Origin of the sequence: Rhodococcus sp. WS1, assembly GCF_003797745.1 — a bacterium.
Classification (GTDB): domain Bacteria; phylum Actinomycetota; class Actinomycetes; order Mycobacteriales; family Mycobacteriaceae; genus Rhodococcus_F; species Rhodococcus_F erythropolis.
Genome location: NZ_RKLZ01000002.1, coordinates 997,669 through 1,054,488, shown reverse-complemented (window position 1 = coordinate 1,054,488; position 56,820 = coordinate 997,669). Strand labels below are relative to the sequence as shown.

General features: G+C 61.5%; 53 protein-coding genes (1 of these 53 only partly in view). 31 read left to right on the top strand and 22 right to left on the bottom strand.

Annotated features, from left to right (window positions below; translation table 11 throughout):
- Positions 1-298: 298 nt before the first annotated feature.
- The gene (locus EEB12_RS17410; protein WP_141488215.1) at positions 299-1,309 is read left to right on the top strand and encodes a threonine aldolase family protein; all 1,011 of its coding nucleotides are present in this window, start codon (positions 299-301) and stop codon (positions 1,307-1,309) included.
- Between the two features lies 1 nt (position 1,310).
- Here the strand turns inward: EEB12_RS17410 and EEB12_RS17405 are convergent, their stop codons facing one another.
- On the bottom strand, positions 1,311-2,165 hold the full coding sequence (locus EEB12_RS17405; protein WP_141488214.1) for an LLM class flavin-dependent oxidoreductase: 855 nt from the start codon (positions 2,163-2,165) through the stop codon (positions 1,311-1,313).
- Positions 2,162-3,025, bottom strand: coding sequence for a patatin-like phospholipase family protein (locus EEB12_RS17400; protein ID WP_141488213.1), 864 nt, complete (start codon positions 3,023-3,025; stop codon positions 2,162-2,164). The genes EEB12_RS17405 and EEB12_RS17400 overlap by 4 nt, the downstream gene beginning before the upstream one ends.
- Positions 3,026-3,079: 54 nt before the next feature.
- On the opposite strand from EEB12_RS17400, the gene EEB12_RS17395 reads away from it, so the two are divergent.
- On the top strand, positions 3,080-4,765 hold the full coding sequence (locus EEB12_RS17395) for a dihydroxyacetone kinase family protein (protein ID WP_041815377.1): 1,686 nt from the start codon (positions 3,080-3,082) through the stop codon (positions 4,763-4,765).
- 101 nt (positions 4,766-4,866) lie between these two features.
- The gene (locus tag EEB12_RS17390) at positions 4,867-6,489 is read left to right on the top strand and encodes a long-chain fatty acid--CoA ligase (RefSeq protein WP_019745828.1); all 1,623 of its coding nucleotides are present in this window, start codon (positions 4,867-4,869) and stop codon (positions 6,487-6,489) included.
- Positions 6,490-6,576: 87 nt separating this feature from the next.
- On the opposite strand, the gene EEB12_RS17385 is transcribed toward EEB12_RS17390, so the two are convergent.
- The 3 genes from EEB12_RS17385 to EEB12_RS17375 are packed head-to-tail and all read right to left on the bottom strand — an operon-like array spanning position 6,577 to position 9,199.
- Positions 6,577-7,203: a TetR/AcrR family transcriptional regulator gene (locus EEB12_RS17385; RefSeq protein WP_029256551.1), complete on the bottom strand. Its 627-nt coding sequence runs from the start codon at positions 7,201-7,203 to the stop codon at positions 6,577-6,579.
- A 12-nt stretch (positions 7,204-7,215) separates the two neighbouring features.
- Positions 7,216-7,977 (bottom strand): 3-hydroxyacyl-CoA dehydrogenase, encoded by a 762-nt coding sequence (locus tag EEB12_RS17380; RefSeq protein WP_003942978.1) that lies wholly within the window; start codon positions 7,975-7,977, stop codon positions 7,216-7,218.
- A 28-nt stretch (positions 7,978-8,005) separates the two neighbouring features.
- Positions 8,006-9,199, bottom strand: coding sequence for a thiolase family protein (locus EEB12_RS17375; protein WP_141488212.1), 1,194 nt, complete (start codon positions 9,197-9,199; stop codon positions 8,006-8,008).
- 366 nt (positions 9,200-9,565) lie between these two features.
- On the opposite strand from EEB12_RS17375, the gene lanKC reads away from it, so the two are divergent.
- Entirely contained in the window at positions 9,566-12,148 is a 2,583-nt protein-coding gene (gene lanKC / locus EEB12_RS17370) for a class III lanthionine synthetase LanKC (protein ID WP_141488211.1), read from the top strand.
- A 629-nt stretch (positions 12,149-12,777) separates the two neighbouring features.
- Here lanKC and EEB12_RS17365 read toward each other — a convergent pair.
- Complete coding sequence (locus EEB12_RS17365; RefSeq protein WP_080910316.1) at positions 12,778-13,401, bottom strand: hypothetical protein; 624 nt, start codon at positions 13,399-13,401, stop codon at positions 12,778-12,780.
- 1,102 nt (positions 13,402-14,503) lie between these two features.
- Between EEB12_RS17365 and EEB12_RS17360 the strand changes: the two genes are divergently transcribed.
- Entirely contained in the window at positions 14,504-15,742 is a 1,239-nt protein-coding gene (locus EEB12_RS17360; protein ID WP_141488210.1) for an HNH endonuclease signature motif containing protein, read from the top strand.
- Positions 15,743-15,853: 111 nt separating this feature from the next.
- Here EEB12_RS17360 and EEB12_RS17355 read toward each other — a convergent pair whose 3' ends face one another.
- Positions 15,854-16,741 carry an SDR family oxidoreductase gene (locus tag EEB12_RS17355; RefSeq protein ID WP_141488209.1) on the bottom strand — a complete coding sequence of 296 codons (888 nt, stop codon included), beginning with the start codon at positions 16,739-16,741 and terminating at the stop codon, positions 15,854-15,856.
- Between the two features lie 232 nt (positions 16,742-16,973).
- Between EEB12_RS17355 and EEB12_RS17350 the strand changes: the two genes are divergently transcribed.
- The 4 genes from EEB12_RS17350 to EEB12_RS17335 all read left to right on the top strand — a co-directional run bounded on the left by EEB12_RS17350 (position 16,974) and on the right by EEB12_RS17335 (position 21,618).
- Entirely contained in the window at positions 16,974-17,981 is a 1,008-nt protein-coding gene (locus EEB12_RS17350; RefSeq protein WP_003943163.1) for an AurF N-oxygenase family protein, read from the top strand.
- Positions 17,982-18,014: 33 nt separating this feature from the next.
- Positions 18,015-19,742, top strand: a complete 1,728-nt coding sequence (locus tag EEB12_RS17345; protein WP_019745838.1) for an FAD-dependent oxidoreductase — start codon at positions 18,015-18,017, stop codon at positions 19,740-19,742.
- Positions 19,743-19,954: 212 nt separating this feature from the next.
- Complete coding sequence (locus tag EEB12_RS17340; RefSeq protein ID WP_019745839.1) at positions 19,955-20,431, top strand: Zn-ribbon domain-containing OB-fold protein; 477 nt, start codon at positions 19,955-19,957, stop codon at positions 20,429-20,431.
- Positions 20,428-21,618 (top strand): lipid-transfer protein, encoded by a 1,191-nt coding sequence (locus EEB12_RS17335; RefSeq protein ID WP_020909545.1) that lies wholly within the window; start codon positions 20,428-20,430, stop codon positions 21,616-21,618. Before EEB12_RS17340 ends, EEB12_RS17335 begins: the two co-directional genes overlap by 4 nt.
- Before the next feature lie 30 nt (positions 21,619-21,648).
- On the opposite strand, the gene EEB12_RS17330 is transcribed toward EEB12_RS17335, so the two are convergent.
- A complete protein-coding gene (locus EEB12_RS17330) occupies positions 21,649-22,455 on the bottom strand; it encodes an alpha/beta fold hydrolase (RefSeq protein ID WP_046379511.1) in 807 nt (268 codons plus the stop codon).
- A 168-nt stretch (positions 22,456-22,623) separates the two neighbouring features.
- On the opposite strand from EEB12_RS17330, the gene EEB12_RS17325 reads away from it, so the two are divergent.
- Entirely contained in the window at positions 22,624-23,595 is a 972-nt protein-coding gene (locus EEB12_RS17325) for a helix-turn-helix domain-containing protein (RefSeq protein WP_021333374.1), read from the top strand.
- Here the strand turns inward: EEB12_RS17325 and EEB12_RS17320 are convergent.
- Positions 23,556-24,314, bottom strand: coding sequence for an ankyrin repeat domain-containing protein (locus tag EEB12_RS17320; RefSeq protein ID WP_046379513.1), 759 nt, complete (start codon positions 24,312-24,314; stop codon positions 23,556-23,558). The two genes, EEB12_RS17325 and EEB12_RS17320, sit on opposite strands and share 40 nt — an antisense overlap.
- Positions 24,314-25,024, bottom strand: coding sequence for a FadR/GntR family transcriptional regulator (locus tag EEB12_RS17315; RefSeq protein WP_021333372.1), 711 nt, complete (start codon positions 25,022-25,024; stop codon positions 24,314-24,316). The genes EEB12_RS17320 and EEB12_RS17315 overlap by 1 nt, the downstream gene beginning before the upstream one ends.
- A 216-nt stretch (positions 25,025-25,240) precedes the next feature.
- Here EEB12_RS17315 and EEB12_RS17310 point away from each other — a divergent pair, with 216 nt between their 5' ends.
- From EEB12_RS17310 to EEB12_RS17290, 5 genes are all read left to right on the top strand, one after another.
- Complete coding sequence (locus EEB12_RS17310) at positions 25,241-26,680, top strand: aspartate ammonia-lyase (protein WP_133727297.1); 1,440 nt, start codon at positions 25,241-25,243, stop codon at positions 26,678-26,680.
- Complete coding sequence (locus tag EEB12_RS17305) at positions 26,680-28,125, top strand: amino acid permease (RefSeq protein ID WP_141488208.1); 1,446 nt, start codon at positions 26,680-26,682, stop codon at positions 28,123-28,125. Before EEB12_RS17310 ends, EEB12_RS17305 begins: the two co-directional genes overlap by 1 nt.
- Positions 28,126-28,140: 15 nt before the next feature.
- Positions 28,141-29,103: an asparaginase gene (locus EEB12_RS17300; RefSeq protein ID WP_141488207.1), complete on the top strand. Its 963-nt coding sequence runs from the start codon at positions 28,141-28,143 to the stop codon at positions 29,101-29,103.
- 177 nt (positions 29,104-29,280) lie between these two features.
- Positions 29,281-31,995: a LuxR C-terminal-related transcriptional regulator gene (locus EEB12_RS17295; protein ID WP_141488206.1), complete on the top strand. Its 2,715-nt coding sequence runs from the start codon at positions 29,281-29,283 to the stop codon at positions 31,993-31,995.
- 14 nt (positions 31,996-32,009) lie between these two features.
- Positions 32,010-32,831 (top strand): hypothetical protein, encoded by an 822-nt coding sequence (locus tag EEB12_RS17290; RefSeq protein WP_020909552.1) that lies wholly within the window; start codon positions 32,010-32,012, stop codon positions 32,829-32,831.
- On the opposite strand, the gene EEB12_RS17285 is transcribed toward EEB12_RS17290, so the two are convergent.
- Genes EEB12_RS17285 through EEB12_RS17275 form a run of 3 tightly spaced genes read right to left on the bottom strand, consistent with a single transcriptional unit; the run spans position 32,823 to position 35,908 of the window.
- Positions 32,823-34,523 carry a SulP family inorganic anion transporter gene (locus EEB12_RS17285; protein ID WP_141488205.1) on the bottom strand — a complete coding sequence of 567 codons (1,701 nt, stop codon included), beginning with the start codon at positions 34,521-34,523 and terminating at the stop codon, positions 32,823-32,825. The two genes, EEB12_RS17290 and EEB12_RS17285, sit on opposite strands and share 9 nt — an antisense overlap.
- Entirely contained in the window at positions 34,520-35,233 is a 714-nt protein-coding gene (locus tag EEB12_RS17280; protein ID WP_019745851.1) for a GAP family protein, read from the bottom strand. The genes EEB12_RS17285 and EEB12_RS17280 overlap by 4 nt, the downstream gene beginning before the upstream one ends.
- A gap of 15 nt (positions 35,234-35,248) precedes the next feature.
- Complete coding sequence (locus EEB12_RS17275; RefSeq protein WP_020971194.1) at positions 35,249-35,908, bottom strand: GAP family protein; 660 nt, start codon at positions 35,906-35,908, stop codon at positions 35,249-35,251.
- A 257-nt stretch (positions 35,909-36,165) separates the two neighbouring features.
- Here EEB12_RS17275 and EEB12_RS17270 point away from each other — a divergent pair, with 257 nt between their 5' ends.
- Positions 36,166-36,378 (top strand): hypothetical protein, encoded by a 213-nt coding sequence (locus EEB12_RS17270; protein ID WP_078377385.1) that lies wholly within the window; start codon positions 36,166-36,168, stop codon positions 36,376-36,378.
- A 126-nt stretch (positions 36,379-36,504) separates the two neighbouring features.
- On the opposite strand, the gene EEB12_RS17265 is transcribed toward EEB12_RS17270, so the two are convergent.
- Positions 36,505-36,921, bottom strand: a complete 417-nt coding sequence (locus EEB12_RS17265) for a hypothetical protein (protein ID WP_020909554.1) — start codon at positions 36,919-36,921, stop codon at positions 36,505-36,507.
- Positions 36,922-37,066: 145 nt separating this feature from the next.
- Here EEB12_RS17265 and EEB12_RS30870 point away from each other — a divergent pair, with 145 nt between their 5' ends.
- Positions 37,067-37,540 (top strand): SRPBCC family protein, encoded by a 474-nt coding sequence (locus EEB12_RS30870; protein WP_258537276.1) that lies wholly within the window; start codon positions 37,067-37,069, stop codon positions 37,538-37,540.
- Positions 37,541-37,594: 54 nt separating this feature from the next.
- Here EEB12_RS30870 and EEB12_RS17255 read toward each other — a convergent pair whose 3' ends face one another.
- Positions 37,595-38,275: a cation transporter gene (locus tag EEB12_RS17255; protein ID WP_021333365.1), complete on the bottom strand. Its 681-nt coding sequence runs from the start codon at positions 38,273-38,275 to the stop codon at positions 37,595-37,597.
- Positions 38,266-38,610 (bottom strand): ArsR/SmtB family transcription factor, encoded by a 345-nt coding sequence (locus tag EEB12_RS17250; protein WP_020909557.1) that lies wholly within the window; start codon positions 38,608-38,610, stop codon positions 38,266-38,268. The genes EEB12_RS17255 and EEB12_RS17250 overlap by 10 nt, the downstream gene beginning before the upstream one ends.
- A 128-nt stretch (positions 38,611-38,738) precedes the next feature.
- Here EEB12_RS17250 and EEB12_RS17245 point away from each other — a divergent pair, with 128 nt between their 5' ends.
- Positions 38,739-39,503, top strand: a complete 765-nt coding sequence (locus EEB12_RS17245) for an acyl-[acyl-carrier-protein] thioesterase (protein ID WP_141488203.1) — start codon at positions 38,739-38,741, stop codon at positions 39,501-39,503.
- Here EEB12_RS17245 and EEB12_RS17240 read toward each other — a convergent pair.
- Positions 39,494-40,090 (bottom strand): CHAP domain-containing protein, encoded by a 597-nt coding sequence (locus EEB12_RS17240; RefSeq protein WP_021345932.1) that lies wholly within the window; start codon positions 40,088-40,090, stop codon positions 39,494-39,496. The genes EEB12_RS17245 and EEB12_RS17240 overlap by 10 nt on opposite strands.
- Before the next feature lie 131 nt (positions 40,091-40,221).
- Here EEB12_RS17240 and EEB12_RS17235 point away from each other — a divergent pair, with 131 nt between their 5' ends.
- The 4 genes from EEB12_RS17235 to EEB12_RS17220 all read left to right on the top strand — a co-directional run bounded on the left by EEB12_RS17235 (position 40,222) and on the right by EEB12_RS17220 (position 43,422).
- Positions 40,222-40,737: a toxin-antitoxin system HicB family antitoxin gene (locus EEB12_RS17235; protein ID WP_029256566.1), complete on the top strand. Its 516-nt coding sequence runs from the start codon at positions 40,222-40,224 to the stop codon at positions 40,735-40,737.
- 65 nt (positions 40,738-40,802) lie between these two features.
- Entirely contained in the window at positions 40,803-41,678 is an 876-nt protein-coding gene (locus EEB12_RS17230; RefSeq protein WP_020909560.1) for a DUF4097 family beta strand repeat-containing protein, read from the top strand.
- 14 nt (positions 41,679-41,692) lie between these two features.
- Positions 41,693-42,634: an ATP-binding cassette domain-containing protein gene (locus EEB12_RS17225; RefSeq protein ID WP_141488202.1), complete on the top strand. Its 942-nt coding sequence runs from the start codon at positions 41,693-41,695 to the stop codon at positions 42,632-42,634.
- Positions 42,631-43,422, top strand: coding sequence for an ABC transporter permease (locus EEB12_RS17220; protein WP_019745861.1), 792 nt, complete (start codon positions 42,631-42,633; stop codon positions 43,420-43,422). Before EEB12_RS17225 ends, EEB12_RS17220 begins: the two co-directional genes overlap by 4 nt.
- Here the strand turns inward: EEB12_RS17220 and EEB12_RS17215 are convergent.
- Both EEB12_RS17215 and EEB12_RS17210 read right to left on the bottom strand, forming a co-directional pair.
- Complete coding sequence (locus EEB12_RS17215; protein ID WP_141488201.1) at positions 43,377-44,177, bottom strand: 2-phosphosulfolactate phosphatase; 801 nt, start codon at positions 44,175-44,177, stop codon at positions 43,377-43,379. The two genes, EEB12_RS17220 and EEB12_RS17215, sit on opposite strands and share 46 nt — an antisense overlap.
- A gap of 12 nt (positions 44,178-44,189) precedes the next feature.
- Positions 44,190-45,017, bottom strand: a complete 828-nt coding sequence (locus EEB12_RS17210) for a transglutaminase-like domain-containing protein (protein ID WP_141488200.1) — start codon at positions 45,015-45,017, stop codon at positions 44,190-44,192.
- Positions 45,018-45,105: 88 nt separating this feature from the next.
- Here EEB12_RS17210 and EEB12_RS17205 point away from each other — a divergent pair, with 88 nt between their 5' ends.
- Positions 45,106-46,119, top strand: coding sequence for an ABC transporter substrate-binding protein (locus EEB12_RS17205; protein WP_225989364.1), 1,014 nt, complete (start codon positions 45,106-45,108; stop codon positions 46,117-46,119).
- Here the strand turns inward: EEB12_RS17205 and EEB12_RS17200 are convergent.
- Complete coding sequence (locus EEB12_RS17200) at positions 46,094-47,386, bottom strand: MFS transporter (RefSeq protein WP_020971204.1); 1,293 nt, start codon at positions 47,384-47,386, stop codon at positions 46,094-46,096. The genes EEB12_RS17205 and EEB12_RS17200 overlap by 26 nt on opposite strands.
- A 132-nt stretch (positions 47,387-47,518) precedes the next feature.
- On the opposite strand from EEB12_RS17200, the gene EEB12_RS17195 reads away from it, so the two are divergent.
- On the top strand, positions 47,519-48,640 hold the full coding sequence (locus EEB12_RS17195; protein WP_020971205.1) for an endonuclease/exonuclease/phosphatase family protein: 1,122 nt from the start codon (positions 47,519-47,521) through the stop codon (positions 48,638-48,640).
- Here EEB12_RS17195 and EEB12_RS17190 read toward each other — a convergent pair.
- The gene (locus tag EEB12_RS17190; protein WP_020971206.1) at positions 48,611-49,690 is read right to left on the bottom strand and encodes an alpha/beta fold hydrolase; all 1,080 of its coding nucleotides are present in this window, start codon (positions 49,688-49,690) and stop codon (positions 48,611-48,613) included. The two genes, EEB12_RS17195 and EEB12_RS17190, sit on opposite strands and share 30 nt — an antisense overlap.
- A 106-nt stretch (positions 49,691-49,796) precedes the next feature.
- Here EEB12_RS17190 and EEB12_RS17185 point away from each other — a divergent pair, with 106 nt between their 5' ends.
- Positions 49,797-50,399 (top strand): TetR/AcrR family transcriptional regulator, encoded by a 603-nt coding sequence (locus EEB12_RS17185; RefSeq protein WP_020971207.1) that lies wholly within the window; start codon positions 49,797-49,799, stop codon positions 50,397-50,399.
- Here the strand turns inward: EEB12_RS17185 and pip are convergent.
- Positions 50,387-51,346 carry a prolyl aminopeptidase gene (gene pip, locus EEB12_RS17180; protein ID WP_021345940.1) on the bottom strand — a complete coding sequence of 320 codons (960 nt, stop codon included), beginning with the start codon at positions 51,344-51,346 and terminating at the stop codon, positions 50,387-50,389. The genes EEB12_RS17185 and pip overlap by 13 nt on opposite strands.
- Positions 51,347-51,446: 100 nt before the next feature.
- Between pip and EEB12_RS17175 the strand changes: the two genes are divergently transcribed.
- The 6 genes from EEB12_RS17175 to EEB12_RS17150 all read left to right on the top strand — a co-directional run.
- Entirely contained in the window at positions 51,447-51,905 is a 459-nt protein-coding gene (locus EEB12_RS17175; RefSeq protein WP_141488199.1) for a hypothetical protein, read from the top strand.
- A 4-nt stretch (positions 51,906-51,909) separates the two neighbouring features.
- Positions 51,910-52,506: a hypothetical protein gene (locus EEB12_RS17170; protein WP_020909569.1), complete on the top strand. Its 597-nt coding sequence runs from the start codon at positions 51,910-51,912 to the stop codon at positions 52,504-52,506.
- Between the two features lie 84 nt (positions 52,507-52,590).
- Positions 52,591-53,211, top strand: a complete 621-nt coding sequence (locus EEB12_RS17165) for a TetR/AcrR family transcriptional regulator (protein ID WP_020971209.1) — start codon at positions 52,591-52,593, stop codon at positions 53,209-53,211.
- A 9-nt stretch (positions 53,212-53,220) separates the two neighbouring features.
- A complete protein-coding gene (locus EEB12_RS17160) occupies positions 53,221-54,081 on the top strand; it encodes a 3-hydroxyacyl-CoA dehydrogenase (protein ID WP_141488198.1) in 861 nt (286 codons plus the stop codon).
- A 152-nt stretch (positions 54,082-54,233) separates the two neighbouring features.
- Entirely contained in the window at positions 54,234-55,277 is a 1,044-nt protein-coding gene (locus EEB12_RS17155) for a ParB/Srx family N-terminal domain-containing protein (RefSeq protein WP_141488197.1), read from the top strand.
- Positions 55,278-55,459: 182 nt separating this feature from the next.
- Positions 55,460-56,820, top strand: partial view of a glutamate synthase-related protein gene (locus EEB12_RS17150; protein WP_141488196.1) — the 5' end (the start) only. Its footprint extends 4,108 nt past the window's final position; the window shows 1,361 of its 5,469 coding nt (coding positions 1-1,361); it begins with the start codon at positions 55,460-55,462; its stop codon lies off the right edge, out of view.

Sequence of the window (56,820 nt, the reverse complement as noted above, 5' to 3'; positions counted from 1 at the left end):
GACGTGAAGACGGGTCAGGAGCAAATGCAAGAAACAGGGAACGGCATATATCCAGCGCCACTCTGTTCCCCGAATGCAGGAAGGGAAATGCCGCGGGGTGAGTGCCCGCTCAGGTGCAACGCTTGCTTCGAGTCGCGCATGCCTGTCCCCTTCCACTTCGTGTTCTCTTCACCGACGATTGCCGGCGCCCATCATCACACGGAAGGCATCCTCAGCGATATTGATTTATCAGGCCGGAATAGCCGTCCAGCAAAGGCCGCGGTTTGACGCCGGAACACGCGGCTTGATCGAATGAGCCATGACTTCGTCGTACATCGACCTACGCTCGGACACCGTCACCAAGCCTGATGCGGAGATGCGGAAGGCGATGGCTGACGCCGAGGTCGGTGACGACGTCCTCGATCACGACCCGACCATGGCGGCGCTCGAGGAAGAGGTCGCACATACTCTGGGCTTTCCGGCGGCCTTGTGGGTACCGAGCGGATCGATGGGCAACCTGATTGCGCTGATGCTGCACCTTCGCCGCGGCGATCAGTTCCTCGCACCGGAACACTCTCACGTCTTGGGGTCAGAGTTGGGCACCGCTGCTTGGCTCGCACAGGGAATGCCGATGGCGCTGCCGCACGACGGCGGACCCGGACGTCCCAGTCCCGAGACCGTCGTGAAGGCGGCGGGTTCCCCCGGCCCGTACTTCACGTTGAACACCACGCTGCTCTGTCTCGAGAACACCCACAATTTCGCCGGCGGCGCCGTCATGAATCCGGCGGAGTGGACGAAACTGGTCGACGCGGCGAGATCACGCGGCTTGAAGATTCATCTCGACGGCGCCCGCCTCTGGAATGCCGCTGCTGCACTCGATGTTTCGCCCACCGAACTTACTTCCGGCGCCGATACCGTCCAGGTGTGCCTGAGCAAGGGACTCGGTGCGCCGGTCGGCTCGATTCTGGCCGCATCACCTGAATTGATCACCGAAGCCCGAAGGATCCGCAAGATGCTCGGCGGCGGCGTTCGTCAGGGCGGGGTGCTTGCCGCAGCCGGCATCGTCGCGCTTCGCTCACAAGCTCGCCTGTCCGACGATCACGACAATGCGCAACGCCTGGCGTCGGGCCTTCGTGAACGCGGTTGGGCTGTCGACGAACCCGCAACCAACATCGTTCTCGCCGCCACAGCCGATCCGTCGGCCACCGTTGCTCAGCTCGCCGCCGTCGACGTCGGTGCGGTCACCGTCGCCGGGAAGGTTCGGTTCGTGACACATCGAGACGTGAGCACTGCCGACATCGACGAAGTTCTGTCCCGACTAGCCGCCTGAGCTACACCATCAGCGGTTGAACCTCCTGCGCGACAAGGCGAATGAACTCGCGGACGTCCGGCTCGTCAACGGTCGGTTGGAGTACCACGGTGGTTGCACCCGCGTCCACCCATCGCACTGCTGCGGCCGCAACGTCGGCCACGGTCCCCACGGCAATCGCTTCCTCCGGCGACTCGCACCCTGACGCTGCGGCCTCGGCAAGGGCGCGCTCACGACCGCTGGAACCAAATGCACAGATGACGTAAACGACCACCTCGAGATCCTGCGCTCCGATATGAGCGATCGCCCGGCGAACACCTTCCGGGGTCGTCCCACCCGAGAGCACGGTGCCCTGCGCCAACTCACCACTGAGCGCCAAAGTCTTTGGCCCCGTGGCACCGACGAGCAACTGCGGCACCTTCTCGGGCGGCCACGCCAGCTTGACGTCCGTGAGATTCACGTATCGACCGGATACCGTCACCGACTCACCGCGCAGTAATCGCTCGAGTGCTCCGAACTGCTCCCGGAGGAGGGTCAACGGCGATTCGACCTTGGCGCCGATCTGCCGCATCCAACTCTGAACACCGTGGCCGAAGCCAACCCGCAGTCGATCCGGATGAACTCTGGCCAGCGCCGAAATCTCCATCGCCGTGATCGCGGTGTTGCGCATCGGCGTCGGCAGCACACCGATCGCCACTCCCAGGCGCGTGGTTTCGGCCAATACAGTTGCAGCAGTGGCTATTCCTCCACCGAAGAAGCAGTCCTCCCACAGCCAGACCTCATCGATACCGACTTCGTCGGCATACCCCGCATGCCGAACCAGATCTTCCGGGCATTGCTCCGGACGCAGGACCACGGCAATCCGTGCGGCGCTCATGCCGTCACCAGAAACGCAGCGATCTCGTCAGCTGTTCGGCGACCCTGTTCGCGTCCGAGTTCAGCTGCCGGGCGCCTTGTCGCCGGCGAGAGGGAGTTGGTTCCGATCGCTTCCACGACGGCGTCGTCGGCGAAGATCGCCAGTACCCGTGACTGCGTCATCGCGTCGATTTCCTCTCGTAGACTGCCGCCCAGCAGATTCGGGGCGGGATCGGCAGCAGGTGAAAGAACCACGACCACATCGCAGTCGGCAGCCAAATGAACATTCGAGCCACTTGCCATTCCGCCGTCCATGTACCGGTCGCCCTCGATCATGACTACCGGCCACACCCCTGGTACGGCGCAACTTGCTCCGACTGCGTCGATCAGTTCTACGCCGTCAGCACTGCCGAACACCCTCAACTCACCGGTCTGTGCGTTGATCGCCGGGATGCGCAACACCCGCTCGGGCCACAACCGATTGGGCAGCCTTGCCTCGATGACCGCACGACGCACGGCGGGTTCGACGGTGTCGGCGGCCATCGCTGCCTCGCCGAGCGCACGAAGTTGTTCGGACCGATCCGCGGAGCCCGCGATCGCGTCGACGAACATCTGACCGAGGACCTCGACATCTACCTCCGGATCGATCTCACCGGTCGCAGCGGCCGTTTGTGCGTCGAAAAGCTCCTGAAGGGTCGCGCCGCCCGCAATCTGAGCAGTCACGGTGGAACCTGCAGAAGTGCCGATCAATACGTCCGCTGCCAGCAGCGCTGCGGCAGCGTCCGGCGATTTGTCCTGAACGCCCAACAGAAAACCGGTTTCCCAGGCGATTCCCGCAACGCCGCCACCGGCAAGTACCAACCCCAATTTCACGCCGTCCACCTCTCGTCGATCACGATCCGTGCCCGAAGTCGACGTTAGACCTACTCTGAAGTGATGTTCATGCGCAGCGCAAAGACATTTGTTCCCGACGCACTCCGCGGGTTGATCGCATCCACCGACGACATCGCGTGGAACCCCGATCCCGGATACCTCACTCGTGCACAGCCCCTTCCACGCGGGCGAGTCGCGCTCGTCTCCGGCGGCGGCTCGGGTCACGAACCCATGCACGCCGGATTCATCGGCGAAGGAATGCTCACGGCCGTCTGTCCCGGGTTGATCTTCAGCTCACCCAACGCACTGCAGATCCATGAAGGATCCAAAGCTGCCGACGCCGGTGGCGGCGTCCTGCACATCGTGAAGAACTACACCGGCGACGTGATGAATTTCGGTATCGCACGGGAACTACTCCGCGAGGACAAGATCGACACGGACGTCGTCTTGGTCGACGACGACGTCGCGACCGAACGCGCAGACGGTAGCGGCCCAGGGCGACGCGGCACTGCGGCAACGATCGTGGTGGAGAAGGTCTGCGGCGCGTCCGCCGCCCGCGGTGACGACCTGGCCGAGGTGACCCGGATCGGACAACACGTCGCACACTCGGCTCGCAGCATGGCCGTCGCTCTTCGCCCATGCACCTTGCCGGGGTCTGACGAGCCGTCGTTCGACCTGCCGGAGGGGCAGATGGAACTCGGTATCGGAATCCACGGCGAACGCGGCACAGAACGCGTGGACGCCCTGCCCGCACCGGAATTGGTGCGACGGCTGACGGATCCGATCATCGAGTCCCTGAGTCTCGCCGAAGGTGATCACGTCATTGCGGTCGTCAACGGGCTGGGAGCCACCCACCCAATGGAGCTGCAACTGCTGTTCGCCGAACTCGGAGACTATCTGGCCGACCAGGGAATTCACATCGAGCGGACGCTGATCGGAACGTTCGTCACTGCATTGAACATGGCCGGAGCATCCATCACCCTTGTTCGCACAAACAAAGAAATCCTCGAATTATGGGACGCGCCAACAAAAGCGCCCGCCTGGCCGAATGCTATGGCACGTGAGTACAGCGGCATGGGCAAGCGTGAATCATTCGGTCCCACATTCACACCCGACACCTCACGCACTGCCGAAAGCAGCTTCGTCGGCGGCTGGATTGCGGACTGGGCCGCGAAGGTACTGGAGCAGGAACCTGCCCTGACCGATCTCGACCGACGAGCAGGAGACGGCGACTTCGGGACCAACATGGTGGCCGCACTGGATCAGCTCGACATCTCGGCGATCCGTGACACCTATTCCACTGCAACGATATTCGATGCAGTCTCCCAGGCGTACCTCGGTCACGCCGGCGGTACGTCCGGCGCGTTGTTCGGCATCTGGTTCCGGCATTTCTTCCGCGTCGCCGCAGAATCAGCGGACTCCGAACTCGACCTCGGTGCGATCGCGACTGCAGCACGGGCGGGGCTCGACAACATCACCTCGCTCGGCGGCGCACGCGTCGGCGACAAGACGATGGTCGACGCGATAGTTCCGGCGGTCGAGTCGTTGGAGCAATCCGTGAACTCGGGAGCCGATCGGGACGCTGCTCTGGCCAGCGCAGCGGCAGCGGCGGCGGCCGGCGCGGAGTCGACCGAAACCATGCTCGCGAACCGCGGACGTGCAAGTTATGTGGGCGAAGCCGCTCGCGGAGTGGTCGATCCGGGAGCGCTACTCATAGCGTGGTTCTTCGCTAGTGCAGTGGGTCACTAGCGAGCACTTCGGAGCTGTGACTAATCTGGCAGCCACAGCACATCGTTTGTGAGGGCCCGTGGGCAAAAGCACCGGTCTCACACACCACACAGGAGCAGCCCATGCTGAGCACCATGCAAGACGCCCCCCTCTCCATTGCTCAACTTCTCCGCCACGGTGCCTCCGTTCACGGCGCTTCCGAGGTTGTCACGTGGACCGAGTCCGGCCCGCGCCGTGTGTCATACGCAGACGTCGGCAAGCGCTGCGCACAGCTTGCGCACGCCCTGCGCGGACTCGGTGTCGAGGGTGACGAGCGAGTCGCCACGTTCATGTGGAACAACTCCGAGCACCTCGAGGCGTACCTGACGATCCCCTCGATGGGTGCTGTGCTCCACACGCTGAACATTCGCCTGTTCCCCGAGCAGTTGATCCACGTCGCCAATCACGCCGAGGACCGCGTGATCATCGTCGATCCGTCCCTGATTCCGCTTCTCTCTCCGCAGCTTCCGTCGCTGACAACCGTCAAGCACATCATCGTCACCGGTTCCTCCACTGCGGGACTCGAAGCTCCCGAGGGCGTGCAGGTTCACACATACGAGGGCTTGATCGCCGATCAGCCAACCGAGTTCGACTGGCCCGAGGTCGACGAACTCAGTGCTGCCGCAATGTGTTACACGTCCGGCACCACGGGCGACCCCAAGGGTGTCGTCTACTCCCACCGTTCGATCTACCTGCACTCCATGCAGGTCTGCATGAGCGACGGCCCCAACCTCGCGCAGGGCGATCGTGCACTCGCCGTAGTGCCTCAGTTCCACGCCATGTCGTGGGGACTTCCCTACGCCGCGTTCATGATCGGTGCCTCGCTGATCATGCCCGATCGCTTCCTCCAGCCTGCTCCGTTGGCTGCGATCATCGCCAGCGAGAAGCCGACGTTCGCCGCGGCCGTACCCACCATCTGGCAGGGCCTGCACCTCTACCTCGAGCAGAACCCACAGGACATCTCCTCGATGCGTGAGGTTCTGATCGGCGGCTCCGCGGTACCGCCTGCCCTCATGCACGCATTCGAAGCCGACCACAACGTCTCCGTCCTGCACGCCTGGGGCATGACCGAAACCTCCCCACTCGGATCCGTTGCCCGCCCGCCGGCCGGTGTCACCGGCGACGCGATGTGGAAGTACCGCTACTCTCAGGGCCGCTTCCCGGCATCCGTCGAGGCACGTCTCATCGACGACGACGGCAAAGTTGTTGCACACGACGGCGTTTCCGTCGGCGAGCTCGAAGTGCGCGGCCCCTGGATCACCGGGTCGTATTACGGCGTCGATGCGGAAGACAAGTTCAACGACGGCTGGCTCAAGACCGGTGACGTCGGATCCATCACGGCCGACGGCTTCCTGAGCCTGTCAGACCGCTCCAAGGACATCATCAAGTCCGGCGGCGAATGGATCTCATCGGTCGACCTCGAGAACGCCGTCATGGGTCACCCTGACGTCACCGAAGCTGCCGTCATCGGCGTGCCGGACGAGAAGTGGGACGAGCGCCCGTTGGTCGCGGTTGTTCTGCGCGCCGGATCCGAGACCACGATGTCCGAACTCCAGCAATATCTTTCGGACAAGGTCGCCAAGTGGCAGCTCCCCGAGAACTGGGCTGTGGTTCAGGAAGTTCCGAAGACGAGCGTCGGCAAGTTCGACAAGAAGCGCCTGAGGGCCGACTACCACGAAGGCGGACTCGAAGTCACTCGCCTCTGACACGGAGTGAATGCTGAAGTATGAATACTGAAGGTGGGCAACAGGTTTTCACTCCGTTGCCCACCTTCGTTTAACGAGCAATGCACTTTACGGACGATAACCGACCGTGTGAAAAGCGATGTCGACGTACTTCTGCGCCAATTGCGTCGGCGACATCGGCCCGCCGGTCTGGAACCAACGCGGCAGTGACTGCGCCATACCGAGTATGGCCCGGACGGTCTCTTCGGTGTCGGTGACCGCGAAATCTCCCGATGCCACACCGTCGTCGACGATCCTGCGCATGAGCAACTCGAGCCGCTTACGACTCGCGGCGTATCGACTTCGGCTTTCCGGTGAGACATGCCGAATCTCGGTGTCCAACGCAGCATGCCGCGACCGGTGGGTCATGTAGAGAACAATCGCCTCCACCACCAAGGCGAAGCGTCGTACCGGATCTTCGCCGGCTTCCACCTCTGCCGCTTCGGTTCTGGTATTCAGCTCACTCATCGAGATCTCGAACAGAGCGACGAGGACTGCCTCTTTGTTCGCGTGGTGATAGTAGAGCGCGGGAACGGTTACCCCGACACGGTTGGCAATCTGCCGCACCGTCGTGCCGTGGTAACCGTTCTCATCGAACAGCTCGAGCGAAGCCATCAGGATGTCGGTCATCACCAGCGGCGGGAAAGTCCTCCAGTCCACTGCCACCGAATTCACGGGCTCCACCTCGCCAGTCATGAATAGCCGAAATTACCGCGGTGCCATACGGATTGCACCGTCGAGGCGGATCGTCTCACCGTTGAGCATAGGGTTGGAGACGATATGCGCAGCAAGCGCGCCGTACTCGCTGGGATCGCCCAGGCGAGAGGGGTGAGGCACCTGCTGACCCAGCGACGCCTGAGCTGCTTCAGGCAGTCCGGCCAGCAACGGGGTCTTGAACAGGCCGGGAGCGATGGTGTTGACGCGGATCAGCAGCGACGCGAGGTCACGGGCGATGGGGAGCGTCATACCGACGACGCCACCCTTCGACGCGGAGTACGCAGCCTGCCCGATCTGACCGTCATAGGCTGCGACGGAGGCGGTGTTGATGATGACGCCGCGTTCACCGTCGATGGGTTCGGTCTTCGAAATACGTTCCGCAGCAAGACGAAGAACGTTGAAGGTGCCGATCAGGTTGACGTCGATGACCTTCTTGAATGCGTCGAGCGGGAAAGCACCCTTCTTGCTGACCGTCTTGACTGCGTTGCCGATTCCGGCGCAGTTGACTGCCACGCGCAGGGGTCCGAGGGACTCGGCCACGTCGAGTGCAGCGGTGACCGCAGCCTCGTCGGTGACGTCTGCAGCCGCGAAGCGGACCCGGTCGCCAAGTTCCTTGGCGATGGCTTCACCGTTGGACGACGGAAGGTCGATGATGACGACGCTGGCACCGTCGGCAAGAAGGGCTTTGGTCGTAGCCAGGCCGAGGCCGGATGCTCCACCGGTGACGACGGCGACGCTGTCGTTGACGATCATGAGAGTTCCTTTCGAAAGGTTATGTGTTTCAGATGCGTTCGATGATGGTGGCGTTGGCCATGCCGGCGCCCTCGCACATGGTCTGCAATCCGTAGCGTCCGCCGGTGGCCTCGAGGTGGTTGACCATCGTGGTCAACAGTCGAGTACCCGAGGACCCCAGGGCATGGCCGAGTGCAATCGCGCCGCCCCACGGGTTGAGCTTTGCCGGATCGGCGCCGAACTCATGAGCCCAGGCGAGTGGAACGGGAGCGAAGGCTTCGTTGACCTCGTAGGTGTCGATGTCGTCGATGCTCAAACCCGCGCGAGCGAGCACCTTGTGGGTGGCTGGGATGGGTGCGGTGAGCATGAAGATCGGGTCGTCGCCCGCAACGGAGAAGGAATGGAAACGAGCTCGCGGGGTCAGCCCCAGCTTCGACGCCATTTCTTCGCTCATGATCAGTGCTGCGGACGCGCCATCGGTGAGCGGCGACGAGTTACCGGGAGTGATCGACCACTGCGCTTCGGGGAAGCGCTGCGCGTACTTCTCCGAGTAGAACGACGGCTTCAAGCCGGCGAGTCCCTCGGCGGTAGTAGACGCGCGAACCGTCTCGTCGACGGTATGCGAGACGATCTCACCGGCGGCGTTGGTCACCGAGATCGGCAGAATCTCCTTGTCGAAGAGCCCCTGCGCCGCTGCCTCTGCTGCCCGCTGGTGGGACTGCGCAGCGAATGCGTCGAGAGCCTCGCGGTCAAGCTTCCACTTCGCGGTGATCAACTCCGCGGAGATGCCCTGATTGACCAGGCCTTCGGGGTAGCGAGCCGCGATGCCCGGACCGGAAGCATCCTTCCCCATCGTCGCGGTACCCATCGGGACACGACTCATGGATTCGACGCCTGCCGCGATAACGATGTCGTAGGCCCCGGCGATCACGCCTTGAGCCGCAAAGTGCGCAGCTTGCTGACTTGATCCGCACTGGCGATCGATCGTGGTGGCGGGTACCGACTCGGGGAACCCTGCCGACAGGACCGCGCTGCGGGTGATGTTGAGCGCCTGCTCACCGGCCTGGCCGACGCAACCGCCGATCACGTCGTCCACCAAGGCGGGGTCGAGGCCGTTTCGATCGACGATGGAACGTAGAACGTGCGCCATCAGTTCGACAGGGTGCGTCCCGGACAGTGCTCCGCCCGGCTTTCCCTTGCCAGACGCGATCCGGACTACATCGACGATCACTGCCTTGGTCATCTTCGTTCCCTTCGAGGACGTGCATTGCTGGGGCGGTCCGGCACCCGAGTTCGTGGCACCGGATGCCGAACCGAGATCGTGAGAGCACCCTGACTTAGCGCTCGCTAAACAATTACCACCGAGTCGGACCGTCCGTCAAGAGAGGGCTACCGAACTCGAAGCCGATGTGGGCAGATGAAAAGTTGGGCGATCAGGAACCCCTGACCCACGCCCTTCATTAGTACTTTCGAATGATAGGTTTTCAATCTTCGCCCGAAATGTCCGGAATCGGATAACCTTCCGCCACAAGCAATCCAAGCCACAGGGGATTCGGGGCGTGGCACCAATCGATGACAAACCGCAGGGGGACTGACCCGGAGGTAGAGCGTGGACCTGCGATACGTTGCATTCACACGTGCCGACTCGCATTTCTACGACCGAATCAGAACGGTCACTCGACCTGACACACTGACTGACCAGCACTTTAAGCCTGCAAAGTCGGTGGGCTGGTCACTCTGGCGGCGCGGTCCCCAAAGCGGACCGTGGAACTACTTCCAACCGCCTGACAGCGTGCTGCCAGAACAGGGATGGAAGATTCACTGCTCCGCTACCCAAGCCAACGCGCAGGAGCTGCTCGATACCGTCTCCGCGTATTGCGGCCACAATCTGGTGCCTTTCAAATTTCTTCGGACGGCAGCAGACCTCATGTTCTCCAACAGCAAGCAGGCCAATCGAACATCCAGCGGAAAATTCATCACGATCTATCCGGCGGATAGCGTTGCCACACAACGTGTCATCACCGAACTGGACGAGCTTGTCAGGGCTGCCGACGGGCCATACATCCTCAGCGATGTGCGATGGAACCGGGGACCACTCTACTTACGGTACGGCGCGTACCTGCCCATGCAGACCAACGATTCATTCGGCGATCGCGTCCCGGCAATACGGCGCCCCGACGGATCGCTCGAACCCGATCTGCGCGGCACTTCCTTCAGAACTCCAGACTGGGTACAAATCCCGGACTTCGTTCGCGCGCAGCAAGACAAGCTGAAATCACGCGACGCCTTCCCCTATTCGATCACTGAAGCCCTGCACTTCAGCAACAGCGGGGGGATCTACTCCGCGCTGGACGACGCCGGCATCAATCTCGTCATCAAAGAGGGTCGGCCCTTCACCGCCCCGGACGCCAACGGCCGGTACGCAATCGACCGCATTTGCAACGAGTACGACACGCTGACTCACCTTGCCGACAACCCGTACTCACCTTCCGCGCTCAACTTGTTCGAGCGCGAAGGACACCACTTTCTTGTCACCGAGCGCGCACCCGGCGCTCCCCTGAATCAGGAGATTGCGCTCCGCTATCCGCTGATACGCGCGGATCAGACACTCAGCTCCCGAACGGAATACAGAACCTGGGCGCTCGGTATTGCACAACAGCTGACTACCGCAGTCGAGAGCTTCCACAACGCCGGAATCGTTCATGCCGATCTTCACCCCGGCAACGTGATGTGCTCACCGTCGGGTATTCGGATCATCGATTTCGAGATGGCCCACAGCATCGACGAGCAACCGCCCCGGTCCACCGGGGCTCCCGGGTACACCGCACCGCAACAGTTGACAGGAATCGAGGCAGATCGATACTCCTTGGGATGCATCGAGCTGGGACTCTTTGTCCCACTTACTACATTGCTCCCCCTCGACCGCAACAAGATTCCCGAACTCATCGGCTACGCGGTGTCTCGATTCGATCTTCCTCGTGCCTTCTGTGCCTCGCTCTATTCGATGCTCGACGCACAGCCGCCGGAACCGGCGGATCACCCGCATCGTTGGGACACGTCGTCGAGGGAAACCTTGCAACGTATGGACGCTCGATTGCGCTGCGGCATCCTCACCACACTTGATCTCTCCCGCGCTGATCGACTCTTTCCCGGTGACATCGCCCAGTTCGAAGTGAACGGTTACGGCATTGCTCACGGCTCGTGCGGAAACCTACTCGCCGATGATCTTCCCACCGACACCTTGGAGACAGTTCTGGAATGGACTGAACATCAAGTTGATTCGGATACGCAACCACGGTTCGGTTTCTTCGACGGGCTCGCAGGTGCGGTGCATACCTTTCGGCAGCTAGGACGACACTCGACTGCCGACAGATGGGTCGAGACTTTGCGTGGAGTCCCACTCGACGATCTCGACTCCAGCCTCTTCGGCGGCCTTTCCGGAATCGGGTGCCTTCTACTCGAGGAATCGGAGTCATGTCCGGCGGCATCGTCAACTCTCGCTCTCGTCACCGAAACTCTGCGGGATCGCCTTCCGGCTGCTCGCGCACACGTCCGCTTCACCGACGGAACATCTTGGGCGACAACGGGTCGCGGAGGCTTGATGAGAGGGCCGAGCGGGCAAGCGCTGTTCTGGACTCGCCACTACGAACGGACCGGTGATCCTCGATCGCTGGAACACGCGCGACAGCTTGTCGACATCGACCTGTCCGTGATGCAGATGTGCCCTGACGGTTCGATGCAGCTGAGAGAGGAGCGCCGGACAATGCCGTACCTCGGATCGGGATCCGTCGGCGTGGGCCTGGTACTTCTTCAACTTGTTCGACATGTCGACGAGCCGCGCTACGCGTCTGCGCTACTTGCCATATCCCGCGCTGCCGCCGTCGAATTCACTGCCCAAGCCGGACTACTAAACGGGCGAGCCGGGCTGATTCTCTTCCTCGGCGAACTCTCCAAGAGTCCATATGCCGGCGCCGATTGTGAGCAGACGCTTGCCCAGCAGTTCCAGCTTCTGGGCTTACACAGCCTCAATCACGCAGGAGGACTGCACTTTCCAGGTGAACAGAACCTGAGACTCTCGACAGACTGGGCAACCGGATCTGCAGGAATACTGGCGTTGCTCCGACATACCGGATCGGCAACTGCCCGACAGTCGTTTCCACTGATGTGCGCGTCGAACTGCCACATCGCCTAATTGTTCGGAAGTTATCACCCACGGCAGATTGGAGCACAGAAGTACCAGGCGAAAACCCTGGAACGAAATCAACACCGTAAGCAAACTCGATCGATCAAATCCATCGGCAAGAACGCCGATCAACAAAGGAAATGACAATGGACGCTATTCTCTCCCTTCAAGATCTGTCAGTCGCCGCCGGCAACGTCGGAGACGCAGGCCAGCTCGAGCAGAACGCGGCAATCAGTTCGCTCAGTTTCTTCTGCCTCTGACCTCAGGCCGATACCTCGGAGAAGGTCCGGGGTATCGGCTTTCGGAATCCGTGCGGATCACCAGACGAACAGTATTGTTTCATCATGAGACGCATCCGCACTTCACCGAGCTGTATTTGCCGATGATGTGCGCGACCTGGCGGCAATGCCGAGGGCAGATCGGGCGGCCAGCGGCGGTGATATTCCTCCTGATCCTGACAGCCGCGTTTTCAGGTTGGTTCGTTCAGCGTTCGGCGAGAGTTGGGACTTCGGGGACATCTGCTCACGCTGGTACGACGGAGGTGGCAGTTGCCGCACCGACACCGCCTTGACCTTCACGACGCTTTTCGTACTCCTACTTCCCTTCGCCTCCGGAATGCTGGTCGGGTGGTTTGAGTTTCAATAGCTGTCAACGACAAGATGAGGGAATCGGTACCATCCGCCCCCGATGTCTTCCAACTGGAGCTGATTGAAGGTCTTGTCCGACACGCCATCGGGTGCGTACACCCAGCCTGGATTGTCCAAGATGTCCAATCCATCTCGTGCGTCATAGAAATAGACGTGGCCTTCACTGCTGACGTTGGCATAGGAGATATCGAATCTGCCGATTCGTAGATCACGATGATACCCATCGGAATAGGGATCGTCAGGTTCTTGAAGTAGTTGCTGTGCAACGGTTTCGAAGTCTGCCCGATACTGATCGAAATGTGGCTGCCCCGCGGCCGCGATCCCGAGCGCGATCACCACGAGAACCGGAACAGCGACAACGGACCACAACCATCGGCGTCGCTGCCACCAGCACACTCCGAGCAGCACGATTGCAACAGTCGCGGTGAGGACCCAGAGAACGATCGCACCGGCGATCGAGAGTGCACTATCCCCAGGTTCGGGCCAGGTGAGATGGCATTTCGCTGCGACATACATCGCCGACGCCGACGCTGCGATAAGTGCGTTTACCAAACCAACCCAACGAAGAGCACCGGACCTTCTCGTTGCCTGCGAGTTCGACACTGCCTGATCCATTCGATGAGAATAGCGAGCTGTTTGTCGCGGACTAGCAGTAACCACTTCCCCGATCTCACGATCGATTGTTTCTCGGCACGGAGAAAGTGTCCACGGTGCTATCTTTGCTGCCTATGGGAGGCAGGGCTGCGAGGATGGTCGATTGAACTACCGATGTCAGGAGAGTTCGGCGACTCCCAAAGTCGACAGGTCAATTTTGAGCACGGCTGGATTCGGTGGATCGCAGCAACCAATACCATCGTCGCCTCATGATGACGTGACTGTTGCGGGCGAGTCGTGAAGATTCGATTATTACGAGCACGCCAAGCGTCTTTAGCAATATCGCTGATCGCACTAACCTTGGTCTATTTGTTGGACGCATTTTCTTTGCGCCTCCAACATCAGCCCAGCTGGTGCATTGATCACTATGGAATCCCATCACGATTCAATTATCTCCTTCCCGACCGGGCGGAGAGGGTAGCGGCAGGAATTACAGACTTCTGGGGATGGTTCCCTCCAGGCATAAGCTGTACATTCACTGATGCAGTGACCAAAGAAAGCGAAACCGTGGCACCGGCCGCGGACAGGTCGTACATCGTCGTCGTTCTTGTGGCGCTGATCATGATCTCGGCTGTCGGCGTATTGTTCGGCCGCCGGAAGCGCTGAAGATTGGTTCTGACTCGGGACTGCAGATGCGCACTCGACACCAGACCGATGAGTAAAAAATCGGTGTCCGTCGTGTCCGGCGCTTCCACTACTCGTCGATCTTCGCGAATCCACCGGCCGTGTTCGAGGGTATTTCTTGCGGGTCCTGGTGGTCTTCGTTCCCATCACGCTGGCGATGACACTCCTGGGCCTGGTGCTCGACTGGACCCATACGCTTGCCGGGGACAGGCGGCAACATGATCGACGCCGATTACACAATGTGCTGGGGCTCAGACAATTCCGACGTGATGCTGTTGCGCTCCGGGTTGATGGTGGCGCTCGCACTCGTCGGCGCACGTGGACAACGTCGGTGACCCGCCTAGGCCGAATGTCCGAATTGTCGAAATCGATTTGATAGCAGCAATTTTCGATCCAACATTCTCTTGTATTCGAAACTTTGTTCGAATATGATTGCTTCATGGACAGTCGGGAAGCGTGGCAGCTGGATGGTGAGGGCCTCAAGGGTGAGGTTCTGGATCTGGTGCGCGCCCGGCACGAGTTGCAGTCTCGGTTGGTGTTGCTGATCGTGGAGATGTTTTCCCGGGAGGTTCTCGGCGGGAAGGGTTTTCGGGCGATCGCGCAGTGGTTGCATGGTTCGACGAATTTGGAGATCGGTGAGTGCAGTCTGCTGGTCGGGTTGGCGCGGTTGTTGATGCTCGAACCTGTTGTGGCGGATGCGTTTCATCGGGGTGACGTGGATGCGTTGAAAGCCCGGCAGGTGGCGTCGTTTTGTCAGCATCCGCCGAAGAACATGACCCTGGCGGATGTGGACAAGGCTCGCGGGATTCTGCTTCGGTTGGCGTCGAAGAACATCGCCGATTGTGATGCGGTGCGGGCGGCGATCCGCCGAATCGAGAAGCAGTACGGAAAACGCGAGGACGGTGTTCCGGTCGGGGAAGATTCGGAGCGGAACGAGTTCTACGCCTCGAAAGGCCTGTACGGCAGAGTAACTGTGAAGGGTGATCTGGATGCTGTGAACGGGGCCCGTCTGATCACGTTGCTGTCGAGCCTGTCCGCTCCGACGCCGGAGAAGGACGGTGTCAAGGACACGCGTACTCCGGCGCTACGGCGTGCGGACGGGTTTTGCGAACTGTTGCGCCGGTACGAGCGGGCGGGGTTGGGTCCGATCGAGGGCGGAGTGAAACCACACATCACGGTCACTGCCAGTGCGAAAGATATGACCGATCTGCAAGCGTTGAAAGACCTGTTGCCGTCGACTCAGGAACTCGGATTCGCATGGACCGATTGGGTGGGCCCGATCAGCATCGACACCGCCCGGATGCTCGCCTGCGACTGCACCGTCACCCGAATCTTGTTGGACGAGAACGGTGTTCCGCTCGACTGCGGCAAGGAAGCGAGAACAGCAACGGTGCCGCAGCGGCGGGCGTTGGCAGTTCGTGATGGTGGGTGCGCGTTTCCAGGGTGCGGGACTCCGTCGGGGTGGTGCGATGCCCATCATATTGTTCACTGGAACGATGGTGGCCCAACAGATCTCGACAACCTGATCTTGTTGTGCGGTCATCACCACCGGACGCTGCACCACACCGAATGGCGGGTCGAGATCGGACCGGATCGAAAGACGGTGTTCTATCCGCCGATGTCGATCGATCCGTATCAACAGCCGATCGGCGGGAACAGCCCACCCACAGCGGCGTGAATCGCGACAATCGAATACATCAGCACCGGGGACGAACCATGCCCCGGTGCTGGCGCACGTTTCTGGTCAGATCCCAACCCCTCAAATCCCAGCCCCTCAGATCCCAGCCCCTCAGATCCCGGCCCTTCGCACGAGAGCGTCAGTGGCAGAAGGGGATACAACGTCAATCGCTCGTAACAGCCCCGCGTACCGTGGATACAGCTCGACGGGACGCGTATTGATCGCCCTCAAGATCCACGATGCAGCTTGATCGGCCGTCAGCGCCGGCTGGCTCACGTAATCCGCCGTCGGCGCGATCATCGGTGTTCGTATGAGTGGGAATTGCACTGTGGTGACATCGACCCCGGTGCCGTGACATTCCGCGCCGAGGCTTCGGCCGAAGGCACTGAGAGCAGACTTCGACGCGTGGTAGGCACTGAACCTCGGCATCACGCCGGCAGTGACTCCCCAGGTTCCGACGTTGATGATGTGTCCGGACTTCGCCTCGAGCATCGCGGGCAGCAGACGCAACGTCAGTCGTGTAGGTCCGAAGTAGTTGAGTGCCATGGTGCGCTCGTAGTCGTGGAATCGGTCGACCGAATCCAACGCGGTACGCCGGATCGAGCGACCCGCATTGTTGACGAGGATGTCGACCGACCCGAATCGATCCGCAATCGTCTCCGCGAGTTCGTCGACGGCTTCACCGCGGGAGAGGTCCGCAGGCACGATGTGCGCCCACCCTCCCCTGCGGTGGATCTCGTCCCGTACGTGTTCGAGGTTTTCCTCACCGCGCGCGACCAGGATCATCTCGGCTCCCCGACGAGCCAAGAGATGAGCTGTCGCCTCGCCGATCCCCGAGGAAGCTCCTGTCAGAACGATCGTCTTGTCGGAGAGCGTGACGCCGCGTGACGGAACAATGGAGCGCAGACGCGTCGGCGGACTCAAGGCAATATTGCTGAGCAGCGTTCTGATCACATCGGCCTCGGTTCGATCTTCGCGTGCGTTTCGGTGCGAACCCATCCCTGAACAGCCAACTTCGAGCGCACCGCGGAAATTACTCAAAAGTAAGTTATGGCGCCGTTTCGACCGTGTCAAGAATTCGTCGAGATCCAGGAGTATCTGCCACTAGCTTTTCCTGATACCTCGGGTTACATTAAACCCAGACCGAGTGCCAGCGATCACACAACCGGCCCTCGATTCCACCGAACACCGCGAGAAATACCAGCGGTGACCGAAACGAAGAGGAGACGCCATGACGCTCACATCGCCGCTCGACAAGCGCGGAGAAGCATCCGACGACTCGTACAACGAGACGCTTCGACTCCTGTCCGAGGGCTCGGTGCACAAGCACTTCGACCCGTACCTCGACATCGACTGGGACTCCCCCGAGTTTGCCGTCGTCCCGAACGATCGCCGCTGGATCCTCCCGGCCGAGACAGACCCGCTGGGTGCTCACCCCTGGTACCAGTCGCAGTCCGAGGCCAGGCAGATCGAAATCGGCATGTGGCGCCAGGCCAATGTCGCGAAGGTCGGTCTCCAGTTCGAGAACATTCTGATCCGCGGCATGATGCAGTACGTCTTCTCGCTGCCCAACGATTCGGCCGAGGCGCGCTACTGCACGCACGAGTCGGTCGAAGAGTGCAACCACACGATGATGTTCCAGGAGATGGTCAACCGCATCGGTGCCGACGCTCCCGGCATGAGCCGTCCGATGAAGATGCTTGCACCCTTCATCCCCCTCGCTGCGGGTCCGTTCCCCGAACTGTTCTTCGTCGGTGTCCTCGCCGGTGAAGAGCCGATCGACCACATTCAGAAGAGCATCCTGCGCGCCGGCGGCCAGATCCACCCGATCATGCAGTCGGTCATGGCCATCCACGTAGCCGAGGAAGCGCGTCACATCTCGTTCGCGCACAAGCTTCTGAGCCGTCGCATCCCGCTGATGTCACGCCCGAACCGGTTCGTCCTCTCGCTGCTGTTCCCGATCGTCATGCGCATTCTCTGTGACGCCATCGTCATCCCGCCGAAGTCCTTCTGGAAGCAGTTCGACATCCCGAAGTCCGTGAAGAAGGACCTGTTCTGGGATCTGCCCGAGTCACGCCAGACCCTGCGCAACTACTTCGGTGACGTCCGCATGCTGGCCACCGACACCGGCCTGATGAACCGTGCCTCGCGCCTGGTGTGGAAGGCCTGCAAGATGGACGGCCGCGCATCACGCTTCCGTAGCGAACCTCACCGCAGCTCGCACAACGCCGCCGCGTAGCTCCCGGACAGTCGAGATCGGACTCATAGCGCCATGCCACACGTAGTCACGCAGTCCTGTTGCAGCGACGCCTCGTGCGTCTACGCCTGCCCGGTCAACTGCATCCATCCGACGCCGGACGAGCCGGACTTCCTCACCGCCGAGATGCTGCACATCGATCCGCAGGCCTGCGTCGACTGCGGCGCATGTGTCTCGGCCTGCCCGGTCGACGCCATCGTCCCCGAGTCGAAGCTGACCGACCCGCAGCGAGTCTTCCTGTCCATCAATGCGGACTTCTACAAGGAAGAGCGGCCCAGGCCGCTTCTCGCCAAGGTCATCCCGGCAGCCCACGTCGACAAGGGCCGACCGCCGTTGCGCGTTGCGATCGTCGGTTCCGGACCGTCGGCGATGTATGCCGCGGACGAGTTGCTGACTCAGCCTGACGTGCAGGTCAACGTCTTCGATCGCCTTCCTGTGCCTTACGGCTTGGTTCGCGCCGGCGTTGCTCCGGACCATCAGAAGACCAAGCAGGTCACTCGCTTGTTCGACAAGATCGCCGCACAAAAGGGTTTCGAGTTCTACCTCAACGTCGAGATCGGCAAGCACATCTCGCACAGCGAACTGCTCGAAAATCACCATGCGGTGCTCTACGCAGTCGGCGCTTCGTCCGACCGTGGTCTCGGCATTCCGGGTGCTGATCTGCCTGGCACGGCATCGGCCACCGACTTCGTGGCCTGGTACAACGGCCACCCCGATCACGCCGACGACGTCTTCGACCTCTCGCATCGCCGCGCGGTCATCATCGGAAACGGAAACGTCGCGCTCGACGTCGCTCGCATTCTCACGGCCGATCCCGAGAAGTTGGCGGGCACTGACATCTCCGCTCACGCACTCGCCGCTCTGCGGAAGAGTCGCGTCGAAGAAGTTGTCATCGTGGGTCGACGCGGAATCGCGCAGTCCGCGTTCACAGTCCCCGAGTTCACCGGCCTGATGGCACTGCCGGACATCGAACTCTCTGTCGGACCCGACGACATGGTTCTCGACTCGGCCACCGAAGAACTGGCAAAACGCGGCGAGCTTCCGCATGCCGTCGAGCAGAAGTTGCGTCTACTCGAAGCCCTGAAGAACCGCGATCACGTCGACGTCGGCAACAAGCGCATCACGTTGCGCTACCTGCTCACGCCGACGTCGATCACCGGCGACGATCAGGTCAGTGGAATCGAGTTCGCTCGCAACGCCCTGGTCGACGCCAACGGAACCGTGCAGATCGAGGCGACGGGCGATACCGAGACCATCGATGCCGGCTTGGTCCTCACCTCGATCGGCTACCGCGGAGTGCCCATCACCGGCGTCCCGTTCGACGAGCGTGCTTCGGTCATTCCGAATGAGAACGGCCGCGTCCTCGAAGCTCCGAACGGCGATCCCGCAACCGGCGTCTACGCGACCGGTTGGATCAAGCGCGGACCGAGTGGGTTCATCGGCACCAACAAGTCCTGCGCGCAGGAAACGATCAGGATGCTCGTCGACGACTTCAACGACGGACGCCTGACCAACCCGGTCGCCGACGACTCCGCAGTCGATCGTCTGGTCCGGGCGCGACAGTCCGACGTAGTCGACCGCGAGGGCTGGCACGCCATCGACAAGGCGGAACTGGAACGCGGCGCTGCGCACGACCGTGTCCGCGAAAAGGTTCTGGATCAGGTCGAGATCACCTCCATCCTCGACGCTGCGGCCCGGGTGAAACCGGCGCGTCGATTCGGTCGACCCGTTCGCGCTCGCTGATCCGCTACAGGTAAACAGCTACTTTCACGCACACGGCCCCGCCTGCAGACTCGTCTGCCCGGCGGGGCCGTCTGCGTTCCGGCAGCGTCCCACTCAGCGAAAATTTGTGCCCGTCAGCGGCCAAAATCGTGTAATACTGCAACCTGTTCCAGTAAGCGGCACAGCGGGCCCACGATCCCCCGGATCAGGCTCGCCAACCAGATGAGGATTGCATGAGCGAGACTGCAACGCCGGCGCCGAACGGGAGTGTGACACCTGCAGTAGAGGGTTGGTTCACCACCGGCGACGAACCTGCACTGATCGGCACGAAGTGCCAATCCTGCGGCACCATTTCCTTCCCTCGTGAGGCGACGTTCTGCAAGAACCCGAGCTGCTTCAGCGAGGAGTTCGACGACGTGGAACTCTCCCGCCGCGGCACTGTCTGGTCGTACACCGACGCGCAGTACCAGCCCCCGCCGCCGTACATCCCGCGCTCGGATCCGTACGAGCCTTTTGCTCTTGCAGCAGTCGAGCTGCCCGAGGGGATCGTCATCCTCGGCCAGGTGGCCGACGGATTCGGCGTCGACGATCTCAAGGTCGGCAATACCGTCGAATTGGTTGTCGAGCCGCTGTACACCGACGAAACCGGAGTACGTACGACGTGGCGCTGGAAGCCTGTCGCCGCAGCTGATCAGGAGTCGCAGTCATGAGCAAGGACGTCGCAGTACTCGGTGTCGGAATGCACCCCTGGGGCAAATGGGGGCAGTCGTTCGTGAAATACGGCGTTGCCGCCGCTCGCGCCGCGCTCGCCGATTCGGGTGTGAATTGGCAGGACGTCGACTTCATCGTCGGCGGCGAGACAGTCCGCAACGGTTACGGCGGATACGTCGCCGGAGCCACCTTCGCACAGGCACTCGGCTGGAACGGCGCTCGCGTCGCCACGTCGTACGCAGCGTGCGCGACGGGAGCCCAGGCACTCGACACCGCTCGCGCACGAATCCTGGCCGGCCTCAGCGAAGTTGCCCTGGTCGTCGGCGCCGACACCACCCCCAAGGGTTTCCTCGCTCCCGTCGCCGGTGAGCGTTGGGACGACCCGGACTGGTTGCGCTTCCGCCTCATGGGTATGACCAACCCGGCGTACTTCGCGCTCAACGCGCGTCGTCGCATCGACCTCTACGGCGCCACCGCGGAGGACTTCGCCAACGTGAAGGTCAAGAACGCCAAGCACGGGCTCAATAATCCGAATGCGCGCTACCGCAAGGAAGTCACCGTCGAGAACGTGTTGGCCTCCCCCGTGGTGTCCAATCCCCTGCATTTGCTCGACATCTGCGCGACGTCCGACGGCGGCGCCGCAATCTTGCTGACGTCGATGGAATACGCCCGCAAGATGGGCATCGCGGAACCTGTTCGCATCAAGGCTATTTCGACGGTCACGCCGACGTTCCCACAGACGATCATGGATATGCCGAACTTCTCCACCGATTCCAGCTCCGCCGTCCCGGCTCCGGAGCGCACGTTCAAGGAATCCATCGGCTACGCCGCGTACGAGGAAGCCGGGATCTCTCCCGAGGACGTCGACGTCGCCGAGGTTTACGACCTCGCTACCTCGGTGGAACTGGACTGGATCGAAGACCTCGCGCTGTGCAAGCGGGGCGAGGCCGAGCACCTTCTGCGTGCGGGTGACACCAGCATAGGGGGCCGCATCCCGGTCAATCCGTCCGGCGGTCTCGCGTGCTTCGGCGAAGCCGTTCCCGCACAGGCACTTGCGCAGGTATGCGAGCTCACCTGGCAGCTGCGCGGACAAGCCGAAGGCCGTCAGGTCGAAGGAGCTCGCATCGGTATCACCGCCAACCAAGGTCTGTTCGGACACGGCTCCTCGGTAATCGTTTCCGCCTGACCCCGTTCTACTTTCGTGGCGGTCGCACACTCACCCGTGAGCGGCCGCCACGATCACGTCTGCCACTGCCCCTGGCTGTGAAACCAGCGAGGCATGGGAGGTCGGGAGTTCGCTGGTGTTCGCGCCCATCCGGTTTGCCATGAACCGCTGCGCCGAAGCTGGGATCACGCGATCCTCACCGGCGACCAGATACCAACTCGGTGTGTTCGCCCACGACGGCGGCCCGCCGAGTTCGAGGTTCGCCCACAAAGCAGCGGACTTCTGATGAGCCAACATCGTTGCCGCCGTCTCGTCGGAAACGTCCTGAGCGAAGACGGAATGGAAATACTCGTCCGTGACGTAGCCGTCGACGTTCTTCCCGCCGATCGCGTGAGGATCGTCGACGATCTTCAATCCCAGAGCGGGAGGAAGCAATTGGCTGCCAGGGAATCGAATCGGGTCGATCGTGATCTGTACCGGCTCACCCTCCACCGGACCGAACGCCGCGATGTAGACCAGCGACTGGACTTTCGGATCGTGGACATTGGTGATCACCGCGCCGCCGTACGAGTGCCCGACGAGAACGACGGGGCCGTCGATGTCCGCAACCGTCTTCTCGATCACGGACGCGTCGTAAGCCGGCCCGCGCAGAGGATTGTCCGGCACCACGACGCGATAGCCACGCGAGCGTAGGTCGGCGGCAACGCCGTCCCAACTGGTGGCGTCGGCAAAGGCGCCGTGAACCAGAACGACAGTTGGCTTGGGGCTTGCCACCGCAGCACCGGAACCGAAGATCAGTCCGGCCGCGACTGTCATGAGCATTGCCAGAACTGCTGTGAATACACGTGAGATCTTCATGCGTTTCCTTCACTCTCGTAGGCAAGCGAGAAACTGCGGTAGGCCGGGACACGCCCGTTTCGATCCTAGAAATACCTGCTGCGACGGACGTGACTGTCCGTGCAGACTTCTGGTCTCACGGTGCACAAATTCTGGTTGAGCGTCCACATCCCGGGGTATCAAGGCTGCATGGCTTTGCTCCTGGATACTTCCGTGCTGGAGCCTGACCAACGCACGGACGCCTTCGTCGACGCGATGGGACGCGCATCGGTTCCCTGTGCGATCCACTTGGAGGATCCGGCGGGCGTGAGCGCCCGGATGAACGTGTGGAATCTGGGCGCAGCATCACTGTTCCGCTCCGAGTCGACGGGGATGCGATTGACCAGAACACCGCGGCACGTGCGATCAGCGTCGATGCCGGTTCTCGCGATTGCCCTGCAGGAGAGCGGAATCGGTCATCTAGATCAGCACGATGAACAACGCAGAGTCCCGGCCGGTGAACTACTCATGACGGACCTGACGTCGACCTACGATTTCTCCTGGACGGAAACGGGTGCTTCCCAGTGCCTCTACGTTCCGATGGATCGGCTGGGACTACCGATCGACTCCATCCGTGACGCTGCCACGCGACCTCACCACAGCAACCTGTACCCCTTGATGATCGCGCACGTTCGTGAATTGTTCGGCAGCGCCGATCAGTTGGAGACCGATCCTGCCGCCGAACAATTGGGCGAGGCCTCGATCGAACTGGCGCGCGCTTTGGTCGCATCGATCGCGCATGCAAATCCCGACGCCTCCGCTCCGAGATCGGCACTCACGTTGACATCGATCCGCCGATACATCCGCGAACACCTTCACGATCCATCGCTGCATCCTGCACGAATTGCCCACGCCCACAGCATCTCACTGCGTCAGTTGTACAAGATCTGTTCAGACAACGAATTCCGGCTCGAGCAGTGGATCATCACCCAGCGCCTGCAGAAGGCTCGGGACGAACTGGCTCGACCCGCTACCGTCGACCTGCCGATCGCCACCATTGCGCGCCGTGCGGGATTTGTCGATGCCGGACACTTCAGCCGACGGTTTCGGCAGGCCTACGGAGTCAGCCCGACTCGTTGGCGTCAGCTCCGCGATTGCAGCAGCGCCACAACGTCTGACTGACCACGGCTTTCGGCATTGTCCAATGCGGTCTTTCCCGACGCATCCCGGATCGAGGGATCTGCCCCGGCGTCGAGAAGCTGAGTGATCACGTCGACGTAGCGCGCCGAGCCGTCGCCGTACACAACGGCCTCGAGAAGCGCCGTCCACCCCGGATCATTGACGTGATTGACCGGTACCCCGGCAGCAATCAGCATCCGGACGGTCTCGACATGCGCGTGTTCACTCGCGGGAATCAGAGCCGTACCGCCGTAACGGTTCACGCTGTCGACATCCGCGCCATGGCTGAGCGTCAGTGCCAGAATCTCGTTCAATCCCTCGGCTCCGGAATACAGGAAGGCCGAATCCTGCATGGAGTCCTTCGCATTCACGTCAGCTCCGGCAAGAATCAACGTAGAAGCCGCAGCGACGGCGTTGTTCTTTGTGGCCTCGACGAGTGGAGTCCGTTCGCCATCGCCGCGCGCTTCGATGTTCGCGCCGGCAGTCAGGGCAGCGGTAACAGCTGCGGGATCATTGCGGTCCACAGCATCGAAGAGCGCGCGTTCGGATTCCGGCGTCGACGATGGCTTTACACCCGCAGGTGGTACAGCTGACGTTGTTGTCGCTGACGCCGCGGTTGTCGGCGTCAGCGGGGTGTCGGACGAACTGCAACCCGCCAACGCTCCGGTCACCGATGCCGCGAAGATTGCGCAGGCGAGGACAGATCTGCGCGGCCGCGCCATCACAGCGAATCACTTTCTTGGACAAGTGTTTCGAGCGTCATCCTGACGGCGTCCAGGTGTTCGGCCATCGCCCTGGAGGCGTGGTCGTAACTCCCGGATGCAATTCCTTCGACTATTCGTTCGTGTTCCTCGTTCGACTTTTCCTGGCGACCGGCAACAAGATTGAGTGTCTCGGATTGCCTTGTCAGCGCTTCACGGATATCGACGATTACCGACTCGAAGACACGATTCCTACTGGCTTTTGCAATCAGTCCGTGAAATTGGGCGTCGAGTGCAACCCATACGAGCGGATCGTCCTCGTCACGCATCTGCTGAACCAGTCCGCGGAGTGCTGCCAGTTCCTCCGCGGTGTGCCGTTGCGCAGCCCATCCTGCGGCCGGAATTTCGACATGAGGCCGTGCTTCGACCAATTCGTTGGCCGCGTAACTGCCGAAATCGAGGTCTCGCGCTATCGAATCACTGACGACGAAGGTGCCGAGCCCGGATTTTGTCTCGGTGAGCCCGAGGGCGTGGCACGAGCGCAGGGCTTCACGGATGACCGATCGACTGACCCCGTGCCTTTCGGCCAGGGACGCTTCGGACGGGAGACGCTCTCCGACTGCCAGATCGCCGGAGGCTATTGCGGCACGAAGGTCTGCGAGGACTGCCTCGGCAGCACTCACCCGCGCGGCGACTGGTCGCCTGGTGGCCCAGCTGTCTGACAGGTTCATGCCGTCATTGTTGCGACTGCCGAAGTCGCGCGTCAAACATCGCACCTGGTGACGGGTTGACGTGCAGGAGTGAGCGAGGTAACAATTAGACCTGTCAGACAGCCTGATAGCCCGATAGCTGGGCGGGTCTACTACTTGTCCGTCAGCGCTGCGATCCCGAAATACACCCACCGCGCAGAGTGATGCTTGCGCGAAGAGACACGAGGAATTGATCAAGTGCTCGAAACGCGAACAGAACACGATCTGCTCGGCGATCGCGAAGTTCCAGCCGATTCGTACTGGGGAATCCACACCTTGCGCGCGATGGAGAACTTCCCGATCACTGGTCGAACAATTGCCACGAACCCGCATCTGATCCGCGGCATCGCTTACGTCAAATGGGCCGCAGCCAGCGCAAACGAGAAGCTGGGCATCCTCGACGGCCCGCGAGCCGAGGCCATCTCACAGGCATGCAAGGAAATCGTGGACGGCCGGTGGCACGAACAGTTCGTGGTGGACGTCATCCAGGGTGGTGCCGGAACGTCGACGAACATGAATGCCAACGAGGTAATCGCCAATCGCGCATTGGAAATCCTCGGCCACCGGCGCGGCGACTACGAACGACTTCACCCCAATGAGCACGTGAACCTGAGCCAATCGACCAACGACGTCTACCCCACGGCCGTCAACATCTCGACGATCTTCGCGATCGAGGACCTGCTGGATGCACTTCGTGTACTCCAGAATGCGTTCACGACCAAATCTCTCGAGTTCGCCGACACAGTGAAGATGGGACGCACCCAACTGCAGGACGCCGTGCCGATGACTCTGGGTCAGGAGTTCGGCACCTACGCGGTCATGATCGAGGAGGATCGAGCGCGCCTGGCTGAGGCTGCTCTTCTCGTTCACGAGATCAACCTCGGCGCCACTGCTATCGGCACCGGTCTCAACGCACCTGCCGGCTACGCCGAGGTGGCCTGTTCCGACCTGGGCGCACTAACCGGGCTGCCGCTGGTGTTGGCAACGGATCTGGTCGAAGCGACCCAAGACGTGGGCCAGTTCGTCCACCTCTCCGGCGTACTCAAGCGGGTCGCTGTGAAGTTGTCCAAGGTGTGCAACGATCTTCGGCTGCTCTCTTCTGGTCCGCGAGCCGGATTGAACGAGATCAATCTGCCTCCGGTGCAGGCAGGTTCGTCGATCATGCCGGGCAAGGTCAATCCGGTAATTCCCGAGGTCCTCAATCAGGTCGCGTACGAAGTCATCGGCAATGACGTGACGATTACGATGGCTGCGGAATCCGGGCAACTCCAACTCAACGCTTTCGAGCCGATCATCGTGCACTCACTGTCCGAAGGAATGCGACACCTCGGTGCGGCTTGCCGCATTCTGGCGGACCGGTGCGTACTCGGTATCACGGCCAACACCGAACTGTTGCGCGCGCGAGTCGAAGATTCCATCGGCCTCGTCACTGCGCTCAATCCCTACATCGGATATACCGCGTCCACACGGATTGCCCAGGAGGCGTTGATTTCCGGGCGTCGCGTCGCCGATCTCGTGATCGAAGCGGGCCTGCTCGACCGCGAGGAACTCGATCGGTTGCTCAGCCCCGAACATCTCGCCAATCTCCGCGTTGCGGGCGAGAAGCCTCATGCTACCGCCGTTGCGGAGGAGGTTTGATGACCGTCGAACGGGAAGAGACACCCCACGCCGAGGTTGCCGCTGACGAGGATCTCGGGTATCAGAAGGCGCTCGGCCCCAGACAGATTCAGATGATCGCGATCGGTGGTGCGATCGGAACAGGCCTTTTCATGGGTGCGGGAGGGCGGCTCCAACAGGCGGGCCCGGCCTTGGTTCTCGTGTACGCGCTGTGCGGGTTCTTCGCGTTCCTGATCCTGAGGGCACTCGGCGAACTGGTGATGCACCGACCGACTTCGGGATCCTTCGTTTCCTACGCACGCGAATTCTTCGGCGAGAAGATGGCTTTCGCTGCGGGTTGGCTGTACTGGATGAACTGGGCAATGACTGCCGTGGTCGATGTCACGGCTGTGGCGTTGTACATGAACTTCTTCAAGAAGTACTGGGCGCCACTGGGGCACATCGATCAGTGGATGTTCGCTCTGATCGCGGTGGTGTTGGTTCTCGGACTGAATCTGGTGTCCGTGAAGGTCTTCGGAGAGCTGGAGTTCTGGTTCGCGTTGATCAAGGTCGTTGCGTTGACCGCGTTCCTCGGGTTCGGTGTCTATTTCGTACTCTTCGGCACGCCCATCGAAGGACATTCCTCCGGATTCAGCCTGATCACCGACAATGGTGGGCTGTTCCCCAACGGAATACTTCCGGCAGTCGTGGTGATTCAGGGCGTCGTGTTCGCTTACGCCTCAATTGAACTCGTGGGAACCACGGCCGGAGAGACCGAAAATCCCCGGAAGGTGATACCCAAGGCAATCAACACAGTGATCATTCGGATCCTCGTCTTCTACGTGGGATCGGTGCTACTGCTCTCGCTGTTGCTCCCGTACACGGAGTACCACGCCGGTGAAAGTCCATTCGTCACATTCTTCGGTTCGATCAACATCCAAGGCGCGGATGCGATCATGAATCTGGTCGTTCTCACGGCAGCCTTGTCTTCCCTCAACGCCGGATTGTATTCGACCGGACGAATACTCCATTCGATGGCGATGGCAGGCTCGGCGCCTGCCTTCGCTGCCAAAATGAACAAAGCCGGAGTGCCGTACGGGGGAATCGCACTCACCGGCGTGGTCATCCTGTTCGGCGTCGGGCTCAATGCTGTTGTCCCAGCGCAAGCCTTCGAAATAGTCCTCAATCTTGCAGCCCTCGGCATCATCAGTGCGTGGGCAGTCATAGTGTTGTGCCAGTTGAAGCTCTGGCAACTTGCGAAACAAGGCAAAGTCACCCGCCCTCCCTTCCGCATATTCGGCGCACCGTACACCGGGATCGCGACACTGGTTTTTCTTGCGGTCGTTATCGTATTGATGGCATTCGACAACCCTGTTGGAACATGGACCGTCGGCTCCATCGCGATCATCGCACCGCTGTTGATGATTGGTTGGTACGGCGCCAGGAATCGCATTCGCGAGTTGGCCATCCATCGACCCGCAGCTTGACGTGAAAGGACCTCAGTGTCGAAAGTCGCAGTCGTCACCACTGGTGGCACCATCGCCAGCACCCGAGATGCGCACGGAATCAGTCGGCCCGCAATCACCGGTGCAGATCTGCTCGGCAATGAGCAGACCGACATCGATCTTCGAGTCGTGGACGTGATGTCGAAGGACAGTTCGAGCATGACCTTCGCGGACATGGATCGTGTTCGCGACGCCGTAGCTGACGAATTGAAGGATCCTGGACTCGACGCGGTGGTCGTGCTTCACGGCACCGACACGATGGAGGAAACTGCGTTCTTGTTGGACCTGCATCACGACGACCGACGTCCGGTGGTCTTCACCGGGGCGCAGCGCACTTTCGACCATCCCGAGTCCGACGCTCGTTCGAATCTGGCCGCGGCGATCGCGGCCGGACTCGACATCTCGTCGCAGGGACGTGGTGTCCTCATCGCCTTCGGCGGTTCGGTCCACCCGGCAGCAGGTACGCGAAAGGCCGACACGACGGCACTTGATGCCTTCCACTCCTTGCCCATCGATCCGGCCCTGCTGCACACTCCCGAACCATTGCCGTGGCATCCCATTTCGAACACCCGCGTCGACATCATCGCCGTGTATCCCGGGGCAGACCGCGTACAGATCGACGCTTGCGTGAACGCCGGGGCAAATGGACTTGTTCTCGACGGACTCGGTTCGGGAAATGCCAATCCGACGATCGTCGAGGCCGTCCGAGACTGCGTAGGCGCTCACATTCCGGTGGTCGTGACAACTCGTGTGCCCTCGGGGCCAATCTCCCCGGTTTACGGAGGTGGCGGCGGCGGCCACGACTTGATCGCCGCAGGCGCTGTATTTTCCACCGATCTTCGGGCCGGGCAGGCACGTGTACTTCTGGCGGCCTTGTTGTCAGATCCGGATCTCGTGGGCCTGGAAAAGGCATTCGACCGATATTCGAGGTTTGCTCGCACCCCGCCGTTCAGGCGGTAGCACTGGCGACGCCGTTCGTAGTTCGAACGCACCCCTCGCCAAATCAGGGACTTTGGTCCGAATCTTTTGATTTGGACGCTTAATAAGTGTCCGAATTGGGTAGTTTCACATCATCTAACTCGTTACGTATGTCGATCCAGCGGTCACGTCCAGTGCAGCCAGTCGAACAGGAGTCGGATGAGCAGCCCATTTCGTGATGCCGCTGCAGTGACGCTCGACGCGTCTCACCGCGTCGGGCACACTCACGCGTCGGACGCGCCTGTCAGCGGGCGCTTTCACCCACCCTCTGCAATCAAGGGACTGGTTCCACGTCCCCGGTTGCACCAGAAACTCACCGCGTCCACCACTACCGAGGGCTCGGGACCCGGGTCCGTCGGGCTGCTTTCTGCACCGGCCGGGGCGGGAAAGACCCTGCTGCTGGCGAATTGGGCTCGTGAGTATTCGCGGGCGTCCCCTGACGTGGACCTCGCCTGGCTGACGTTGGCCGAGCGCGACAACAACGTGTCGGTGCTGTGCGAATCCCTCGCCGAGGCCATCTCGACGCCTCTCGACCCGGCCGGTCGCGCGCCCACCGGGCAAGGGTTCCCGGCACAGGCGGGATCGAGACGACCCGTCGAACAGTGGCTCGCGCACTTCGCGGAAACCGTCGAAGCTCACGATCGCCGAACGACGCTGATCCTCGACGACGTTCACACACTTCACGATCCGATGTCGATCGGTCTTCTCGACCAGATACTCACGCACACCCCGGACAATCTGTCGATCATCGTCGCTGCTCGATACGAACCTCCGCTCACCTGGCATCGTCTCGCGCTCGATGGCCGACTCACTCGCTTCGCATCCACCGATCTCGCCTTCGACCGCACCGAGATCACTGCGATGTTCGGCGAATACGACATCGCCCTCGGCGACGACGAGCTCGCAATCGTCGAGAACTTCACCAAGGGGTGGGGCGCTGTTGTTCGCCTGACCGCAGCGTTCCTGGCAGGCCGGAGCGACATCGGTGATGCATTGAACGAGTTCACCCATACGCCGCGCCCGATCGCCGACTTCCTCGTCGACGAGGTCCTGACATCCTTGCCTGAGCATGTCACGACATTCATGTTGCGGACATCCGTCGTCGATTCGTTCTCTGCTCAACTCGCAGAAACGTTGACCGATTCGAATGCGCGGTCCGAGATCGACGCTCTGATTCAATACAACTTCCCCGTGACGCGGACCGACTCCGCTGACCACACCACGTGGTTCAGCTACCACCCCCTTCTCCTCGAACACCTCCGCGCAGAGTTCCGTCGGGTCGATCACGAGGAGAGAAATCGCGCGCACCTTCGAGCAGCAACCTGGTTCGAGAGTCATCATTTCGAACTCGAGGCGCTCGAACTCGAGGTGTCGATCGGCGACCCGGGCCGCATCCTCGCTTTTCTCGAGCGCTGCGGACTGGGCCTCGTACTCGACGGGCACAGCGGAGACGTCGTCCGAGTGCTCGAATCCGCACCGACGCAGGTCTCCGAATCTCCGATCACCCGCCTGGTCCTGGCTGCGGCCGCCCTCCATTCCGGCGACATGACCTCTGCGACAACGTGCCTCGATCTCCTCGAGGCAACTCATCCGCCTATTGCGGACGAGCCACTGTTCCTGGCGATGAGTCTGGAAATCTCCTGTGCTTCGCCAACTTCCGACAACAAACCATTGGTTTCGCGCCTGGTGCGGCGCCAGAACAGCACTCACTCGGACGTCGAAGCCTACGCTCACCTCGAGGTAGCGACGGCCCTCCTACTCAAACGCGAGTTCGACAGGGCAACTGTCGAATACACCCAGGCGGTCGCGCTCGGAACACTACGAGGCAGGTCGCGATTCGTACTGAAGGCACTGACCGGGCTGGGATTCGTCGCCTCACTCAGCGGGGACATCGAGGCGATGAGGGCACACTCCACCTACGCCATCGACTACGCGGTCGAACACCGAATCACAACGACGGCGGAGTACGAGTTGTCCGCGTCCGTGGTGGCCTTCGCTGCATATCTCTGCGCCACCAGCGAACTTCCGTACCGCATACCGACTATCGGAAACTACCGGAGCACAGATGTTCTCGGCGCCAGCGTCCCGGCATTCGGGTGGCACACCGTCGTCACGTTCGGGCTCCACAGTCTCGGCGACGCGGCCGATCGACGGTCGACCGCTGCCGACGTCCGCGATGCGATGCTCAGCGCGATCGCACTGCGCACCTTCTCATTGGCGACTCTTGCCCTACTCCCACCGGTCGTGAACGCATGCCTGTCGGTCGGCGAAGTGGAATGGGCCGGCCGACTCGTGCGCGATGCGGCTGATCAGTTCGGCGAGACTTCCGAGATACACCTGGCGCGAGCTGCCGTGGCTTTCTCGTCCAACAAGTTCGCAGAAGCACTCGTCGAGGTTTCCGAAGCCCTCGGATCCACCGAAGAGCCTGTGCTCGCCCACACCGTCTACGCCTGGACACTCGAGGCTGGGATCCACGCTGCCACCGGTCACGAGCGCAAGTCGTTTCGTTCGCTGCACAAAGCCCTGCGAGCCGCAGAAACCGGTGGGCTGTTGCGACCTTTCCTCGACTACGGCGCGTCACTGCGTCCGATCTTCGACGAGTTCAGTGGGCACTTCGGCGATCAGGAGGCTTTTGCCGAACAGGTACGCAACCGCATTCGTCCACAAGAGCTGGTGAGTGCACCGATCCTCACACCGGGCGAATACACCGTGCTGCGCGAACTGGCCTCGGGAGACACCACCGAGTCGATCGCCGACACGCTGTTCCTGTCCGTCAACACCATCAAGACGCATCTACGCGGGATCTATCGGAAGTTGGAAGTAAGTAACCGACGCGACGCACTCAAGGCTGCGCGTCGCGGCGGACTCATCTGAGCAAGACTGCTTCCATGCCCCCGAAGCTGTACTCCGATACGCGCGATCGAATGACTGTCTGGGCGAGACGCACACCAAGCCGACGGTTGGCTACCGACGCGACGATCGACGTCTTCGAAGTCGGACTCGTCGACAGCGCCATGACTTTGGCAGCCCAGGCGTTCACGTCCTTGCTGCCGGTGATGATCGCAGCGTCCACCCTGGAAAAGTTGAAGCCCTTGGCCGATGTCGCCAGAGACGACCTCGGGGTGCAGCTCCCCGACGCCGTGATGACCGACACCTCCACTGCGGCCGCGTTCGGCATTGTCGGCTTGCTCATGCTGTTGATCAGTTCCACGTCCTACGCTCGCGCCCTTGGCCGGATGTACGGACGAATCTGGAGTGTGCCGACAGCGACACTTCGCCAGGCATGGCGGTGGATCGCGGTCGTGTTCGTCGTCGCCGCGTCAGTGGTCGGTGCTGCGCTGTGCCGCGAACTGAATGCCGTTCCGAGAGTGGGCAGTCTCCTGGAATTTGTTGCGGTCTACGCAGTGTGGGCACTGGTCTGGACTGCTGTGCCCATGCTGTTGACCGCCAATCGCATGACCACTCGTATGTGTGTCGGGTCCGGCTTGCTCACCGCGACGGGTCTGACCGGACTGCACGTGGCCGGCACTCTTTTCCTGCCGCGGATGACCAAAACGTCTCAGGACGAGTTCGGCCTTCTCGGCGTGATGTTCACCGTGATCGGGTGGCTGTTCATCTTCTCTGCCATCGTGGTGGTCGCGTCGTCGATCGTCGGATCGGTCGCAAAAGATGCGGGGCCACTGGGAATCTGGCTGCGGACGTCACGCTGAAGTGTTGTCCCGGCCCTCGAGTGCCTGCGAGACGGTCGGATAGACGTCGACCTTCAGCGCACCCTCGTCGGCCCCGGACAAGACATCGCGGAACTGCCCGATGTCGCGGGCCACCCGGAAGCTCACATTCTTGCGAGCCAACGAATCTCGAAGCTGAGCCAACATCTGGGCCGCGCTGACGTCGATGAACGGTGAAGTCTCGGCGTCGAGGATGACCGTCGTGGTCCCGGTGGTCACCATGCCGGTGATCTGATCACGCACGTGATCGGCATTCGCGAAGAAGAGTCCGGATTCGACCCTGACCACCACGACGCCGTCGAGTGTCCTCAGATCAGGATGGCTGCTCGTGTCGACCCAACGCGTGCCGTCCTTGGCCAGAGCGGCCACGTGCGGTTTGGAGACTCGATACAGGAGCAGCAGCATCGAGACGACGATCCCGATGATCAGACCGGGCAAGGTATCGAACAGGAGAACTCCGAACATCGCCGCGACAGCGGCGGCGAAATCGGCCCGAGCGGCGTGCCCGTAGATGCTGCCCAATCGCTTCGTCCAGACCCGGTACAGCGCTGCGAGAGAAGAGAAATCCACTAGTTCGATCACTGCGGCGATCACCACCGCCGATAGCGTCGCTTCCGGTAGTTTCTCGAACAACCCAGTCAGGAACAGCAGTGTCAGCAGCGTCAATGCGGCGACCACCAACCCGCTGACCTGTGATTTGGCACCCGCTCCCCCGTTGACAGCCGTCTTCGAGAGGCTGCCGTTGACCACCATTCCCGAGCAGATGCCCGATCCGAGATTGGCGGCCCCCAGTCCTACCAGTTCCCGGTTGGCGTCGATCGTGTATCCGGCCTTCGCCGCGTATGTCTTTGCAGCGCCGAGACCTTCGGCGAAACCGATGAGTAGAACACCGACGGCCGGCGCCACGAGGTCGAGGTAGTCCTCGGCTCCTACTCCACTCGGCAGGCCCATAGTCGGCAAGCCCGAATCGATGTGTCCGACGATGTCGATGCCACGGTCGTCGAGTCCGAACAGCGCCACTGCGGTAATCCCCAGTAACACAACCAGAAGCGAACCTGGCACGAGCGGGAGCCATCGCTTGACTCCCAGAACCATTGCCAAGCTGAGTAATCCGATGACCACCGTCGGACCGTCGACCTCGCCAAGTTCCTTGATCACCGTCCACGCCTGGACGAAGAAGTTCCCCTCGCCCTTGTCCACGCCCAGGAGTTTGGGTACTTGACCGATGATGATCGTGAGCGCCAAACCGACTATGAATCCCTTGAGAACCGGCTCGGAGATGAAGGATGCGATGAATCCGAGGCGCATGAATCCTGCGAGCAATCCGACGAGTCCGGTCACGATCGCGAGCCCGACCGACAACGCGACAAATCTGGTGTCGTCTCCCGACGCCAGTGGCGCGATCATCGCCGCGGACAACGCGGCAGTGGCCGACATCGGTCCGACGATCAGATGCCGCGAACTACCAGCTGCTGCATACAGAATCAGTGACGGAACTGCAGCATAGAGCCCGACCACCGGCGGAACTCCGGCGATGGTGGCGTACGCGAGCGCTTCCGGGACAAGGACAGCCCACACCGTGAGGCCCGCGATGATGTCTGGGCGAAGCCAGCCTCGCTGATAGTCGGACAGTGATCCGAAGACCCACCACGTCCGTGTGTGCGGAGCACTCATAGCCCTTGCACCCCTTTACTGATCTGCATCGCCGCGATCAGGACGAGGAGCCCGACGTTCAGCAAGTGCGTGTTGGTGGCTATCCAGGTGCGGATCTTCTGCAGCGGTTCGGTGGCCTCCTCCTTCTTGATCAGGAGAAGGGCGACAGGCACGGCGACCGAGGTCACGGACACCAGAGAAAAGATCACGGCCGAGACGATCTGCGACGTCGGCGCCACGGTGCTGAGGCGAAAGTTCATGGCAGCGGCAATCGCACAGGACATGTCGATGGGATTGAGAACGAACAGCGCGAACCCGAGCACACCCGATCGCATCGGCTGGAAGTGTTCTACCGACTGGAGCATTTTCGGCAGTTGAGGGGCCGCCGCGACAACATCTCCCGGAGCCACTGCAGCCGCCATCGCCTGTACTCCGCGCCGACTACGCGTGTAGACGAACCAGGCACCCGCGAGCAACGTCACGCCGAGGACGAGGTGGAGGATGGGCACCCACAGGGGTGGGTGTGTTCTCTGATGAACTTGGAGTGCGGTCAAGATGATGTACGACCCGGCCAGGGCGACAACTATTCCGAGATACCACCCGATCAGATACGCGATGCTGTTGAGACGCGCTCGTTCGGAAAAGAGCACGGCGACAACGGCGACAACCGCCAGCGGGCTCATGATGATACCGAGTGCCAGCGGGATCTGTTGCAGTAGCAGCGATCCCATAACTACCTCCCGTTGTCAGAGACCGCCGATGCCCTTACCGATGAGAACAACACCGATAACCAGGATCAACACACTCATCACAGTGGCGTTGTTGTCCTGCAACCACACCTTCAGCTTGGCCAGCGGACCGCGCAGTCGCTCCGCGGCAACGAGGTAACCGATCACGGGCACGCACACTGTCGAGGCAGCGATGACGGTGAAAACCAGGACCGCGACGACTACTTCGCCGGAGCCCAATGACGCAGAGCCGATCGAGATTCCAGCCGCGATACACATCATCAGATTCTTCGGATTGATCGCTGCCAGCGCGAAGCCCAAGCCGATGCCCTTGGCAGCGGTCATGTCGTCGATGGCTTGCATCCACTTCGGGGTTTCATGCTCGCCACCGCGGCCACGCCATTGCTTCACTCCGAACGCAAGCAGCAACACACCCAACGCCAGCTTGATCCACGACACCGTCGCAGAGGGATCACCTTCGGAGTCGCCGAGCTTGCTGGACAGGAGCACGAAGATCACAGTGGCGACAACTATTCCGAGTATCCAGCCCAGGGCGAAGCCGACGCTGGTGCTACCGGCTCGCTTGGACAACAACATCAAGATTGCCGCGATGATCGGGATGGGCGATACCGCAACACCGACCGCTAAGGGTAGAAGATCCCCGATGACAGATCCCATGCCGACCTCTTCTCTCTCCCGGTCGACACTAGGGCTGACGTTCCTTCGCAGCCTCACACAAAAGGGATGAACGGAGCCGCGATGACATTCACCCGTTGGGGATGACGCCTCGGGAGCGTCTGGGAGCAAGACTGGATCTCACGGATACGGAGTCCTGGATCGAGCGGCGACGCCGATTGCCCCTGACGACACGTGATTTCGAGGCTCGACGCGGTACTGACCGAACCTCATGGCCCTACGAAATGGAGCGGACACTGATGAATGCTCCCACTCGGTATCAATTCCTCATCGACGGCGAAGTGTCGGACCGCGTCAAAGCGGCGTTTCCCGAACTCAGCGTTGCCAGTGCCGCCGGCGGATTCACCAGTTTGTACGGGCCCGTCGCGGATCACACTGCTATGCGAAGCATCATGGCCCGCCTCGATTCCCTCGGCTTGACCGTTGCCGAACTGCGAAGGCTCCCAGACTGATCCGAACAGAATGATCCGAGCCGACTGATCCGAGCCGGCCATCCGTCGGGTCGTCCCCCGCGCACGAGCGATGGTCCCGACCGAGTCGATTCGGTCGGGACCAACTGCCCTCGAGTTGTTCGGCGCCTAGACTCTGTCTGTGTCCCAGGTCGCGACGGCCCAGATCACAACGACGTCGAGCGCGATGACCAGGATCGACCACAGCGGGTAGTACGGCATCCACAAGAAGTTGGCGATGATCGAGAGCGACGCAATAACTATTGCCGCCGCCCTGGCCCACACTGCACCGGTGAAGAGGCCGAGAGCCACCACGATTCCGATGATGCCCAAGATGATGTGGATCCAGCCCCACGTCGTGATGTCGAACTTGTACGTGTAGTTGATACCCACGACAAACAGATTGTTGTCGGCGACCGCCGCAATGCCCTGAAGCAGAGCGACAATGCCTGCGGTGAGCAGCAGAATTGCTGCTGCAAACGTCGTACCTACCGCGAAACCCTGCCGGACAGGGTGATTCGCGGGTTCCCGCGGTGGAGCAGTCATCAGCGTTCCTTTCGACAGAATGCACTTCCCATACTCAGTCTCGAGGGCCTGGAAAGCGAAAACATCACCCGTCGCGGATGAACCGCAGGTCACCGACCCGTACCCGCTTGTCGGCATCGCAAACCAACATTGGCAAACTGGCACTGTGCAACACACCGTGGTCGTGATCACCGATATCTACGCTCCACCGGCAGTGATCTTCGATCTCGAACTCGACATGGACGAACACTCCGCCTCGCTCCACGCAACAGATGAGGTGGCAGTCACCAGTACGGGTGGATCGACGCTGGGAGAGGGCGACGAGGTGTCGTTCACTGCTCGGCATTTCGGGTGGAGATTCTCGATGACAAGCCGAATCACGCAGTACAACCGTCCGTACTCGTTCACAGACGAGCAGGTCCGCGGCCCGTTTGCCGCGATGCAACACGAGCACGTCTTCGACGATCAGCCGGGTGGGTGGACGCGGATGCATGACCGCTTCACGGTTACGGCCCCTTTCGGCGCGCTCGGACACCTGGCACTGAGGTTGGCTGTCAGCCCGTATCTGCGCCGTCTTCTCGAGCAACGCGCGGCGCACATCAAGACCCGCGCAGAAGCTGGCACCCCTTTCACCGAGTGAGCACCCTCTCCGACGCGCTGCAGACGGTGTTCACTCAACTGGACCTGTGCTCACTCAGCAGCAGTCGCACTCGTCACCGCTCTCGGGCACCGTCACAACCGGGCAGCACGGATCACCCTTCCACGCGTTGATGCCTTCCTTCACGGCGATGACGGCGATCACCAGTGCCGCAATCGGGTCCGCCCACGACCAGCCGAGCACCGAGTTGAGCAGCAAACCGACCAGCAAGACCGCAGAAAGGTAGGTGCAGAGCAGCGTCTGCTTCGAATCCGCGACCGCCGAAAGCGACCCCAACTCCCTACCTGCTCGGCGTTGCGCATAGGACAGGGCCGGCATGATCGCCAAACTCACTGCAGCCAATACTATTCCGACGCTCGTGTGCTGCGCTTCACCCAGACCGAACAGCGACCGAATCGCGTCGAACGAGACGTACGCAGCGAGCCCGAAGAACGAGAATGCGATCACTCGCAGTGCCGTCTTCTCACGGCTCGTCGGATCCGGAGCCGAGAACTGCCAGGCAACCGCTGCCGCCGAGGACACTTCGATCACCGAATCGAGGCCGAAACCGAACAGTGCTGCGGACGACACCCGTGTGCCCTCCGCCAGCGCGATGATCGCTTCGACGACGTTGTAGCTGATCGTGATCGCCACGAAGATGCGAATTCGTCTCGACAAGAGCGCACGCCGGGCAGTCGAGAGGCCGCCACCGTCAACGGGCGCAACCATCAGCAGCATCCTTCTGATTCACTGTCCGGGCAGTACGACGGATCCACCGCGAGTACGACCCCGAGCAGGTCGTCGAGGGCCTGACCGATATGTGCGTCGGCGAGTTCGTATCTGGTCCGGCGCCCTTCCGGGACGGCCACTACCAAGCCACACCCGCGCAGACAAGCCAGATGATTGGACAGCTTCTGCCTGGTCACAGCCAGTGTTTCAGCGAGGTCGGACGGGTACCGAGGGGCAGTTTTCAGTTCGAGCAGTATCCGTGTCCGAGTCTCGTCGGACAAGGCATGCCCGAACCTCGCAAGCACCGCCACGTTGGTCACCACATCTACGCCCTCGACATCCATACGCACGACAGTACATCGAAATCTGTATTCAGAAAACAGTGAACTCAGATGGTTCAAGATCGCTCCATCGGGTAACGCAAGCGTGAAGCCACCCGACCGGGTAAGCGAACACCGGGAGTCCACATCCGATGAACCGTACAAAAGTCGACGATCACGTAGCGATGGCCGAACTACCGACAACCGGAAGCATCTTCCAGGTCTCCTGGCCAGTGCGTACGGGCGACATCCACACCGACAAGCAACTGCGCCTCGACGCGATCGCGCGCTACCTCCAAGACGCGGGCTTCGACAATCTCGTCGACCGCGGCGCCATGGATACACACCCGCTGTGGATGGTGCGAAGGACGGTGATCGACGTACTCGAACCCGTCATCTGGCCGGATCGAGTTCATCTGCAGCGCTGGTGTTCCGGACTCTCCAGCAAGTGGTGTTCGATGCGGGTTCGGATCAGGTCCGACAGCGGTGGATTGATCGAGACCGAGGCATTCTGGATCAACATCGACCCGAAAACCGGAATGCCGGCAACCATCAGTGAAAAGTTCACCGCTGCCCTGGCATCGACGGCCGTGGACGAGCATCTTCACTGGCGTCGGTGGATCGACCCCGACACCGACAATCAGGCGGATTCTCCATTCCCGTTGCGCTCGAGCGATTTCGACCCTTTCGATCACGTGAACAACGCGATCTATTGGCAACCCGTGGAAGATGCACTGCCCGAAAAACTACGAAGCGAACCCTTTCGCGCGATCCTCGAGTACACCCAGCCCGTCAAGAGAGGTGAGCAGGTGAGCGTGCGAACCGGCACGAACACGCTGCACATCGACGCCGGCGGCGAGGCACGTGCATCCGCTCGATGGTTTGCCCTGACCTCGAACCACAGCGATCAGGGGTGAAGTTTTCCGAACCCCACGACGGCGGAGTCGGATTGCCAGTGAAGATCATGGACCCGCACCTTGCCGAACTCGTTGCCGCCGACCGTGATCGCCGAGTCACCGTCCACTGCCACAACGATGTTGGTGTGCTGACCTACCCATCTCGAACTGTCGTAGATCACCACATCACCCACGCTCGGGGTGTACCCGCTGCCGTTCTCGGCGTACGCGCCGATCCCCTGGTAGTACTCCTGCAAGGTGTACACCCCCGGGATACGCCAGCTTCCGGAGTTCGGGTTCGACAACGGTCGACCCGCTTCCCTCATTATCCAGCTGACAAAATCGGCGCACCATTCTTCGTCGATACCGTCGGAATAGAAAGTGCCCGGACGGTCCCGCTCATGCTCGGATTGCAGCAGTTCGAGCACTCGAGCCTGGTCCGCAGTCACCGAACTGGCGTCGACCGTCGGGAACTCGGCAGTGTCCCAGGGCAGATACCGCGAAGGCGCGACCGCGACGACAACCGCCCCGACCACGATCACGACGCCGAGCACCCCGGCAATCCAGAGCAAGATACGGCGGCGACGGTTGGGTTCGGCAGGACTCACCCTTACGAGTGTGCCAGCCTGCCGAGAATCGAAACGCCAACCACCCCGATGACCTGGCACTTCTCATCAAACTCACACGAATGTGCCACCAAACTATTGCTATGGCACCAAAGTGGTGCCATAGTGATGCCATGGACTTGACACCGTACGTAGACAACCTTCGCCACGAACTCGCGGTGGCGGCCGAAGCAGGCGGAGAAGACGCAAAGGCCCTCGCCGATCGTTTGACCGCACCGCTGGAATCAGCAGTGCGACTCACCCTTCTCGACGCATTGTCTGCGGCAGCCGCCGAGATCACGCGTGACCTCGCCCCGGGCTCGGTGGACCTGCGCCTACGGGGACGCGAACCCGAATTCGTGGTGGCACCAGCCATCAGCGAACCGGCTCCGGCCCCCGCCGAAGAGGAACCGACTCCGGCTCCGCGCCCCGTCACGGAGTCCGACGACGCCTCGATGACTCGAATCAACCTGAGGCTGGGGCAAGACCTCAAAGACCGGATCGAGGCGGCGGCCAAGGAAGCCGGGATCTCCGTGAACGCGTGGCTGGTTCGCTCGGCTGCAACTGCGCTGGAAGGCGGCATGAGCAGAAGCACTCCGAGACAGCGCACGTCCCAAGGCTCCGAGAGCTTCAGCGGCTGGGTGCACTGACACCGGCTTCACCTTTCGCACGACCCTCTATCACCAACCGAGACAACCTCATCGGGAGTATCACCATGCCTACATTCAGCACACCTGACCCCATCACCTTGAACTTCGACGTGGCAGTCGGACACATCCGGATCGCTGCGAGCAGCCGCAACGACACTGTCGTGGAAGTGTTGCCCAGCAACTCGTCTCGCGAGGTAGACGTTCGAGTCGCCGAACAAACGCGCGTCGAATTCGCAGGTGGCCGGCTACAGATCAAGACTCCGAAACAGCGCGGTCTCGGCATTTTCGGGAAGACAGGATCTGTCGACATTGCCGTTCAGCTTCCCTCCGGCTCGGAACTCGAAGGCACTGCAGCAGTTGCCAGCCTGCGCGCCGAAGGCACTCTCGGACGCTCACGCGTGAAGGTCTCGGCCGGAGATTGCACACTGGACACGACCGGACCGCTCAACGTCAGCACCGGCGCCGGAGCGATCATCGTCGAGCATGTGGCCGGTGACATCGACACGAGCACCGGGTCCGGAAGCATCCGCATCGGCCGCGTCGACGGCAACGCGGAGGTCAAGAATTCCAACGGCGACATCAACATCGGCACGATCACCGGCGCGCTGAAGGCGAAGACCGCCAACGGAAGCGTCGCCGTCGAACACGCCGAATCCGACGCGAGTGCCGCAACCGCCAACGGCGACATCCGTTTCGAGACCATCGAGAGTGGAGTCGTATCCGCCAAGACGGCCGCCGGGCGAATCCATATCGGCGTTCGATCCGGAACCGCCGCACGATTCGACGCGCATACGTCCTTCGGCCGCGTCGACAACCAGATGAATGCCACGCACGGTCCGGCTTCCACTGAACGCCGGGTAGACGTCCGGGCACAAACTAGTTACGGCGACATCGTCATTCGACGTTCGGAGCCCCGAGAAGAATCCAACAAGAAGATCTAGCGAAAGGAACGCTGATGTCCCGTAAACCAGCCATCACCGCGACGGGCCTGAAGAAGGCCTACGACGACAAGACGGTACTGGACGGAATCGACATCTCCGTCGACCGCGGAACCGTCTTTGCACTCCTCGGCCCCAACGGCGCCGGCAAGACCACCATCGTGGAAATCCTCTCGACCCTCGTTCCCGCAGACGGCGGCGACATCCGCATCGCCGGGTACAACCCTTCCGACGATCCTGACGCGGTGCGTTCGCGTATCGGTGTCACCGGACAGTTCTCGGCGGTAGACGACTACCTGTCCGGCGAGGAAAACCTTCTCCTCATGGCCGATCTTCACCACCTCGGCAAGGACGAACGCCGCACTCGCACTGACGAACTCCTGGAGAAGTTCGATCTGCAGGGCTCCGCGGACAAACTCGCGTCGACGTACTCGGGCGGAATGCGCCGACGGCTCGACCTGGCAATGACGTTGATCGGACGACCGGAGATCATCTTCCTGGACGAGCCCACCACCGGCCTCGATCCCCGGAGTCGACGCACCATGTGGCAGATCATCCGGGAGTTGGTCAAGGGCGGTGTCACCATCTTCCTCACGACGCAGTACCTCGAGGAAGCCGATCAACTGGCCGACCACATCGCCGTCCTCGATCAGGGACGGATAGTCGCCCAAGGTACGGCAGCGGAACTCAAACGACGCATTCCCGGCGGCCACATTCGTCTTCACTTCATCGACCGAGACCAACTCGACTCTGCTGCTGCTGTTTTCGACGAGTCTACCCGTGACGATGCCGCCTATGTCCTGCAGGTTCCCAGCGACGGCGGTGTCCGCTCGCTGCGCTCTCTTCTCGACCAACTCGACGCTCACTCGATCGACGTCAAGGAACTCTCCGTGCACTCACCGGACCTGGACGACGTGTTCCTGACTCTGACCGCCACCGAAAGGACCGACGCGCGATGACCACCATGACGCTTGCCTATCAGGACTCGAAAACCATGCTGCGTCGCAGCATTCGACACATCCTTCGATATCCGTCGATGACGGTGATGCTTGTCGGGATGCCAGTCGTCTTCCTGCTGCTGTTCGTCTACGTGCTCGGCGGAACGCTCGGGAACGGCCTCGGCCCAGGTGGTGGCGGCCGAGCCGAGTATGTCAATTACGTTGCACCGGCGATTATTCTGATGACTGTGGCATCAGCGGCACAAGGTACTGCCATCTCCGTCGCAACCGATATGACCGCGGGGATCATTGCACGATTCCGCACGATGGCGATCACGCGCACGTCCGTCCTGACCGGTCACGTTCTCGGCAGTCTCCTTCAGACGATCGTGAGCCTCGTTGTAGTCATCGCCGTGGCGATAGCCGTCGGCTTCCGGCCTACTGCAGGCTTCGTGGAGTGGGTCGCCGCGTTTGCTCTCCTCATCCTGGTCTCCATCGCGATGATCTGGTTGTCCGTTGCCTTCGGCCTCGTCAGCAAGAGCGTCGAGACGGCCAGTAATCTTCCAATGGTGTTGATCCTCTTGCCTTTCCTGGGAAGCGGATTTGTTCCCACCGACTCGATGCCGACCGTGTTGCGATGGTTTGCCGAGTATCAGCCGTTCACTCCGATCATCGAGACTCTTCGAGGACTTCTTCTCGGCGAAGCGATCGGGAACAACGCCATACTCGCGATCGGATGGTGCGTCGCAATCACCTTCCTCTCCTACCTCTGGGCGCGGAGTTTGTTCAATCGACGCCCGGTGCGCTGACCTCGAAACACACGATCTTCGAGAACAGGTACGGTGTCGCTGTCGTCGAGTTCCGAGGCGATGGCGACGTCGTGTGGAAACCCCATGACGATCAACTCGCGTCCTGAGGCACAGTCCCGCAGGCGGTCCTCGTACGAATCCGACACCGCTGTCCAGGCATCCGCCGCCATCTGTGCCTCGGGCGACAGGGAACCTTCCCAACCAGCCGCGGTCAACGCCGTGACAACCCCGCCGGCGCCCCACAGATCCTCCACTGCAGGACGCAACTCTCCACCGGGCCACTTCTCCCCGGATGCGACTATCGCAACCCGCGATCCCGGACCATGTTCGTACACAATCCAATCAGCGACGGCGGAAGCGTTCCTCAATGAAGCGCCGACACACACCGCAACCTGGGACGCCAACGCCAACGCAAACGCGATAGTCGACCCGTTCGGCGACGGCAGTACCAGCCGACTCGGCACCTCGGACTCGCGAATCGTCCTGGGAGACAGACTGATCTGCCCCTCCCTGGCCACACTTCGTCGTACTGCAAGAACCGCATCGGCATCACGCGCGTAATCGACCGCACTCTCGTCGTTCCAGGAATAGGGAAGTACGTCGATTCCCGCGTCGGCGGCGACGCTCAGCGTCGTCGTGAACGAGAGGACGTCTACCACCACTGCCACATCGACGCCGACAGCAATTGCTTCGGCGCCGCGCAGGCCCCAGTCGAATCGAAGTCCGCACTCGAGTTGGCGATGCTCCGGATTCATCGCACCAGCATCTCAGAAACGAATCAGCTTGTCCGGCACGCACAAATCCTCGTGCTCGTACAGCGCTCGCACGGCAACTGGATCGTCGCCGGCGCACACCTCGGCTATATCGTCGAGCAGTAGGTCGTAGTCGGCGCCGGTCTTTCCGTCGTAGGCGTCCGTCATACGACCCCACTCGTCCCACGGCAGGGTTTCGACCTTGTTCATCGCGGCAAGATCCTTCACTGCGTTGCCGCGGATCTCGGCAGGCCCCCAGTTCTGGGTGCCGTACACCCCGAACTGGGACCCGTCGATCTCGCCGCGTCGATACGCCAGCCACGCCTCACCACCACTGAGGAATTCTCCCGGCTGCAGGTTATGGGCGTGAGGAAGGACGTTCTGTCCGAGGATCTCCGAGTCGATGCGGATCCACCGCTTGCCGGCGTCGTCCCAGTACTCGGTGATCCAGTGGTCCACGCCCTGTCCCGGTTGAAAGTAGGTGGCAAAACCACAGCGGACGCGAGCGGCAATTCCGCGGTGGCGCAGAAACGCACAACTCAAAACAGCAAAGTGCCGACAGGTTCCGACGAGCCGCTTGTCGGGTTCTCGGGCGGAGGTCACCGGTGCCGGATCGAGCGCAAGCAAGCGTTGGAGCAGAACGCTTGCCGGCCGGATCTGGTTTTCGTCGAATCGGTCGGCAGGCAGATTCAGCGACCGTGCATCGGTGGGTTGGACCACCAGGTACGGCACTACCCGGCATATTTGCACGGGGTCGGTGGGGAGCGACTCGAGGGCGAGCGGGTCCACTCCGTCGATGCGGGTGAACGGTCCTGCTGATGTGTAGTCGAGAACCGCCGTCATGGGCGGAGACTAACAAACACTGCCGACACTGCCGCTCCACTATGGTTAGGGTCCCATAACCATGAAACCCGAGGTTGCTGTGAACCCAATGTTGAGCCGCCGTGCCATGCTGTCCGTCACCTTCGCAACAGCAGCAGGTTTTGCCCTTGCTGCCTGCGGCGACAGCGCGAAGGACGAATCCACTCCCGGCACCGAAGGTGCTCACGCCGAGGCCAACGCCTTCCCTGTGACGATCGACCACAAGTTCGGCTCCACCACCATCGGGCAGGCACCCAGCCGCATCGCAGCGGTCGGTATCGGCGACGCAGACGTTCTGCTTTCCCTCGGGCTCACGCCCGTCCTGGTCCCGGTGTGGAAGGGATCGACCGACGACGGAATCGGCGTCTGGGCCGACTCGGCAGTCCAGGGCGCCGAGCCGACACCATTGGCCAACGCCACCACCGATTTCGACATCGAAACGATCGTGGCCGCAGCGCCTGACCTGATCATCGCCGTCAACAACGCGATCGACGAGGATCTGTACAAGCAGCTCAGCGCCATCGCGCCGACCGTGCTTCACGCCGCCGATCAGACGGATTGGGTTCTGCCCTGGCAGGAAGTCACGACCCGCATCGGTACGGCTGTGGGCGTTCCCGCGCAGGCAAAGCAGGAGGTCCAGGAAGTCGAAGACCTCATTGTTCGCACCCGCGCGGAGAACCCCCAGTTCGAAGGCAAGACAGCAGCTCTCGTCATTCGCTGGAGCGACGGAAATCTGCGGGCGTTCAGCCCTGAGGCAGCGCGCGCTCAGTTGCTCACGCAATTGGGATTCACGGCTCCTGCCGCATTGAAGGATCGGTTCGCGGGCAAGCTGAACTACGAGATCTCCGCCGAGAACTACGACCTCCTCGAGTGCGACTACCTGCTCTTCGACAACTACGAAAAGGCTCGCCCCGAGATGGAGACGCAGCCGGCGTTCACCAATTTGAACGTGGTCAAGACCGGCGGCCTGATCAGCTTGGACCCCATCGTCAGTGACGCGGTGTCCATGCCGAACCCGCTCACCATTCCGTTTGTGCTGGAAGATTTTGTAGCAAAGATCAATCAGACGATCGCGGGTCGATAACCTTCGTTCGACCGGACCACACCCACAACACCACAGCCGACACGGCCACGCAGACCGAAACGATCACCCATGGTGACGCCGGCGCTGCGTGGCCGTTGTCGACTAGGTCGTACACGAATCCGACTCCCACGGTTCCCAGGAGCGCGAGCAGACCGCCGATCGTGTTGAGCATGCCGAAGTGCGCTCCGAGGTTGCTTTCACGACCGAGGATGGCAATGGTGTCTCGCATCGGCGGCACCATCAACATCTGTCCCAGGTGCAGCAGCCCGATCCACACCGCCAGACCGACTATCTGCGTCGACGCCGAAACTGCGGAGTCGACGCCGGTGACCAGCGGAACCAGGAACGACACCGAAATGAGCACAAGCCCGAAGGTGATCGCGCGTCGATGCCCGATGCGGTGGGCAACCGCGACCGTCGGCCCCTGTCCGACGATCACCAACACCGCTGCGCCCACGTAGAACCATCCCAGCGCCGACTGTGAACCGATACCGCGCTCTAGCTGTTCCGGCAGCATCAGGTACAGCTGGCTGTACGCAACCAGCTGAAAACTGCAGAGCGTCGCGAAGAGCAGAAAGTTGTTGTTGGTCAGCACGCTTCGCCAGACGTCGCGCAGCGTATAGGTCGACACCGGGCCGTCGTGGGCATCGCCCGGCCGCGGGAACCAGATGAAGAACCCGACCCACATGATCGCGAACAGCAACGCCGCGCTCGACGCCGTCCACGAGAACGGAAACATCAACAGAGCAGCACCCAATGCCGGACCGATCACGGTTCCCAGACGACTGCACATTTGTTCCACTGCAAACAGATCCGTACGACGCATGACTCCTGAGGTTTCGAGTTCGCGTCCATATTCGGCGTTGGCCGACTCCACTGCGGGTGCGAACAGAGCCGCGGCGAACCCGACCAGAAGCACACCGACGATCACCGCCGCCATACTCTCGGCCAATCCGAGCATCAGGAAACCGACCACGCGAACTGCGATGCCCAGCAGAATGATCGGACGCTTGCCGAACCTGTCGGCGAGGCTTCCACCGATGAAGAACATGCCCTGCTGACTGAACATCCGGAGTCCGAGGACCAGGCCGACAATCCAGGCCGCGAATCCGAGGTCCTCCGAAAGGTGCACCGCGAGAAAGGGGACAACCAGATAGAACCCGATGTTGAACAGCACCATCGAAAGAAGGAGCAACTTCACCACCGGCGGCAGGACACGAACCTTCGCGAAGGTCTTGTTACCGGGAAAACGCTCACTGAGTACCACGACCAGAAGACTATTGCCCGCGCGGTGTTCTGTGGAAATCTGCCATTTTGCAATTGGTTAACTGTCCGTTTAGGTAGCGATGGTAATCATCTTCCGGGGGTTCGAGCACACGACAACGAGAGCCGGGATTTGATGAATGGATTGACGCGCCGTCAGATGGTCAAGGCGATGGCGGTAGCCGCAGGGACAGTCTCCGCAAGCGCATTTACCTTGGGTGCCAATACCTCCGTCGCGGGGGCGAACCCCGCGCAGGAGGTCAAAGTGCTCTCCCTCAATACCTGGCACGGCGGAACCAAGATCAACGGTGGCCTGCAGCTGATCGCCGATATGATCATCTCGACCCAGGCGTCGATAGTTCTTTTGTCGGAAGCCGGCACTGCGACAACTGTATTGGCCGACATGCTGACCAAATCAGGAACCCCCTTCTACGGAGCAGCGTCCTCCGACGTGGGGATTCTCTCCAAGTTTCCGATCGAGGAAACAGCCGACCTGAACTCGATGATCAAGGCAGTCGTGACGGTCGACGGCAAACAAATCGCTGCTTACTCGGCACATCTGGCCTACACGTCCTACGCAACCTATCTACCGCGCGGATACGGCGCGGGTGTTCCCACGCCTGGAGAGTTCTCCGAGTTCGGCTGGAACAAGATGCCGTCCGGTCCGGTCACGGACCCCGAGACGGTTCAGCGTGTGAACGTCAATTCGGGACGACCCCTGGCAATTTCGACGTTCATCGACGATGCGGCCGCAGAACGGGCGAGGGGCAGGTCCGTCATCCTCGGCGGCGATTTCAACGAGCCGTCGGCCCTGGACTGGACCGACGGCACGCGAAATCTGTTCGACCACAACGGTGTCGTCATTCCGTGGGAATCCACCCGTCTGCTCGACCAAGCCGGATTTGTCGATGCATACCGCAGCAAGTACCCGAACCCGGCTACACACCCGGGCTTCACCTGGCCGTCCGACAATCCCGACGTCGACACCTCACAGCTCACCTGGGCACCCGAGGCAGACGAACGCGATCGGATCGACTACATCTTCGCCGACCGCGCTTCCGAGCTGAAGCTGGGATCTGTAGGAATCATCGGACCCCGAAAGACGATCGTGCACAACAAAAGAGTGGAGGAGAACTCCCAGGACAACTTCATCGCTTCACCGACGCCGTGGCCGACCGATCACAAGGCCGTTCTTGCGACGTATCGTTTTGCCAGCTTCGGCGGCGGATCATCTACCGGTTCGTGGAGCGGTTCCTGACAGGGCATCTCGTAGCCAGTCGATCATCATCGGCGTCAACTCGGGCAGCTTGGTCACTGCACAGTGCCCCGCATCCGGGATGACGTGTACCTGCGTGTTCGGGCGCTCTTCGAAGAGTGTTGTGTCCGAGAGCGGGATGTGAACGTCGTCGGCCCCGTTGACCACAAGCATCGGGGTCCGGCCGTCGTCGGCGGTCATCAAGACACTGCGATCGAACGCACGGAGACCCTGTACCAGCGCCTCTTTGGTTGCCGGGGCATCGAAACCCAGTGCGTTTCCGACGATGTCGCCCATGCCGTAGACCAGGCGCTCGGCATTCGCGGTCTCGAACGCACCCTTGACCGGGGCGCCGATGTTGATCACCGCATCGACGGCGCCGGTCAACCCCGAGCGCACGGCGAAGTTGCCGCCGAAGGAGACTCCCAGGTGCGCCACCTGCCCGTTGCCGAGAGCGCGAGCCGTCGATACGAGCCCGTCGATCACCTCGTCGCCGAAAGCATCGAGAGGAACGGGTGATTCACCAGTTCCCGGCTGATCGAAAGCAACAACCGTCACCCCGGCGTTCTTCGCGAACGCACTGGCCAACGGATGCATGTCCATCTTCCAGCCGTCGACGCCGCCGCTGAGCAACAGGACGGGTGCGTCTTCGTACCGTCCGTCCGCCGAGAGGATGTGTACCGGTAGCTCGATCTCGCCGTTTCGGTAGGGCAGGGGCAGGATTCGACGCTCGAACTCGAGCCCGAATCCTGGTGCTGCCTTGACGTATTCGTCCACCTGATTGCGCAGAGCCCGTCGACGGGATTCGTTGGCCAGCACCGGGAACTTGGCGATTCCGTAGATCATCGCTGCCAGGGAATGATTGCCGGCCGCGGAGTACTTCGCCGCCAGCGCCGACCACTCGTACGACCAACCACCCGGCGCGTCGGCCCAGGTCGAGTTGATGGACGCGCGCAGTTCCTCGAGATCCGAGACGGGGAGCCCGAAGCTCAGAAACTGTCCTGTGCGCTCTTCGAAGAGGCCTCGGTGATCGACAGGAAATTCGTATGACATGGGAAAACACCCCTCAATTCATCTCTAATGCAACGATCAGTTGCATTAGCTCAGTGAACCACGCGTCTCCAGCTAACACAACACCTTGTTGCGATAAGGTTGACCCATGACCTCGACACCACAACGGCCCGGAGGGCGTAGCGCCAGGGTGCGCGAGGCCGTCCTGGCGGCCACCGCGGCCGAACTGTCCGAACGCGGATTTGCAGCGATGACCATCGAGGACATAGCCGCCCGTTCCGGAGTCCACAAGACCACGATCTACCGGCGATGGAGCACGCTGTCCCAACTGGTGGCCGACGCGGCCGTCGAGGTATCGGCAACCACCGTCCCCATCCCGGATACCGGTTCCATCGAATCCGACCTGCGCGAGATGGCCAGATCGATAGTCGCACTGGTGACAAGCGAGTCGGGCGGCGCGTTGGTGGCCGCACTGTTCTCGGACGCGGTTCGTACGCCGGAAGTGGCGAGACTCAAGCGCGAGTTCTATTCCGCACGTTACGAACTGGCCGACATAGTGGTCCGCCGAGCAGTCGAACGCGGGGAAATCTCCGAGAAGGTCTCAGCTGCTGATCTTCTGGCGGCCGTCGCCGCGCCCATCTACTATCGCCTGTTGGTCGCCGATCTACCTGTCGACCAGTCGGTTGCCGATCGCGCTGCTGCCGGCGCGCTCGCTGCGGCGCACGCCGGAGCACTCGATCAGACCGAATGAGCCAGTGAATTCAGCGCTTCCACGATTGCCTCGTTGAATCCACCCCCGCCATGCCCGGCGTCGTCGAGCACCACCAACTCACTGCCCGGCCAACGCTGGTGGATCGCCCAGGCAGTATCGAGTGGTCCGGAAATGTCATACCGGCCGTGCACGAGAATCGCGGGAATCTCGGCGAGACGGTCCATTCCGTCCAGGATCTGATTCGGCGCGAGGAAGCAATCGTTGGCCCAGTAGTGCGTGACCAGCCTGGTCATCACCCGACGGAAGTCCGGATTCTGGTATCGAACACTCGGAGTCCACCCCGGCATCAGCGACACATGTACGTCTTCCCAGCGGCACCACTGCACCGCAGCATTTTCCCGCACAACAGGATCCGGATCGGCGAGCAGTCGCGCGTATGCCGCCGGGAGATTCCCGTCACGCTCTTCCACCGGCAGCTGCGCGACGAACTCTTCCCATTCACGCGGAAATATCCTGCCCATGGCACGGGTGATCCATTCGATTTCCACTCTCGTCCCGCCGGTGATCGCGCCCAAAGCCATCGCGATCACCCGCTCGGGAAACGCTTGGGCGTACACCAGACCCAAACTGACGCCCCAAGAAAGGCCGGAAACGATCCATCGTTCGATACCGAGATGTTCACGAAGACGCTCGATGTCGTCGAGGATGTGCGCCGTCGTGTTCACGGTGAGATCGACGTCCGGGCTACTCGCGAGAGGAAGACTGCGCCCACAGCCTCGTTGATCGAACAGAACTGCGCGAAAGGTTTCGGGATCGAAAAAACGCCTGGCACCGACAGTGCATCCCGCACCGGGGCCACCGTGGAGATAGAGAACCGGGACACCGGCCGGGTTACCGACGGTCTCCCAGTAGAGGCTCTGACCATCGGGCACTTCCAACAGTCCCGACTCGTACGGTTCGACGGGCGGGTACAGGACAGCGCTCATAGGCGGTAATTCTTCCATCAACCGACGTGTCCGGTAAGCAGCACGCGTCCGGGCTATGGCCTAGCGTGGACATGACACCTCTGCGACGGGAGTACACCAGATGCGTGATGGGTTCAGGTTGCCGGGGTACGGCGGCACCGCGGTATTCCTTCGCAGTCATGCGGTACCCGCCGCTGTCTTCGAATCCGACGTACCCACACTCGTTTTCGACGTAGGCCTGCTCAGCCCCGATCGGTTCAATCAGTATCTCAGCAGACACACCGACGAAGGATTTGTCGAACGGCTGGCGGCGTTCTTCTTTCACGCGGCCGCAGACTTTCATCCCGAGAAATCGCTACCGGCGTTCACCGACGAACGACTCGGGCTGATGATCTCGGTCTGTTCCAGCACCGATCGAGAGGTGGAACTCGACTTCTCACTCGCCGAGGATCCCGAATCGGAGGACACCGAACGCGACGAGATGACCTTCGAGACAAGCCGAGTCGTCCTCGCGACCTCGGCTCAAACGGTTTCTCGACTCACCGGTGGAGTAACCACCCACTTCGACGGAGAGTGGTGACGACATGGGTTTCCTCTTCGAGGTTCTCGATTTTCCCGACGGCAGTCGGATGACCGACCTGTGGAACAACACGTGGGCCGAGCCGGCAACCGGAGAGGAGATCGCGTCCGGCCACTTCATTCACCTCGGAGACGATCAGCACGTCGACGTGGAGACAGATTTTCTCAGTAGTCACCTGCCGTTCAACGTGGCAGGCTTCGGCGGAGTCTTTCCCGACGGCAAACCCTGGATGTTCGTCATGCAGAAGGCACCGGCCGACCTCGCGACCAGGCTGCGCGGTGAGGACGATCCACACTCCCTTCTGCGCGGATCACTCGACCGCGCCATGTCTTTCAATCCCGATGCACTGGTGGCCGAGGAATTGTCCTGGAGGCATGACGATCTGGTGAAGGTGTACGAGGAAGAGGGGATCCCAGCAGCATCCATCGCCGGCTGGTCGGCCGCGGATCTCCTGCGCGGCCTCTTGGCGCAGTGTTGTAATGCCGAACTTGCCGCCGTCGTCGCCGGATACCCCGAATGTGCCTACCCCGAATCGGCGCATGCGTGCGAAGCAGACGTGTTCTCCGACGTGTTCGCCGGTTGGGTCAGCGGACTGCGGTGATGTGACGGAGGAGACCCCACCCTCTCGACATTTCGGAGTAGACTCATTTATGAGCGTGATCCGAAATGAAACGAGGTGAGCGGGATGACGAAATCGGACCAAGAGTTGGGTCGTCGTGAACGCAACAAACTCGAGAAGCAGGCACGCATCTTCGACGCCGCGGCCGAACTGTTCGCGGAAAAGGGCTATAGCGCAGTCACAACTCAAGAAATTGCCGACCGCGCCGATGTAGCCGGTGGCACCCTCTTTCGTTACGCCGCAAGCAAAGCCGAGCTACTGCTCATGGTGTACAACGCGGAGTACCGCAAGCAGATCGAACTGGGAGAAGAGCGTGAGGCCAAATCGACGGGCACAGAAGATCGTGTGCTCGAGCTGGTTTCACCCCTGCTGATCGCGAGTCGCCGAAACGACGAGAACACCGGTATCTACCAACGCGAAGTGTTGTTCGGCGAGCCCAGCGAATGTTTCCGGGCCGAAGGTCTGGAACTCTCGCAGCGCCTGCAAACGCGGATTGCGCAAATCTTGCTCGAGGGGCACCCCAACCACACCACCCGAACCATCACTGCAGCGCGAACGATTTCCAACGTGCTGCACTTCGAAATAGCCCGCGCGGCATTGGACCGGATCACGGCTGACGAACTCACGAACATCGTTGCCGCACAAGTTCGATTGACGCTTGCCGGACTACCCACCGAAAAGGATTGAGGATCGAAAATGACTGAACTGAAGCAGATCACCGTTCTGGGTACCGGAGTTCTCGGCTCGCAGATCGCCTATCAGACCGCCTATCACGGATTCGACGTCGTCGCGTACGACATCAACGCCGAGGTCATCGAGAAGGCCAAGGCTCGGTTCGACTCGTTGGCCGCGGCCTACAAGGCCGAAAACGTCGAGGGCGCCAAGGAAGGCAAGGCCGACGAAGCGCTGCAACGTATTACGTACTCGTACGACCTAGCCGAAGCCGTGACCAAGGCCGATCTTGTCATCGAGGCAATTCCCGAGGACGTCGCCATCAAGCGCGACACCTACGAGAAGCTCGCCGCAGTAGCTCCGGAGCACACGGTGTTCGCAACCAACTCCTCGACGCTTCTGCCGAGCGACCTCAAGGAGTTCACCGGCCGCCCCGAGAAGTTCCTCGCACTGCACTTCGCAAATCACGTGTGGGTCAACAACACTGCCGAGGTCATGGGCACCGAGTCCACCGACCCCGCCGTGTACCGCGAGGTCGTCGAATTCGCGAAGAACATCGGCATGGTGCCGATCGAACTCAAGAAGGAGAAGGCGGGCTACGTACTCAACTCGCTCCTGGTCCCGCTCCTCAATGCAGCATCCGACCTGCTGATCGACGGCATCGCCGATCCCGACATGGTCGACAAGACGTGGCGTATCGGCACCGGAGCCCCGTTCGGCCCCTTCCAGATCATGGATGTCGTCGGGTTGACCACCGTCTACAACATCTCCTCCCAGGGCGGCGAGAAGCAGCGCGCGTTCGCCGACTACATCAAGAAGAACTACATCGACGAAGGCAAGCTCGGCGTCGCTGTCGGCGAGGGCTTCTACAACTACAAAGGCTGATCAACCAACCGGCTCACCGCGCGGTGGCTACGACGTGAATTCACGTGGTAGCCACCGCGCGGACGTCTGTTGTCAGTAAGTCCGAAACCACCCTGAGCGATTGTGACGCAAGCTTCTTCACGTGCGAACCCATCCTCAGGAGAGATCCCCACATGCGTCGTTCCGCCATCTCGGCACTCACAACACTGGTACTGCTCGGCGCCGGAACACTGGTCAGCACACCCGCTGTCGCCGCTCCCCTCGCGTGTGGCGGAATCTCCACCGGTTCGTTCTCAGGCTCCGCCGGCGGCTCGGAGTACCTGTGCGCCAAAGAAGGTGACCTTCTGGACGTGCGCATCGGCGACGTTCATGCGACGCAGCCTTCCCTCGGCTACGACGAGGTGTACTACAAGCTCGGGCGATACACGCTCGGAAAAGACACGATCAACAAGAAGTTCGACGACTGGTGCGAGGCGAACGGCCAGATCCAGGCTGCGACCGCTACTCCCGCCTCGACGCTGAAGGACCCGTCGTCCTTCACCTGCCAGATTCCAGTGGGTCAGGAAACCGCCGAGAGCATCGCGCCCATGAAGACCGTGGTCGTCGGACCCCGCGGCGATCTCTACCTGACCGACGGTCACCACACCCTCACGTCCTTCATCGAGACGGCCGACGGAGGCCCCGACCTGCACGTGCGACTGCGGGTTCTCGGCAACCTCAACGGCCTGAGTGAAGGCGCCTTCTGGACCGAGATGGAAAAGAACAAGTGGGTCTGGTCGCGTGACGTGGACGGAAGCCAGGTACCGGTCCAGTCCCTGCCGAAGAGCGTCGGCCTGGCCAACTTCGCCGACGACAAGTACCGCAGCCTGATGTACTTCTCCCGCGACATCGGATTCGCCGCCGGCACGATTCCGTTCCAGGAGTTCTACTGGGGTGCGTGGGTCCGCGACGCCGCGCCCGTCGACCTCACCAACTGGAATCGCGACGACCTCTCCAGCTACCTGGCCACCGTGAAGTCGGTGACCAAAGCACAGACCGCGTTGGCGGGTGATGCCGTCGTCGACAGCGGGTTCACGGCTACCGATCTCGGAGTCCTGCCGGCCTGGAACGACGGCAAAGCGGAGTCAAAGGGCGAGTTCGCAAAGCTGTCGAAGCCGTACACAGACGACAAGCCGGGCAAGATCGCCTACGCACTTGCCTACAAAGCAACCCTCTGACCTGCTCGGATCCAAGTCACACCCAGCAGACTTGACTAAGGTAAGCCTCTACTCAGTAGTCTGATCCCATTCGGGTGCCGCTTCATCGAAGCAGCGACGCCCTGCCCTGACGGAAACCATGCCGTCGTATCTGCCCGGTCGAACAATCTCCGGGCAACCAGGACAGGGAGAAGGTTGCTGCAGTGAGCACGTCCATCGTCGGTTTGTACGACCCCGCAGATGACAAGAGCAGTTGCGGGGTCGGGTTCATCACGCGCAAGGACGGCGTGCAGACCCACGATGTCCTGATCAAGGGCCGCGAAGCGCTCTGCTCGGTTCCGCACCGCGGCGGTATGTCCTCCGAGGGCGTCGGCGACGGCGGCGGCGTCTCGGTGGACCTCTCCCTCCGGTTCTTCCGCAAGGTAACCGGGCGCCCCGACCTTCGCGCCGGACGCTTCTGCGTCGGCAACTTCTTCCTTCCGGACGACGACGCCCAGCACGCTCGCGCTGCCGCCCTGGTCGAACGTGAACTTCTCGATCGCGGTTTCACCACTCTCGCGGTGCGCGACGTCCCGGTCGACAACTCGGCGATTCGGCCGGCCGCGATCGCGCATCAACTTCCGGTCAGGCAGTGGATTTTCGAGGTCCCCACTCCGCGTCCCGAGCCTGCGGTAGTCGATCGCCTCGTACACGAGGCCCTGCTCGCCATCGAGGCAATCGCGTACAACACGCCTGCACTACGCGGGTTGTACCCACTGTCCCTCAGCGCGAGGACTCAGGTTCTCAAGGGCCGCTTGAACTCCGACGAAGTGATCCCGTACTTCCGCGACCTGGTCGACCCCGATCACGCTGTCCACACGATGTACTTCCACACGCGGTTCTCGACCAACACGGACCCGCATCCCACGATGGCGCAGCCGTTCCGGTTCATGGCTCACAACGGAGAACTGAACACGGACAAGAAGAATCGGCTCTCCGAAGCTGCGGTGGCGAGCGCAAAACGACGTGCGATCGTCCGTCCGCCCGGTCAGTCCGACAGCTGCCGGCTCGATCAGACTCTGGAAGCACGCGTCATCGAGGACAGCGTCGATTTGGTGACAGCTGTGGTCTCGATGATGCCCCCTGCCTGGGAAAACGACACCACTCTCTCCCCCGCAGTGCGTGCGATGTTCGAGTACTTCTCGCTGTACGAGGAGAAGAACGACGGACCGGCAGCGCTCGTGTTCGGCGACGGCACCATCATCGGCGCCCGACTGGACCGCCTCGGCCTGCGTCCACTACGCACGATCGAGACACACGACTACGTGTGCGCATTCTCCGAAGCCGGACAGATCGCGTTCGCACCCGAGACGGTGATCCACCGTGGCCGCGTCGAGGCCGGCGGAATGCTGTACTTCGATCATCGAGATCGCCATACCTATACCGCCCGCGAAGCCCTGGAAAAGATTGCCGCACAGCGCGACTACCAGTCTCTGCTGGAGCAGTCACGAATCCTGATCGAAGACATTCCCGCCGTACCTGCGGAGAAGGTCAGCTCACCGACGCGCTACAACGGAACGTTCGA

Excerpts from the sequence above, each read along its gene's own strand:
- EEB12_RS17410 (WP_141488215.1), top strand. The coding sequence starts at position 299 with ATGACTTCGTCGTACATCGACCTACGCTCGGACACCGTCACCAAGCCT.
- EEB12_RS17405 (WP_141488214.1), bottom strand. The coding sequence starts at position 2,165 with ATGAGCGCCGCACGGATTGCCGTGGTCCTGCGTCCGGAGCAATGCCCG.
- EEB12_RS17395 (WP_041815377.1), top strand. The coding sequence starts at position 3,080 with ATGTTCATGCGCAGCGCAAAGACATTTGTTCCCGACGCACTCCGCGGG.
- EEB12_RS17390 (WP_019745828.1), top strand. The coding sequence starts at position 4,867 with ATGCTGAGCACCATGCAAGACGCCCCCCTCTCCATTGCTCAACTTCTC.
- EEB12_RS17385 (WP_029256551.1), bottom strand. The coding sequence starts at position 7,203 with ATGACTGGCGAGGTGGAGCCCGTGAATTCGGTGGCAGTGGACTGGAGG.
- EEB12_RS17380 (WP_003942978.1), bottom strand. The coding sequence starts at position 7,977 with ATGATCGTCAACGACAGCGTCGCCGTCGTCACCGGTGGAGCATCCGGC.
- EEB12_RS17375 (WP_141488212.1), bottom strand. The coding sequence starts at position 9,199 with ATGACCAAGGCAGTGATCGTCGATGTAGTCCGGATCGCGTCTGGCAAG.
- EEB12_RS17365 (WP_080910316.1), bottom strand. The coding sequence starts at position 13,401 with ATGGATCAGGCAGTGTCGAACTCGCAGGCAACGAGAAGGTCCGGTGCT.
- EEB12_RS17360 (WP_141488210.1), top strand. The coding sequence starts at position 14,504 with ATGGACAGTCGGGAAGCGTGGCAGCTGGATGGTGAGGGCCTCAAGGGT.
- EEB12_RS17355 (WP_141488209.1), bottom strand. The coding sequence starts at position 16,741 with ATGGGTTCGCACCGAAACGCACGCGAAGATCGAACCGAGGCCGATGTG.
- EEB12_RS17350 (WP_003943163.1), top strand. The coding sequence starts at position 16,974 with ATGACGCTCACATCGCCGCTCGACAAGCGCGGAGAAGCATCCGACGAC.
- EEB12_RS17345 (WP_019745838.1), top strand. The coding sequence starts at position 18,015 with ATGCCACACGTAGTCACGCAGTCCTGTTGCAGCGACGCCTCGTGCGTC.
- EEB12_RS17340 (WP_019745839.1), top strand. The coding sequence starts at position 19,955 with ATGAGCGAGACTGCAACGCCGGCGCCGAACGGGAGTGTGACACCTGCA.
- EEB12_RS17335 (WP_020909545.1), top strand. The coding sequence starts at position 20,428 with ATGAGCAAGGACGTCGCAGTACTCGGTGTCGGAATGCACCCCTGGGGC.
- EEB12_RS17330 (WP_046379511.1), bottom strand. The coding sequence starts at position 22,455 with ATGAAGATCTCACGTGTATTCACAGCAGTTCTGGCAATGCTCATGACA.
- EEB12_RS17325 (WP_021333374.1), top strand. The coding sequence starts at position 22,624 with ATGGCTTTGCTCCTGGATACTTCCGTGCTGGAGCCTGACCAACGCACG.
- EEB12_RS17320 (WP_046379513.1), bottom strand. The coding sequence starts at position 24,314 with ATGGCGCGGCCGCGCAGATCTGTCCTCGCCTGCGCAATCTTCGCGGCA.
- EEB12_RS17315 (WP_021333372.1), bottom strand. The coding sequence starts at position 25,024 with ATGAACCTGTCAGACAGCTGGGCCACCAGGCGACCAGTCGCCGCGCGG.
- EEB12_RS17305 (WP_141488208.1), top strand. The coding sequence starts at position 26,680 with ATGACCGTCGAACGGGAAGAGACACCCCACGCCGAGGTTGCCGCTGAC.
- EEB12_RS17295 (WP_141488206.1), top strand. The coding sequence starts at position 29,281 with ATGAGCAGCCCATTTCGTGATGCCGCTGCAGTGACGCTCGACGCGTCT.
- EEB12_RS17290 (WP_020909552.1), top strand. The coding sequence starts at position 32,010 with ATGCCCCCGAAGCTGTACTCCGATACGCGCGATCGAATGACTGTCTGG.
- EEB12_RS17285 (WP_141488205.1), bottom strand. The coding sequence starts at position 34,523 with ATGAGTGCTCCGCACACACGGACGTGGTGGGTCTTCGGATCACTGTCC.
- EEB12_RS17280 (WP_019745851.1), bottom strand. The coding sequence starts at position 35,233 with ATGGGATCGCTGCTACTGCAACAGATCCCGCTGGCACTCGGTATCATC.
- EEB12_RS17275 (WP_020971194.1), bottom strand. The coding sequence starts at position 35,908 with ATGGGATCTGTCATCGGGGATCTTCTACCCTTAGCGGTCGGTGTTGCG.
- EEB12_RS17270 (WP_078377385.1), top strand. The coding sequence starts at position 36,166 with ATGAATGCTCCCACTCGGTATCAATTCCTCATCGACGGCGAAGTGTCG.
- EEB12_RS17265 (WP_020909554.1), bottom strand. The coding sequence starts at position 36,921 with ATGACTGCTCCACCGCGGGAACCCGCGAATCACCCTGTCCGGCAGGGT.
- EEB12_RS17255 (WP_021333365.1), bottom strand. The coding sequence starts at position 38,275 with ATGCTGCTGATGGTTGCGCCCGTTGACGGTGGCGGCCTCTCGACTGCC.
- EEB12_RS17250 (WP_020909557.1), bottom strand. The coding sequence starts at position 38,610 with ATGGATGTCGAGGGCGTAGATGTGGTGACCAACGTGGCGGTGCTTGCG.
- EEB12_RS17245 (WP_141488203.1), top strand. The coding sequence starts at position 38,739 with ATGAACCGTACAAAAGTCGACGATCACGTAGCGATGGCCGAACTACCG.
- EEB12_RS17235 (WP_029256566.1), top strand. The coding sequence starts at position 40,222 with ATGGACTTGACACCGTACGTAGACAACCTTCGCCACGAACTCGCGGTG.
- EEB12_RS17230 (WP_020909560.1), top strand. The coding sequence starts at position 40,803 with ATGCCTACATTCAGCACACCTGACCCCATCACCTTGAACTTCGACGTG.
- EEB12_RS17225 (WP_141488202.1), top strand. The coding sequence starts at position 41,693 with ATGTCCCGTAAACCAGCCATCACCGCGACGGGCCTGAAGAAGGCCTAC.
- EEB12_RS17220 (WP_019745861.1), top strand. The coding sequence starts at position 42,631 with ATGACCACCATGACGCTTGCCTATCAGGACTCGAAAACCATGCTGCGT.
- EEB12_RS17215 (WP_141488201.1), bottom strand. The coding sequence starts at position 44,177 with ATGAATCCGGAGCATCGCCAACTCGAGTGCGGACTTCGATTCGACTGG.
- EEB12_RS17210 (WP_141488200.1), bottom strand. The coding sequence starts at position 45,017 with ATGACGGCGGTTCTCGACTACACATCAGCAGGACCGTTCACCCGCATC.
- EEB12_RS17205 (WP_225989364.1), top strand. The coding sequence starts at position 45,106 with ATGTTGAGCCGCCGTGCCATGCTGTCCGTCACCTTCGCAACAGCAGCA.
- EEB12_RS17195 (WP_020971205.1), top strand. The coding sequence starts at position 47,519 with ATGAATGGATTGACGCGCCGTCAGATGGTCAAGGCGATGGCGGTAGCC.
- EEB12_RS17190 (WP_020971206.1), bottom strand. The coding sequence starts at position 49,690 with ATGTCATACGAATTTCCTGTCGATCACCGAGGCCTCTTCGAAGAGCGC.
- EEB12_RS17185 (WP_020971207.1), top strand. The coding sequence starts at position 49,797 with ATGACCTCGACACCACAACGGCCCGGAGGGCGTAGCGCCAGGGTGCGC.
- pip (WP_021345940.1), bottom strand. The coding sequence starts at position 51,346 with ATGAGCGCTGTCCTGTACCCGCCCGTCGAACCGTACGAGTCGGGACTG.
- EEB12_RS17175 (WP_141488199.1), top strand. The coding sequence starts at position 51,447 with ATGCGTGATGGGTTCAGGTTGCCGGGGTACGGCGGCACCGCGGTATTC.
- EEB12_RS17170 (WP_020909569.1), top strand. The coding sequence starts at position 51,910 with ATGGGTTTCCTCTTCGAGGTTCTCGATTTTCCCGACGGCAGTCGGATG.
- EEB12_RS17165 (WP_020971209.1), top strand. The coding sequence starts at position 52,591 with ATGACGAAATCGGACCAAGAGTTGGGTCGTCGTGAACGCAACAAACTC.
- EEB12_RS17160 (WP_141488198.1), top strand. The coding sequence starts at position 53,221 with ATGACTGAACTGAAGCAGATCACCGTTCTGGGTACCGGAGTTCTCGGC.
- EEB12_RS17155 (WP_141488197.1), top strand. The coding sequence starts at position 54,234 with ATGCGTCGTTCCGCCATCTCGGCACTCACAACACTGGTACTGCTCGGC.